Here is a 55,834-nt window from a genome sequence, read left to right on the forward strand (position 1 = left end):
ATTGCGGCTTGCGGTTTACAACTGCTTCGGCGGCTAACAATGAAAAATGCCGTTCAGTCTTAACTGAACGGCATTACGCCCTTCAGGGCGCTTTTTTTGTTGTCGCGTACCGCCCGCTACAGCGCGCAGGTGCGAAAGCCAATGAAGGACAGATCATCCTCCGGCAAGCGCGCCCACCTTGCCCGCACGTGGCGCAGCCGCGCGGGGCTGGCGAACGACACACCGCGCACCGCCTGGTGCGAGCCGAAGCGCCCCACCACCTCGCTGTCTGACGGCGCGGCGGCAAACCCGGCGTACGGCTCGTAGGGCGTGGCAGTCCACTCACGCAGCGCCCCCCACTGCAGGCCGCGGTTCTGCGTCGCGGCAAGCTCCCATTCCGATTCCGCCGGCAGGCGCCGTCCCGCCCACACGCACCACGCCTGCGCCTCGTACAGCGTGACATGGCGCACCGCCTCATCCGGATTGAGCGTGCGCAGCGTGCCGAAGCGCTCCACCATCCAGGCGCGCGATTCCGGATGGCGCGACCAGTAGCGCGGCGCCGAGCGTTCCTGCGTCATCAGCCACTGGCGCCCCGCTGCCGACCACCACGCCGGGTGCTCGTAGCCGCCGTCCTCGACGAACTCGAGAAACTGCGCGTTGCTGACCGGCGCCATGTCCATTTCAAACGCGGGCACGTAGGTGGGTTGCGGCGGCAGCTCATCGGGCCAGGCAAAGCCGTCGGGATCGCTCCAGCCGAGCGTGAAGCGGCCGCCCGGGAAATGCAGGGTGCCGCCATGCCCCGCAGGCTGCACCGGACCAGCCCCGATGGCCTCCGCGGGCGCCATGCCCAGCGCCTGCAACAGCGCGGCCACGCCTTCGCCCTGGGCATCTTCATGCAGCAGCGCGCGGCGGTACGGGTACAGGGTCAGGTCGCTGTCGTCGGCCAGCAGCGCAATCCGGCGCAGCACGCCGTCGAGCACGTCGGCGGCGTAGCGCTTGACCACCGCGACGTCGGGCAGCGTGACCTCCCAGCGCTCGTCGGGGCCGATGCGGTCCGGGTCGAACCACTCGTCGGCGCCGTCCAGCAGCGACGGCTCGGACGCCACCGGCACCGGCACGCCGCCGCGGTCCACCTGGCGCACGCCGCGCAGGCACCACCACTCCGCATGCCAGGCCACGTGCCCGAGCGTCCACAACGGCGGATCGGCATCGTACTGATGCGGCACGTCCCAGGCGCGGCGCGTCTGCCCGAACGGTGCCAGCCACGCCAGCGTACGGTTGCGCGCATCGACCAGCGCCTGCGCCAGCCCTTCGCGCGGCAGCCGGCGCGGGTCGGACCAGGCCGCCTTGCCGCCGGTGAAGTAGAGATCGGGAAGCATGGGGAAGCCGCTCATCGGGAAAGTCCGTGCAGGGGAGTGAACAGTGGACAGGCAGTGACCGAAGCAGGCAACTGCTGGCCTGGCGCTCGCACGCCAGGCCGGCCGCGGCCATTATGACACTACCTGCCATCCCTGCCGGATGACGCCCGCGCGGGCGGATCAGCCGCGCGCGTGGAACACGGCGAACCAGCCGCTCGGGTCGGTCCAGTACACCGGGTCGTCAAACCCGGCGGCTTCCAGCAAGAGCGTGAAGTCCTCCGGGCGGTACTTGTAGGAGTCCTCGGTATGGATCCGTTCGCCGGCGGCAAATTCGCGCGCGCCGCCCTGCCACTGCACGCGCACGTCGCGGCACGCCTGCAGGTGCATCTGGATGCGCGAGGCCGCGCGGTCGAAGCTCGCCACATGGCGCCAGTCGTCCAGCGAGAAATCCGTGCCGACGATGCGGTTCACGTTGCGCAGCACGTTGCGGTTGAACGCGGCGGTCACGCCCAGCGCATCGTCATAGGCAGACACCAGCGTGGCTTCATCCTTGTGCAGGTCGACCCCGATCAGCACGCCGTCGCCGCGCCCGGCCGCGCCGCGCATGCGCTGCAGCAATGCCAGGGCCTCGACCGGGGCGAAATTGCCGATGCTCGAGCCCGGATAGAAGAACAGCCGCCTGCCGCGCCTGACGTTGGCGGGCAGATCGAACGGCGCACACAGGTCGGCGCCCAGGCCCAGCATCGGAATGTCGGGATGCTGTTGCTGCAGCGACGACAGCGTCGCGCGCAGGAACTCTATGGAGATATCCAGCGCCACGTACTGTGCCGGGCGCAGGGTGCCAAAGAGCCTGGCAGCCTTTTCGCAATTGCCCGCACCCAGGTCCACCAGCACGCAGCCGCTGCCGGCACGCGCGGCAATGGCGGGCGCCGCGCTGGCAAAGATCGCGGCCTCGGTGCGGGTCGGGTAGTACTCTGGCAGGTCGGTGATGGCTTCGAACAGGCGCGAGCCCAGCACGTCGTAGAAGAACTTGGGGCTGATGACGGCCTGCCTGGCACGCAGCCCGGCCAGCACCTGCTCGCGCAGCGCGCCGCTGTCCTCGCGGTACTGCTGCACGAACTCCGGCTGGGGCGGCTGCCGGTGCGCGCGGCCATTGGCCAGCGCGACCAGGGCGGGCGGTGCGGGCGGTGCGGCCGCATGGCCGTTGTGGTGGTTCAGGGGTGGGAGAGGTGTCTGCGGGGCTTTTTTCTGGAAGGGGGTATTCGGCGGATTCGGGACAGCCGGCATGTCGTTTCCTTGTGTGGTCGCGAATGGTCACTGCTTCACTGCGTATTCCCCAAGGCCGCGCTGTGCATGTCGTGCGCGCCGGTCTCCGCAACGCCTCCCTGTGCCGTCCGGGACGCATCGGGCGAAGCCGAACTTAAAGGATAGGCCCATCCGGCGGATCGCGCACCGCCCGATCGCCGGATGCGCCGCACGCAGCACATCAAAAACCTTGAGTCAGTATCTTTCCTAATGGGGCATATCCCTTGCAGTTCGTTTATAATCCCGCCCAGCGCGGCCCCGAAACGGGTCGTGTCCCTCAAAGGGGAGTAGCTCCGGGGCCCATGCCCTTAGCACAATCGTCATTCCGGGACCCTTGTCCCCGGTTGTGCTGACTACCGGCGTGCATACCGCGCCAGTGGTCGAGCAAGACCTTTGCAACCTGGACTTCATGGTTTGCAAAGGCGCCCCCACGCTCCCGTGCTACGTGAATCCAGGCGAACCCGATACGCGCACTTGCGCTGATTTGTACCCTGAGGAGAGTTCATGGAGTGGTTTACCGATCTGTTCACGATGCAGTTCCTGACGGCACTGCTGTCCATCGTCGTCATTGACCTGGTGCTGGCTGGCGACAATGCCATCGTGATCGCCCTGGCGGCGCGCAACCTGCCCGCCCACCTGCAGAAAAAGGCCATCATCTGGGGTACCGTCGGTGCCGTGGTGGTGCGCTCGGCCATGACGATCGGCGTGGTCTGGCTGCTGAAGATTCCGGGGCTGATGCTGATCGGCGGCCTGGCGCTGGTGTGGATTGCCTACAAGCTGCTGTCCGACGAAGGCGACGGCGAGGGGCACGGTTCGGGCGCCTCGACCCTGTGGGGCGCAATGAAGACCATCATCATCGCCGACGCGGTGATGGGCGTGGACAACGTGCTGGCCGTGGCCGGCGCCGCGCACGGCAGCTTCCTGCTGGTGGTGCTGGGACTGCTGATCAGCATCCCGATCGTGGTGTGGGGCTCGAGCCTGGTGCTCAAGCTGATGAGCCGCTTCCCGATCATCATCTACCTGGGCGCGGGCGTGCTGGCGTTCACGGCAGTCAAGATGATCGTGCACGAGCCGATGATCAAGGCGTTCTTCGAAGCCAACCCGGTGGTCAACTGGGGCCTGTACGTGCTGATCGTCGGCGGCGTGCTGGGCGCCGGCTACCTGGTGCAGAAGCGCCGCGTGCAGCAACCGGCCGGCAGCCACTAAGGCGGCAAGCCGTGCCAGGCATGGCCGGGGCACCCGCCCCGGCCATGCCGCTGAAGGGCCATCCTGAGGGATGGCCCTTTTGCTTTAAAATGCCAGCTTTGCGGGACCAGTGCCCGCGTCACTCCCGATCCCGCCCCGCGCCGATGAAACAGTACCTCGACTTCATGCGCCATGTGTACGAGCATGGCACCGACAAGGCCGACCGCACCGGCACCGGCACGCGCTCGGTGTTCGGCTACCAGATGCGCTTCGACCTGCGCGCAGGCTTCCCGGTGGTGACCACCAAGAAGCTGCACCTGAAGTCGATCATCTATGAACTGCTGTGGTTCCTGCAGGGCTCGACCAACGTGCGCTGGCTGCAGGAGCACGGCGTCACCATCTGGGACGAGTGGGCCGACGAGAACGGCGAACTGGGCCCGGTCTACGGCTCGCAATGGCGCTCGTGGCCGGCGCCGGACGGCCGCCATATCGACCAGATCACCGAGCTGGTGGCGCAGATTCGCGCCAACCCGGATTCGCGCCGCCTGATCGTATCGGCCTGGAACGTGGCCGACATCCCGCGCATGAAGCTGCCGCCCTGCCACGCGTTCTTCCAGTTCTACGTGGCCGATGGCCGGCTGTCGTGCCAGCTCTACCAGCGCAGCGCCGATATCTTCCTGGGCGTGCCGTTCAATATCGCCAGCTATGCGCTGCTGACCCACATGATGGCGCAGCAGACCGGGCTGGAAGTGGGCGACTTCGTCTGGACCGGCGGCGACTGCCACCTGTACAACAACCATTTCGAGCAGGTGCAGACCCAGTTGGCGCGCGAGCCGCTGGCGCTGCCGCAACTGAAGATCCTGCGCAAGCCCGACAGCATCTTCGACTACCGCTACGAAGACTTCGAACTGGCCGGCTACCAGTCGCACGCCGCCATCAAGGCACCGGTGGCCGTATGACGCTGCTGACACTGGTGGTCGCCCGCGCCCGCAACAACACCATCGGCCGCGACAACGCGCTGCCTTGGCGCCTGCCGGAAGACCTGGCGCACTTCAAGCGCACCACCATGGGCGCGCCGGTGATCATGGGCCGCAAGACCTGGGATTCAATCGGCCGCCCGCTGCCGGGGCGCCGCAATATCGTGGTCAGCCGCAACCCGGACCTTCGCATCGAGGGTGCCGAGGTGGCGGCCTCGCTGGAAGACGCCCAGCGCCTGTGCGTGGGCGCGGAGCAGATCTTCCTGATCGGCGGCGCGCAGCTCTACGCCGAGGCCATGCCGTGCGCGGACCGGCTGGTGGTGACCGAGATCGACGCGGATGTGGAAGGCGATGCCTTCTTCCCGGCGATCGACCGCACCCAATGGGTGGAGACCGCGCGCGAGACGCATCATTCGGAGGCCAATGGCTTCGACTATGCCTTCGTCACGTACGAGCGGCCGCCGTCGGACGAGTCGTAAGCCGTTGCGCGGGCAATAAAAAAGCAGGCCGTCCGGCCTGCTTTTTCTTTGGGCGGCGCGCGCCGCTCAGGTGCCGGCAATCGTCATCTGCTCAAGCAGGATCGAGCCCGTTTCCTTGGTGCCGCGCACCAGCGCATCCGCGCCGATAGCGACGATCTGCTGGAACATCTCGGCCATATTGCCGGCGATGGTGATTTCCTCCACCGGGTACTGGATCACGCCATTCTCGACCCAGTAGCCCGAGGCGCCGCGCGAATAGTCGCCGGTCACGTAGTTGACGCCCTGCCCCATCAGCTCGGTCACCAGCAGGCCGGTGCCGAGCTTGCGCAGCATCGCCGGGAAATCGTCGCCGGGCTCGGTCAGCGAGCTGGTCAGTGTCAGGTTGTGCGAGCCGCCGGCGTTGCCGGTGGTCTGCATGCCGAGCTTGCGCGCGGAATAGGTCGACAGGAAATAGCCCTGCACCACGCCGTCGCGGACCACGTCGCGGGCGCGGGTGCGCACGCCTTCCTCGTCGAACGGGGCGCTGCCCATGGCGCCGGGGGTGTGCGGCTGCTCATGGATCTGGATATGCGGAGCAAACACGGCCTGGCCCAGCGAATCGCACAGGAACGTGGATTTGCGGTACAGCGCGCCGCCCGACACCGCCTGCACGAAGGCGCCCAGCAGCCCCGCGGCCAGCGGCGCCTCGAACAGCACCGGGCAGCGGCGCGTGGACAGCTGGCGCGCCTGCAGCCGCGCCAGCGCGCGCTCGGCGGCGTAGCGGCCGATGTCCTCGGGCGCGGCCAGCGCCAGCGGCGAGCGCTTGGACGAGTACCAGTCATCGCGCTGCATGCCGCTGCCGCTGCCGGCGATCGGCGCGCACGAGATGAAATGGCGCGAATACGGGTAGCCGCCCGAGAAGCCGCGCGTGGTCGCCAGCACGAACTGCGAATGCTGCGCCGACACGCTGGCGCCGTCGCTGTTGCGGATGCGCGGCGACACCGCGAAGGCGGCGGCCTCGGCGCGGGTGGCAATGTCGATGGCGCGCTCGGCGTCCAGCGCCCAGGGGTGGAACAGTTCCAGGTCCTGCGGCGCGCGTTCCAGCAGTTCTTCCTCGGCCAAGCCGGCGCAATCGTCCTCGGCCGTGAAGCGGGCGATGTTGTAGGCGGCCTCGGCGGTGGCGCGCAGCGCGGCCGCCGAGAAGTCCGAGGTGCTGGCATTGCCGCGGCGCTTGCCGATCATGACCGTGACCCCGACCACCTTGTCGCGGTTCTGCTCGATGGTTTCCACCTGCCCCTTGCGTACCGATACCGACAGGCCGCTGCCTTCGGAGATCTCGGTGGCGGCGTCGGTCGCCCCAAGTTCGCGTGCAACGCGCAGCACATCGGCGGCCATCTCGCTGAGCTGGGCCTGGGTGTAGGTGAAGTGCGCGGTCTGTTCTGCGATCTGGTCCATGCTGGGCGGGTGTCATCAAAAGTCCAAGCGGCAATCATAGCAAGATAAAATGCCGGGCATGACGCGAAATTCCCGTAATCCGAATGGCTCGCGCTTTCCTGGAGGCTTTGCGCCCGAACCGGAAGACGACGAACCGAAAAGCAAGTCGCAGCGCAAGCGCGACATGACCGCCCTGCAGGACCTTGGCGCCGAGCTCGAAGCCCTGGCCAAGGACCGCCTGGCGCGCGTGCCCATGCCCGAAGCGCTGGCCGACGCCATCCACCAGGCCCGCCGCATCAACAGCCACGAGGGCAAGCGCCGCCAGATGCAGTTCGTGGGCAAGATCATGCGCGGCCTCGAGGACGAAGAGGTCGAGGTGATCCGGCAAGCGCTGGAGGGCTTCAAGGGCACCAGCAAGGCCGAAACCGCCCGCATGCACCTGATCGAGCGCTGGCGCGAGCTGCTGCTGGCCGACGACGCGGCGCTGACGCGCTTCCTCGCCGAGCACCCCGGCATCGACGTGCAGGCGCTGCGCAACACCATCCGCAACGCGCGCAAGGAAAAGGAGCAAGGCAAGCCGCCGCGCTATTTCCGCGAGCTGTTCCAGGCCATCAAGACGGCGCTGGACGCGAAGGATGGCAAGGCCGGCGCCGCCGCGGACCAACCCCCTACCCCGGAGCCCGAGGCATGACCCAGACCACGCAGCCGGTAGTCCGCAACCATCCCGATGAACTCGTTGTCGGCTTCGTTTCGATCTCGGACCGCGCCTCGGCCGGCACCTACCAGGACGAAGGCATCCCGGCGCTGCGCGAGTGGTTCGGGCGCACGCTGACCACGCCCTGGCAGGCGGTGGAGCGGCTGATCCCGGACGAGCAGGCGCAGATCTCGCGCACCCTGATCGACCTGGTCGACGTGGCCGGCTGCGACCTGGTGCTGACCACCGGCGGCACCGGCCCGGCGCGCCGCGACGTGACGCCCGAGGCCACGCTGGCCGTGGGCACCAAGGAAATGCCCGGCTTCGGCGAGCAGATGCGCCAGGTCAGCCTGCATTTCGTGCCGACCGCGATCCTGTCGCGCCAGGTGGCGGTGATCCGCGAGACCGCCAGCCGCGCCGCGCTGATCGTCAACCTGCCCGGCCAGCCGCGCGCCATCCGCGAGACCCTGGAGGGCCTGCGCGATGCCGATGGCAAGGCCGTGGTGCAAGGGATCTTTGCTGCGGTGCCGTATTGCATCGACCTGATCGGCGGCCCCTACATGGAAACCGACGAAGCCATCGTCAAGGCCTGGCGCCCGAAGAACGCCGTGCGGGCCAAGCCCGCGGCGTAAACGCCAATCCCCGCAGGCGCCCGCCTGCGGGCTCCCCTCCCCGCGCCTCAGCGCAAGCCCAGGTACAACCCCACCGGCACGAACACCACCGCGGCGATATTGCCCAGCAGCACGATCGACGCCACCTGGTCCGGCTCCTGCCGGAAATGGTCCGCCACCAGGAAGTTCAGCACTGCCGGCGGCAGCGCGGCAAACACAAAGAGCAGGCCACGCTGCAATTCGGTCAGCGGCACCCACTGCGCCAGCAGCAGCGCCACCGCGATTCCCGTCAGCGGGCAGGCCGCGGCGCCGACCAGGCCCATGCCCCAGTTGCGCAGGCTGACGTCCTTCATGCGCACGCCCAGTGCAAACAGCATCAGCGGCACGGTGGCGTCGCCCAGCAGCTTGACCGACTGGTAGACCGGGTCCGGCAGCGTGAACCATGGCCGCGCCAGCGCCAGCGCCACGCCCGCCACGGTGGCCAGCACCATGGGGTTGCGCGCGATCTGCGCCATCGACGCATGGCGGTTGACGATCTTCATGCCGATGGTGAAGTGCATCAGGTTCGATGCCGCGAACAGCGCCACCGCCGGCGCCAACCCAGCCGGACCGAAGGCAAATACCGACAGCGGCAGGCCCATATTGCCGCAGTTGTTGAACATCATCGGCGGCACGAAGGTGCGCGGATCGGCCTTCAGCAGCCGCGCCAGCGCCCACGCCAGCACGCCCGAACCCAGCACCACCGCCACCGCGCAGCCCAGCAGCACCAGCTGGTCGGCCAGCACGAAATCCTTGCTGACGAAGGCCGACACCACCAGCAGCGGCGCGATCACGTCCAGCGTGGCGCGGTTGATGCCGGCCATGTCCGGATGGGCCTTGCGCCCGTACAGCCACCCGACCAGGATGATCAGGATGACCGGCGTGATGATGGAGACGATGCGCTCAAGCATGGGCAGGCGGGCGGGACGCGCCCCGGCGGCGGCCGCCCCGTGCGGACGGCCCGTCGCTTGCAGTGGGTTGTTGTTCCGGGAGCAGCCGGCCCCGCTTATTGCGCGGGCGTGTCGGCGGCCGGCGCGTCCGCTGCCGGTGCGGCGCCCGGCGCGGTGTGACGGATAAAGTGCGTGCGGTAGTAGCGCAGTTCTTCGACCGATTCCAGGATGTCGGCCAGCGCCGTATGCAGCTGGCGCTTGATAAAGCCCTTGTGGATGGCCGGCTCCCAGCGCTTGCACAGCTCCTTCAGCGTGGACACGTCCAGGTTGCGGTAGTGGAAGAACGCCTCCAGCTTGGGCATGTAGCGCGCCATGAAGCGGCGGTCCTGGCAGATCGAGTTGCCGCACATCGGCGACTTGTTGGCCGGCACCCAGCGCTTGAGGAAGGCCAGCAGCTCGGCCTCGGCCTGCTCTTCGGTCAGGGTCGATGCCTTGACCTTGTCGATCAGGCCCGAGCGGCCGTGGGTGCCCTTGTTCCAGTTGTCCATGCCATCGAGCACGGCGTCGCTCTGGTGGATCACCAGCACCGGGCCTTCGGCCAGGATATTGAGTTCGGAGTCGGTAACGACGATCGCGATTTCGATGATGCGATCGGTATCCGGCTGCAGGCCGGTCATTTCCATGTCCAGCCAGATCAGGTTGTTTTCGCTTTTGACGGATTTGGCGGTGGCTTGGCTTGTCATCGGGACTGCGGAAGATAGGAATTTCAGGGAAGCGGCCGCGGCGGGGGCGGGCGCGAACAATTTATAATTCTCGCATATCCGTCCGGAATGGCCGTTTGCGCACCAGCGCCGGGGCGTTTTCCGGATATCCCGGACCACCGCCTGCCCCACCCCGGGGCCCGGCGGTCCCAACGGACGCCCGCCGCGCACAGTGCGGGGCGCCCGCATCCACAACAAGGCTCTTGCCGATGTTCACGATTGTCTTTCTCGCCGCCCTGGTGCTGATGGTGCTGACCAGGCTCTGGCTGGCCGCCCGCCAGGTCCGGCATGTGGCGCAGCACCGCAATGCGGTGCCGCCGCGCTTTGCCGACACCATCAGCCTGGCCTCGCACCAGAAGGCCGCGGACTACACCATCGCCCGCACCCGGCTGTCGATGCTCGAGGTGCTGGCCGGGGCCGCGGTGCTGATCGGCTTCACCATGCTGGGCGGGCTGCAGTGGCTCAACCAGTCCTGGCTGGACACTTTCGGCCCGGGCTATGCCTATGGCGTGGCACTGGTGGCCAGCGTGGCGCTGATCGGCGGGCTGGTCGACCTGCCGTTCTCGCTGTACGGCCAGTTCGGCATCGAGCAGCGCTTCGGCTTCAACAAGATGACGTTCGGCCTGTGGCTGGCCGACATGGCCAAGATGCTGGTGGTGGCCTGCGCGCTGGGCCTGCCGCTGCTGCTGGCGGTGCTGTGGCTGATGGAGCGCGCCGGCTCGCTGTGGTGGGTCTGGACCTGGCTGGTGTGGATGGCCTTCAACCTGTTCCTGCTGGTGGTGTTCCCCACCTTTATCGCGCCGCTGTTCAACAAGTTCGAGCCGCTCACCGACGAATCGCTGCGCCAGCGCATCGAGGCCCTGATGAAGCGCTGCGGCTTTGCCAGCAAGGGCCTGTTCGTGATGGACGGCAGCAAGCGCAGCGCCCACGGCAATGCGTATTTCACCGGCTTCGGCGCGGCCAAGCGCATTGTCTTCTTCGATACGCTGCTGGAGCGCCTGTCGGGCGACGAGATCGAGGCGGTGCTGGCACATGAGCTGGGCCACTTCAAGCGGCGCCATGTGGCCAAGCGCATCGTCGTCACCTTTGCGCTGAGCCTGGTATTCCTGGCGCTGCTGGGCTGGCTGGCCACGCGCAGCTGGTTCTACACCGGGCTGGGCGTGGTGCCCAACCTGGGCGTGTCCAACAACGCGCTGGCGCTGGTGCTGTTCTTCCTGGCGCTGCCGGTGTTCACCTTCCTGCTGGGGCCGCTGTCGAGCCTGTCGTCGCGCCGCCATGAGTTCGAGGCCGACGCCTTTGCCGCCGACCAGACCGATGCCGGCAACCTGGTGTCGGCACTGGTGAAGCTGTACAAGGACAACGCCTCGACGCTGACGCCCGATCCGCTCTACAGCGCCTTCTACTACTCGCATCCGCCCGCCGCGCAGCGGATCGACCGCCTGCTGGCGCACGCATGAGCCGCGCCACGCGTCACCGCAACGCCGGCGGCGGCAGCCATGCCGGCACGGCCACCGAATCCGCGCTGATCATCGCCGCCCATGGCCGCCACTACGTGGTCGAGCTGGGCGACGGCACGCGCATGCATGCCTTCCCGCGCGGCAAGAAGAGCGACTGCGCGGTGGGCGACCATGTCAGCGTGGAACGCGCCGCCGCCGACCAGTGCGTGATCACCGCGGCCTCGCCGCGCAAGAACCTGCTGCACCGCTCCGACCAGTTCAAGTCCAAGCTGCTGGCCGCCAATATCGACCAGGTCGTGATCGTGCTGGCAACCGAGCCGGGCTTCTCCGAAGACCTGCTCGGCCGCGCGCTGGTGTCGGCCGAGGCCATGGAGATCCGGCCGCTGATCGTGCTCAACAAGACCGACCTGCCCGACCGGCTGGAGGAAGCGCGAGGGCGCCTGGCGCTGTACCGCGGGCTGGGCTACGACACGCTGGAGCTGTCGGTGCGCGCCGACCCGGCGCAGGCGCTGGCCGCGCTCAAGCCGCGCCTGGCGGGGCTGGCCAGCATCCTGATCGGGCAATCTGGCATGGGCAAGTCGTCGCTGCTGAACCTGCTGATCCCGGGCGTGGATGCGCAGACCCGCGAGATCTCGGCCAAGCTCGACTCCGGCAAGCACACCACCACCTTCACGCGGCTCTATCACCTGCCGGCCGAATGGGGCACCGTGGACGGCCATCAGGGTGCGCTGATCGATTCGCCGGGCTTCCAGGAATTCGGCCTGTACCACCTGAGCGAGGGCATGCTGGAGCGCGCCTTCCCGGAGTTCCGGCCGCTGCTGACCGCGTGCCGTTTCTACAACTGCCACCATGTCAACGAGCCCGGCTGCGGCGTGCTGGCCGCGGTCGCCTCGGGAGCGATCTCCGAGCGCCGCCACCAGCTCTACATGCAGTTGCTGCACGAATCCAACCAGCAGAAGCCGTGGTAAGGTAAGCGCACCTGGGTTACCCGGTGCGCTGCCATGAAACTGCTGCTGTCCGCCACTTCCCTCGTCCATGCGGCCCATTGCCGGAACGTCCTGCGGGCGGCCGGCATCCGGGCGGAATTGCGCAATACCTGGCTGGCCGGCGCCACCGGCGAGATCCCGTTCCGGGAGAGTGCGCCACAGGTGTGGCTGGTCGATGACGAGATGGAAGCGCAGGCGTGGGCGGCGCTCAATGCCGCCGCCAACCCGGCGCCGGGGCCGAGCTGGCAATGCCGCCACTGCCTGGAATGGCACGAGGCCCAGTTCGGGGCCTGCTGGCGCTGCGGCGCGGCCCGCGACTAGCGCGCCGCCCCCTTTTTAACGCTGGTCAGCCGACCCAGAGCGCCAGCGACAGCATCGCCAGCAGCAGCATCCACAGCACCACCGCGCGCCATACCAGGCCCACGGCCGACTGCAGCGTGCGCACGCCGGGCTCGGTGCCGAATTCGGGCGGCACCGGTTCCGGGCCGCCGTTTTCCTCTTCCATGCCGGGCGCATAGTCCACGGCCGGGCCGGCCACGCTGGCGCGCAGCACCACGGTGGAATCATCCTCGGCCAGCGGCGTGCCCAGGCGCACGCCCAGCGCCCCGCCCCCGCTGGCAAGCAGGATGCCGTTGACGGCATCGTTCCACTTGCGCGCATGGTTGCGCCAGGCGTAGACCGCGTCCTCGAAGTTGCCGACGATGGCAAATCCGATCGCCGTCAGCCGCGACGGAATCCAGTCCAGCAAATAGAAGGCGCGCGCCGCAAAGCGGCCCAGCGCGGGGCTGCGCTCGGCCGAGGGCTGGTTCCAGTGGCGGCTCAGGTATTCGGCGGTGCGGTACAGCACCACCCCGCCGGGGCCGACCGGCACCAGGAACCAGAAGAACACGCCGAACACATGCCGGTGCACGGCGATGATTGCCGCTTCCAGCGTGTGCCGCACGATCTCGGAGACCGGCATCTCGACGGTGTCCAGGCCGGTCCATTCGTGCAGCAGCGTGCGCGCGGTATGGACGTCGTCGCGGTTGAGGGCCTCGTGGATGTCGGTGAAGTAGTGGCTGAACTGGCGAAAGCCAAGCGTCATGTACAGCACCAGCACATTCCAGGCGAGCGTCAGCGCCACGCTGATCGAGGCCAGCAGGTAGTGCACCATGATCACCGCCAGGGTCAGCGGCAGGACCACGGTCAGCCAGGCCAGCGCGGCATCGCGCGGCCGGCCGGTGTCGAAGGCATGTTCCGCGCGGTCGCCGAGTGCGCGCACGATCTCGTGGATCGGGTTGTTGCGGCCCAGGGCGCGGAATTGTTCAGCGATCAGCGCCAGGAGAATGGAAACAAAGGTCATCTTGGTACGGGGTGTTCCAAGGGCACGCCTGGCCCTTCCGGGCTTGCCGGCGATGTGTCGGCGCAGGCGCAATGCATAGCGAGAAGATAGCACAGCGCTACCTGCCGGGGCCCGGCGCGCCGCGCAAAAAGCAAAAGCCCGCCGTCAGGCGGGCTTTTGCATGCGGCAATGGACGATGCTCAGGGCAGGTCGAACACCAGCACTTCGGCGCCATCGCCGCCAGACAGCGCGACCTCACCCTCGGCTTCCAGCTTCGCCGCGTCGCCGGCTTCAAGCGCCTTGCCGTTGACCGTCACCCGGCCGCGCGCCACGTGGATATAGACGCGGCGGCCCGGCGCAAGCGCCAGCGTGGCAGCCTCGTCGCCATCGAACAGGCCAGCGTACAGGCGCACGTCCTGGTGCACCACCACCGAGCCCTCGGCACCATCGGCGCTGGCCACCAGGCGCAGCTTGCCGCGCTTGTCGGCTGCGTCGAAGTGCTTTTCCTCGTAGCCGGGCTCGATGCCGTTCTCGGCCGGCATGATCCAGATCTGCAGGAAGTGGGTGGTGTCGTGCGCGGCGTGGTTGTACTCCGAATGGCGCACGCCGGTGCCGGCGCTCATGCGCTGCACATCGCCCGGGCGGATCACGCTGCCGTTGCCGATGCTGTCCTTGTGGGCCAGTTCGCCCTCAAGCACGTAGCTGATGATCTCCATGTCGCGGTGGCCGTGCGTGCCAAAGCCCATGCCCGGCGCGACGCGGTCCTCGTTGATCACTCGCAGCGGCCCAAACTGCACATGTTGCGGGTCATAGTAGTCGGCGAACGAGAACGAATGAAAGGACTTCAGCCAGCCATGATCGGCGTAACCACGCTCTGCAGACTTTCTGATTTCAATCATTTTGATGGCCCTCCTTGAGCCTGTTTGCCCGCAAGCACTGGCTTGGTAACCGTGTCGCGGCATACGTTTTCGCTTTTGATGCTAGGAAGTTTAGGGCTTGAGGCGTATATTTACGGGGATCGACTTAGAAGCAGTCATTCAGAATTTCTGAACATGGCCCTCTCGCTAGAATCCCTCGAAGTCCTGGACGCCATCGAACGCAAGGGCAGCTTTGCCGCCGCCGCCCACGAGATGGGCAAGGTCCCTTCCGCGCTGACCTACGTGGTGCGCAAGCTGGAAGAAGACCTGGACGTACTGCTGTTCGACCGGCGCCGCCACCGCGCCGAGCTGACGCCGGCCGGACGCGCCCTGCTCGATGAGGGCCGCCACCTGCTGCATGCCGCCGATGACCTGGCACGGCGCGTCAAGCGCCTGGCTACCGGCTGGGAGGCTACCCTCACCATCGTGGTCGACGACCTGATCAACTTCCGCGCGCTGCTGCCGGTGATCCACGACTTCTACGCCGAGAACACCGCCACCCGGCTGCGCTTTTCCAAGGAAGTGCTGGGCGGCGCCTGGGATGCGCTGGTCAACAACCGCGCCGACCTGGTGATCGGCGGCGCTTACGATGCGCCCAGCACGCAGGGCTTCCAGATCCGGCCGCTGGGCTCGATGCCGTTCGTGTTCGCGGTGGCCGCGCACCATCCGCTGGCCACCGAGGAAGGCCCGCTCACCACCATCCAGATCGCCAGGCACCGCATCGTCGCGGTGGGCGACACCTCGCGCAACCTGCCGGCGCGCACCCATGGCGTGCTGGCCGGGCAAGACGTGCTGGTGGTGCCCACCATGCGCGACAAGCTCGAAGCACAGATCCGCGGGCTGGGCTGCGGCTGGCTGCCGGCGCCGATGGCGCAACCCCATATCGAAAGCGGCGTGCTGCAGGCGCGCGAGACCGTCGAGGTGCGCGCGCCCGGCAACTTCAAGGTAGCCTGGCGCACCAGCAACCGCGGCAAGGCGCTGCAGTGGTGGGCCAGCAAGCTGGAAGACCCGCGCCTGGCGCAGGCACTGCTGCAGCAACCCGACTTCGCCGGCTGAGGGCAGGCCTCATGGCAGTGACAGCAACGACGGCAGCACCGACGGTTGCCGCGGCCGGCTATCGCGGCCGCTTCGCCCCCTCGCCCACCGGGCCGCTGCATATGGGCTCGCTGGTCACCGCGCTGGCGAGCTGGCTGGACGCGCGCGCGCACGGCGGCCAGTGGCTGGTGCGCATCGAGGACATCGACATGCCGCGCTGCGTGCGCGGCGCGGACGAAGACATCCTGCTCACGCTGGAACGCCTGGGCATGGCGCCGGACGAGCCGCCGGTATGGCAGAGCCGGCGTGAACCGTGCTATGCCGATGCGCTGCGCCGCCTCGACGCCGCCGGGCAGCTCTACCCGTGCGGCTGTTCGCGCAAAGAGATCGCCGATTCGCTGGTACACGTGCGCGAGCGGCACCAGACCCTGGGCTATCCCGGCACCTGCCGCCACGGCCTGAACGGCAAGCTGCCGCGCGCCTGGCGCGTGCGCGTGCCGGACGGCCCGGCCGCCACCGTCTGCTTCGACGACCGCTGGCAGGGCCGCCTGTGCCAGGACCTGGAAACCGAGCTGGGCGACTTCGTGCTGCGCCGCGCGGACGGGCTGTGGGCGTATCAACTGGCGGTAGTGGTGGATGACGGCCTGCAGGGCATCACGCATATCGTGCGCGGCGCCGACCTGCTCGACTCCACGCCGCGCCAGATCCACCTGCAGCACCTGCTGGGCCTGCCCACGCCGGCCTACCTGCACGTGCCGGTGGTGGTCAACCAGACCGGCGAGAAGCTGAGCAAGCAAAGCGGTGCGCAGGCAATCGACACCACCGCACCGCTGGACGCGCTGCGCGAGGCCGGCACCCACCTGGGGCTGTCGAACCACGCGGACAATGTGAAGGACTGGCTTGCGCGCGCCACCGACGGGTGGCGCCAATTGCTGGCCGACCTGCCGCAACCCCCGCACGGATAGCGCCCCCCAAAAGCAAATGGCCCGCGCAGGCGGGCCATTTTCAGCTACGGCAGGATCAGATCAGGACTTGCGCGGCACGCCGCCCAGCAGGGCAGCTACCGGCCGCTTGGGCGCCTGGCGGCCGCGGCTCAGCGCGGCGGCCACTTCATCGGCCGCCTTGGCCTGGGCGACGCTGGCTGCGCTGGGCTCGTACGGGCGCGAGAAGAACGGATCATCCGAGGCACGGAACACCTGGCGGTTGGCGCTGTGCTCGTGGCGGCGCGGACGCTCTTCGCCCTCGCCATTGCCGCGCGCGCGACGCACGTCGCTACGCTCGCGGCGGCGCTCGGTGTCGCCCTGGCGGGCGCGCTCGCCGGTCGGGTCGAAGCCTTCCAGCTTGCCGCGCGGGATGCTGCGCTTGATCAGCTTCTCGATATCGGACAGCAGGCGCTCGTCATTGCCCGGCACGTAGATCGACAGCGCATCGCCGCTGGCGCCGGCACGGCCGGTACGGCCGATGCGGTGCACATAGTCTTCGGCGCTGTATGGCACGTCGAAGTTGACCACGCACGGCATGTCGGGAATATCCAGCCCGCGCGCGGCCACGTCGGTGGCGACCAGCGCGTCGATGGTGCCGCTCTTGAACCCTTCCAGCGTCTGCATGCGCTCGGTCTGGGTCTTGTCGCCGTGGATGGCGGCGGCGTTGATGCCCTCGCGCTCCAAATGGCGCGCCAGGCGCGAGCAGCCGATCTTGCTGTTGACGAAGACGATGCACTGGCGCGACAGCCCCTGCTCGGCGCGCTGCTTGAGCAGGTGCACGACCGCCGCCTGCTTGTGGCCGTCTTCGACCAGGTACACCATCTGGCGCACGTTCTCGTTGGTCGAGTTGCTGCGCGCCACTTCGATGGTGACCGGGTGCTTCAGGTAGCTGGAGGCCAGCCGCTTGATTTCCGGCGAGAACGTAGCCGAGAACAGCAGCGTCTGGCGATGTGCCGGCAGCAGGTTGATGATGCGCTGCAGGTCCGGCAGGAAGCCCATGTCGAGCATGCGGTCGGCTTCGTCCAGCACCAGCATCTGCACCTGCGACAGGTTGACCGACTTCTGCTGCACGTGGTCCAGCAGGCGGCCGGGCGTTGCCACCAGGATCTCCACGCCGCGGCGCAGGGCATCGGTCTGCGGGTTCATGTCGACGCCGCCGAACACCACGGTGCTGCGCAGGTCGGTGTGCTTGGCGTAGCGCGCGACGTTGTCATAGACCTGGTCGGCCAGTTCGCGCGTGGGGGTCAGCATCAGCGCGCGCACCGGGTGGCGCGCCGGCGAGGCGCTGGCATTGGCCAGCGGCAGCAGGCGCTGGATGATCGGCAGCGCGAAGCCCGCGGTCTTGCCGGTGCCGGTCTGCGCGGCGCCCATCATGTCCTTGCCTATCAGCACGACCGGGATGGCCTGTGCCTGGATCGGGGTGGGCGTGGTGTAGCCCTGTTCGGACAAGGCGCGCAGGATGCGCGCGTCCAGGCCGAAGCTGTCGAATGTCTGCACGGCGGTCTGCCCCGCGGTAGTGGCTTCTGGTGCGTTCGTAGTGGTCATGGGTATCGGTGTCTGGCGGGAGGCGAACCCGGCACAAACGGATACGCGTCTGGAACTCATCTCGCCCTGACTCTCGCCTGGCGCCGGGAGGGTTCCGGCACGGCCAAGCTGGCTGCAGCATTTGGCCAAGAGAATCAAAGACTTAGATTTTAGCACCTCTGCCAGCACAGTGGGCATTCTGGCAGCGCCGTGCGACTGGCGCGACAGATGGCGGCGCAGGCTGGCGGGATTTCAAGAAACTGTCATATCCGCCACGCAAGATGCCGGCGGCGCGGCGGCCACGGCCGGACCGCGCCACCCCACCTCACCGAGACCTACATGGACTTCGAGCTTTTCCGCCAGACCTGCCAGCAGTTCCTGCGCACCTCCAGCCAGTTCCTTGGCCTGGCCGCGGCCGCCTGCCAGCCGGCGCTGCCCTTGCCGGCGCTGCCGGCCAGCCAGCCGCAAGGGCAGCAGCCCGCCTGAGCTTCAGCCGGGCCACCGGAGCGGCATCCGAATCACTCAGTCGCCACGGATGCCATTGTCCTGGATCACCTTGCCCCATTTGCTGTAGTCGGCCTTCATGCGCGCGGCCAGGTGCTCGGGCGGCATATAGGCGGCCACGGTGCCGGCGCCCAGCATCTTCTGCTGCACGGCCGGATCGGCCAGCGCCTTCTTCAGCTCGGCCGACAGCGTGGCCACCACCTCCTTGGGCGTGCCGGCCGGCGCCAGCAGCCCGCCCCAGGCAGTGGCGTCGAAGCCCGGGAAGCCCTGCTCGGCCACCGTCTTGACGTCGGGCGTGAAGCTCACGCGCTTGGCGGAGCCCACCGCGATCGGGCGCAGCTTGCCGGCCTTGATGTGCGGCAGCGCGGCGATCATGTCCGAGAACATCATCGGCACCTGGCCCGCCAGCAGGTCGGAGATGGCGGGCGCGCTGCCCTTGTACGGCACGTGCTGCACGTCGAAGTGGCCCAGGTTCTTCAGCAGCTCGGTCGACAGGTGGCCGAAGCTGCCATTGCCGGCGCTGGTGTAGTTCAGCGCGCCGGGCTTGGCCTTGGCCTTGGCGATGTACTGCTGCAGGCTGGTCACGTCCGGCATCGCCTGCGGGTTGACCACCATCACGATGGGCAGGTCATAGGCCGCGCCGATCGGCGTGAAGTCCTTGAAGAGGTCGTAGCCCTTGCGGTTGATCAGGTGCGGCGCCAGCAGCGTGGGCGTGGCCAGCACCAGCAGCGTGTAGCCGTCGGCGGGACTCTTGGCGACGTTCTCGGCGCCGATGGTGCCGGAGGCGCCGGGACGGTTGTCCACCACCACCGGCTGCTTGAGGGATTCGCTCATCTTCTGGCCGATGATGCGCGCGGCGGTGTCGGTCGGGCCGCCCGGCGGGAACGGCACCACCAGGCGGATCGCCTTGCCGGGATAGGCCTCGGCAAAGGCCGGCGCGGCGGCGAGCGGCAGCGCGGTGGTCAGGAAGGCGGTGCCCAGGCGGCGCGCGAAGTGACGGTGGAAGGTACGGCGGCTAGTGCTCTGCATGGTATGGCTAAGTCCTGCGGTAGATCGCGATAGATCGAAAACCGATGCGCGGCTCAGGGCCGCGCCGGGATGAAGCGACAGCGGTTCAGTAACGTCATGACAGATCCTGGCGTGCCTCCTCGCGAACCGGTCTTGGCCGGCCCGTCTGCTTGATGCCAATGGCGGCGGTGCTTGCGCCGCCGGCCACGAATGATTACAGGTGCAGGGGCCCGGCCTGGAACAGCCGCGCATCCATCTCGCGCAGGTCCGGCGCCACGGCCACGGGCGTTGCGCACTGGTCCAGCACATCGCGCTGCAGGTCAACGCCCGGGGCGATCTCGACCAGCGTGAGGCGGGCATCGCCATCTGCGCCAGCGCGCATCTCGAACACCGCGCGCTCGGTGATGTACAGCACCGGGATGCCAAGCGACGCCACATAGGGCCCGTTGAAGCTCAGGTGCGACACCTCCGGCACGATCTTCTTCACGCGGCCTTCGCGCACGATCTGCAGGCCGCCGTCGCCGGCGCGGACTTCCAGCCCGCCCGCCGTCAGCGTGCCCATGAACACCACCGCGCGCGCGCTCTGCGTGATGTTGATAAAGCCGCCGACACCGGCAATCGATGCGCCCTCGCCTGCGCCGAACTTGCTGACGTTGACGTTGCCGTGGCCATCGAGCTCGGCCAGGCCCAGGATGGCCAGGTCGATGCCGCCGCCCTCGTAGAAATCGAACTGCGCGGGCTGGTCCACCACCGCCTCCGGGTAGGCCGAGGCACCGAAGCTGAGGCCATCCGCGGGCGTGCCGCCGATGGGGCCGGCCTCGACGGTCAGCGTGAAACCGTCCAGCCCGGCCTGGTGCGCCAGCATGCCGACCGCTGCCGGCATGCCCACGCCCAGGTTGACCACGCGCGGCGCTCGGCGCGCCAGCTCCATCACCGCACGGCGCTGCACGATGGTGCGCGCGTCGAGCGGGGCGGCAGCCACCGGCGCCGCTTCCGCTTCGGCCACCGCTGCCTCGCCCTGCCACGGCGTCACGTAGGCCGGGTTGTAGGACTCGGCAAACGTCATCTGGTGGTTGGCGGGGTTGTCGCAGACCACCACGTAATCGACCAGGATGCCGGGCACGTGGATGGCCTGCAGGATCTCGTGGTGGTCGACCAGGCTTTCCACCTGCGCGATCACGATGCCGCCCGAGTTGTGGGCCGCCTGCGCCATCGCCAGCAGCTCATGGTGGAAGGCTTCGCGATGCGTGCTGAGGTTGCCGCGGGTGTCGGCCGCGGTGCAGCGGATCAGCGCGCAGTGGATCGGGAAGCTCGGGTAGAACAGGTATTCTTCGCCGCGGAAGTCGACCGCATCGACCCAGCATGTCTTGCCCTCGGCAATGGCCTGGCGCGCGCGCTGGTTGACGGCGCCGCCGTGGTAGCGCGCATCCTGCGCGGTGCGCGGGTCGACGAAGGTGTGCAGGCCGATCTTGGTCATCACGCCGGGCTTGCCGCCGGCGATGGCGCGGTACAGGTGCGTCAGCACGCCCTGCGGCAGGTTGTAGCCCTCGCACTGCTCGGCCATGGCCAGCGTGGCCAGCCGCGTGGCCGAGCGCCAGTGGCCGCCGACGATGCTGGCGGTCATGCCGGCATTGCCGAAGTGGTTCACGCCGCGCGCGCCGCGGTCGCCCTGCCCGGCCGAGTACACCAGCGTCAGGTCGCGCGGCAGCCCGCTCTGCAGGAAGCGCTGCTCCAGCGCCTCGGTCACGGCCTCGGCATGGCCGGCGCCGACAAAGCCAGCGCTGGCCACGGTCCAGCCATCCTGCACCAGTGCCGCCGCTTCGCGTGCGGTGATCACCTTCATCGCTGTCTCCGGTTTCGTTGTGCCGTCCCGCATCAGTGACGGCACGTTTTTCCGTGAATCTTGTTTTGCGAACATTTGTTCGGAAAACGCTATCATACGGAAATGCCGGCCGCTGGCGCAAGTCCGGATCGGCATGGAGAATCATGTGATTCCCCCTCCATTTCCCCGTATTGAGCCGAAATGCCGCAAGCAGAAGCCGCCAAGAAAGACGAACTGCTGGAATCGCTGAGCAAGGGCCTGGCGCTGCTGCGCCTGTTCGCCGCCGGCGCGGAACGCCTGACCATGCAGGACGTCGCCGAGCAGCTCGACGTGACCCGCGCCGCCGCGCGCCGGCTGCTGCTGACCCTGGAGCACAACGGCTACGTGGCGCAGGACGGCCGCCACTTTGCGCTGACGCCGCGGGTGATCGAGCTCGGCTATGCCTACTTTGCCTCGATGAGCCTGCCGCAGATGGCACGGCCCTACCTGCAGGGGCTGTGCGAGTCCCTGGGCGAAAGCTGCTCGGTGGGCGTGCTCGATGCGGAATCCGTGGTGCTGGTGGCGCGCGAGGAGCCGCGCCAGCTGCTGCGCGTGGACATGGCGCTGGGGCGGCGCATGCCGGCCTATGCGCATTCGCTTGGCCGCGTGCTGCTTGCCGGCCTGGACGATGACGCGCTCGAGGCCTACCTGGCAGGCGCCACGCTGCGCAAGCTGACGCCGTTCACGGTCAGCTCGCGCACGGCGCTGGCGCGCACGCTGCGGCAGGTGCGCACCGACGGCTACTGTGTGCTGGTGAGCGAGCTGGTGGACGGCTATGCCGGGATCTCGGTGCCGTTGCGCGACCAGGCCGGCAAGGCGGTGGCCGGGCTGGGCTTCAGCATGGTGCTGGGCAGCCGTGACCAGGCCCAGCTGGAGACGCGCTTCCTGGAGCCGCTGCGCGAGGCCGCCGCCCGCATCGAAACCATCCTGCAGGCGCGCTGAGGCGCCTGCGGCCCATGTAGAAAAGCCCCGCGTGCCGGGGAGGCAGCGGGGCTCAAATGGTAGCGGGGCAATCTGCTCGACCACCCACGCCTTGATCTTGGCGCATCGCGCTACTGCGGGCATCCCCCAAATGTGGGCCATTGCCATGCCGCGTTGCCGGCAGGCCGCAAACGCGCCCTGCGAAGCCTGTCAATCATGGCCCTGTCACATTCCTGAAGGAATCCGGGTTTTCGCCGAGCGGGTTTTCGCCAGCTTCCGGCCAGCGGCCGGATGCGGTCTACTGGACTCACATCGACGGCCTGGCACCGCAAACGCCGGATCGCCGCAGCCGATGGTGCCTCAGAACAAGTCCAATGACCGGGAGACAGACCATGGTGACGAAGAAAGAAGACGCTTTCGTACTGAAGAACCTTCTCGCCCTCGCAGCAGTGGAAACCCTGGGCGGCGCGATTGCCCTGGGCATGGTCTTCCACCTGATCTGAACCCGCTTGCCTGCGCGCCGGCGCTGCCACGCCGGCGCCCGGCGCGCTCATTCGTCGACAATCACCTCGAAGCCGCCAAAGATCATCCGCTGGCCGTCGAACGGCATCGGATCCATGCCTTCCTTCAGGCGCGGGTCTGCCATCGCCGCCTTCATGCCGGTGTCGCGCTTCTCGCGCGATGGCCACAGGATCCACGAGAACACCACCGCTTCATCCTCCTTGCGCTGCACCGCCATCGTAAAGGACGTGACCTTGCCTTCCGGTACATCGTCACCCCAGCATTCCACCACCTTCAGCGCGCCGTGCTCCTTGAACACCGCGGCTGCCTTCTGCGCCACCTGGCGGTAGGTCTCGCGAGTGGCCTGGGGAACGGCCAGTACAAATCCGTCGATATAGGACATGGACTTCACTCCTGGTCAGATTGAATCGGGCGAATCGGATCAAACGCGCGATTGCGTCTGACTACCATAGTCCATCGCCACGCCCTCAGCGGGTGGTCCGCTGCCCGCGCCGGTCGACCTCGAACACCATGTTTTCCCGGAGGCGCTGCCGCAGCCACTGCTCGGTCCGGCCCTGCGGCCGGCCCGACTTCGCCCAGATCAGGTCGACGCTGACCAGCCAGTCCGTGTACGGATAGGCCGCCAGGTCCAGTTCCACCAGTTCGCCGCGCTCCAGCGCCGCGCGCACCAGTTGCCGCGGCAGCGTGGCCCAGCCCAGCCCGCTTTTCACCATTTCGACCAGCGCCAGGTAGCTTTCGGCGCGCCACACCCGCGCTGCGCGCAGGTATTCGCTGGTGGGCAGCTTGTCGGCATGCGCGCTGAAGGCCAGGCGCCGATAGGCGTGCAGGTCGGCAAACGAGACCTGCTCGCGCCCGGCCAGCGGGTGTCCCGGGTGCACCACATGCACCATGATCAGCTTGCCCAACTGCACGAAGGCCAGTTCCGGCGCGTAGTGCGGCTGCGCGAAGGCGATGCCGAGCTCGGCCTCGCCCTGCAGCACCAGTTCGCTGACATCGCCGTAGACCGGATTGCGGATGGTCAGGTCGACATACGGAAACTCCCGCTCGAATTCGGCCAGCACCGGCATCACCGCGTGGTACGGGATTTCGATCGCCAGCGTCAGCCCGGGCGGGTTGGCATCGGCCAGGCTGGCGGCATGGGCCTGCAGCGAGAGGCAGCGCTCCAGCACGGCTTCGGCCTCGGTCAGCAGCTTGCGGCCGGCCCCGGTCAGCGCCGGATTGCGGCTGCTGCGGTCGAACAGCGGCACGCCGAGGTCGATCTCCAGGTTGGACACCGCCGCACTGACCGTGGACTGGGTCTTGCCCAGGCGCCGCGCGGCGGCGGAAAAGGAGCCTGTCTCAACCACCAGGGCGAATACCTGCAACTGGTCCAGCGAAAAACGCATGGCCATCCTCCCGCGACCCATCGACTGGATCGATAGGTATTGATTTGTTGTACCGAAGAAGTTGCGGAGATGATGCTGCAACAACCGAGGGATCACAAATCCCGGCAAACCCGGCCGGCGTTGCCCAATCCGCTCAACGGCAGCGCCGCACAGGCCGGCACGGAAGCGCCGCTGCTGCCGGCGCAAGCCGAAGAACCCACCCAATCCTGATCCCTTTCCCCCAAACCGGAGACCCCCAAACATGACCCGAATCACAGACCCGTCCGGCGCCGAACTCTCGCCGCTCGACCTGGAACTGCTGCACCAGTCGATCGCACTGTCCGATGCATCCAGGGCCCGCGGCCGCCATCCGTTCGCCGCGCTGGTGGCCGACCAGGCCGGCAATATCATCGCCAGCGCCGGCAACAACTCGATGCCTCCGGAGGGCGACCCGACCCAGCACGCCGAACTGGTCGCCGCCGCGCAGGCCGCGCGTGCGCTGCCGCCGGAGCAACTGGCCGACTGCACCCTCTACACCAGCGCGGAGCCGTGCTGCATGTGCGCCGGCGCGATCTACTGGACCGGCATCGGGCGCGTGGTCTATGCGCTGTCAGAGCACAAGCTGCTGGGCCTGACCGGCGACCATCCGGAGAACCCGACCTTCTCGCTGCCTTGCCGCGAAGTGTTCGCGCGCGGGCAGCGCCGGGTGGACGTGGTCGGGCCAGTGCTCGAGGACGAAGCCGCGGCACCGCACGCGGGCTTCTGGAAGTAGCCATCGTGCCTGCCGTCCGCCCGGCGGACGGCAGGATCGGCGTTGGACATTCTGTCATCGGCACGTCACCCCGCCTTCCTACACTCGCCTGGCTCCGGCTCCCAGCAGCCGCCACACCCACCCAGCCAGGCGAACCCGATGCTCCCCTGCAAACTCCCAAGAACCCTGGCCGCGACCCTGATCGCGGCGGCATTGCTCACCGCATGCGGTGGCGATGACGGCGGCGGCAACCTGTCGCCGAGTGCGACTGTCACGCCGAACGCACAACCGGAACAGCCCGGCAAGAAGCCGGACCAGCGGCCCGACCCCGTGATCCGCTGCGCCCCCTGACAACGCAAGTCCCGACGCCATCCGACAAGACCATGGTCTCTCGCCGCAACTTCCTGCAAGCCGCAGCCGGCACCGGCTTCGCCGCCGCCGCGCTGGCCGCGTTCCCGCCCAGCATCCGCAAGGCCCTGGCCATCCCGGCCAACAATGCCACCGGCACCATCAAGGATGTCGAGCATGTGGTGATCCTGATGCAGGAGAACCGTTCCTTCGACCACTACTTCGGCACGCTCAAGGGTGTGCGCGGGTTCGGCGACCGCTTCACCATCCCGCTGCCCAATGCGCGCAAGGTATGGCAGCAACAGCGCGCCAACGGCGCCGTGCTGACCCCGTATCACCTGGATGGCACCAACAACAACGCGCAGCGCGCGGCCGGCACGCCGCATGCCTGGGTGGACAGCCAGCAAGCCTGGGACCACGGCCGCATGGCGAACTGGCCGACGTACAAGACCAATACCTCGATGGGCTACTTCAAGGAGAAGGAGATCCCGTTCCAGTTCGCACTGGCCAATGCATTTACGCTGTGCGACGCGTACCACTGCTCGATGCATACGGGCACTGACGCGAACCGTTCATTCCACCTGACCGGCACCAACGGCCCGACGGCTGCCAACGTGGCCTTCGTCAACAATGAGTGGGATGCGATCGACGGCCTGCCCGCGTCGGCCAACACCGGCTACACCTGGAAGACCTACGCCGAGCGGCTGGAAGCAGCCGGCATCAGCTGGATCTGCTACCAGAACATGCCGGACGAATGGGGCGACAACATGCTGGGCGCGTTCCAGCAGTTCCGCAAGGCCAACCTGGCGTCGGGCTTTCCGGTATCCAGCGGCGGCGCGCCGGGCGCGCCCTACGCCAACACCGGCCAGCCGCTGCCTTACCACGCCTACGATGCGGCCACCGACAATGCCGCCAATCCGCTATACAAGGGCGTGGCCAACACTCTGCCCGGCACCAGACCCGAGGAATACCTCGACGCCTTCCGCCGCGACATCAAGGAAGGCAGGCTGCCGCAGGTATCGTGGATCAACGCGCCGTCGATCTACTGCGAGCATCCCGGCCCGTCCAGCCCGGTCCAGGGCGCGTGGTTCCTGCAGGAAGTGCTGGACGCGCTGACCGCCGTGCCCGAGGTCTGGAGCAAGACCGTGCTGCTGGTCAACTTCGACGAGAACGACGGCTACTTCGACCACGTCCCCTCCCCCTCGGCGCCGTCGGTGAACCCCGACAAGACGCTGGCCGGCAAGGCGACGCTGAGCAATGCCGAGATGCAGGCCGAATACTTCAACCATCCGGCGCCACCGGGCAGCAGGACCCAGCCTGCTGCCGACGGCCGCGTGTACGGGCCCGGGCCGCGCGTGCCGCTTTACGCGATCTCGCCATGGAGCCGTGGCGGCTGGGTCAATTCCCAGGTGTTCGACCACACCTCCGTGCTGCGCTTCCTGGAAGCGCGGTTCGGCGTGGCAGAACCCAACATCAGCCCCTTCCGCCGCGCCGTCTGCGGCGACCTGACCAGCGCGTTCAACTTCAAGACGCCCAACTCGGAAACCCTGCCCACGCTGGGCGGGCGCACCACGCGCAGCGGTGCCGACCAGCTGCGCCAGGCCCAGCAGGCCCTGCCCGCGGTGCCGCTGCCAGTCGACATGCAATTGCCGCTGCAAGCCACCGGCACCCGCCCGTCACGCGCGCTGCCGTATGAGCTGCACACCAGCGCGCGCTGCAGCGCCGTGGGGCAGGTCGAACTGGTGTTCGCCAACACCGGCACGCAAGCCGCGGTGTTCCACGTCTACGACCGCTACCAGCTGGGCCGCATTCCGCGCCGCTATGTCGTGGAAGCCGGCAAGTCCCTGAGCGACACCTGGAACGTGTTCCAGGACAACGCCGGGCAATACGACCTGTGGGTGCTGGGCCCCAACGGCTTCCACCGACATTTCCGCGGCGATACCAACCGCATCGGCGACACCGGCATCGCACCGGAGATCCGCGTCTGCTACGACATTGCCAACGGCGATGTCTATGTCGACCTGATCAACGCCGCCCGCAAAGCCTGCCACTTCAGCATCCAGGCGCTCGCGTACCGGACCGATGGCCCGTGGCCGGTCACCGTCGGCGCCAACGGCGACAAATCCGTGCACTGGTCGCTGGAGGAAAGCGGGCAGTGGTATGACTTCGCGGTGACGTGCGACAGCGACCCGGCCTTCTATCGACGCTTCGCGGGGCGGGTGGAGACCGGCAGGCATACGGTGAGCGATCCGGCGATGGGGGTGGTGACAGCGCAGGATTGAGCGGTAGTTCGAGGCAAGAAAAAAGGGACTGCAGGTATCAACCTGCAGTCCCTTTTCACATTGGTGGGCCTCCCGTGAGTCGAACACGGCACCAACGGATTATGAGTCCGCTGCTCTAACCAGGCATGAGCTAGAGGCCCTTGGAAGCGATTAGTTGCCTTCCAGGAAGCTCTTCAGCTTGTCCGAGCGGCTCGGGTGGCGCAGCTTGCGCAGTGCCTTGGCCTCGATCTGGCGAATCCGTTCACGCGTGACGTCGAACTGCTTGCCGACCTCTTCCAGCGTGTGGTCGGTGCTCATTTCGATGCCGAAGCGCATGCGCAGCACCTTGGCTTCGCGCGGCGTGAGCGAGTCCAGCACGTCCTTGACGACGTCGCGCATGGAGCCGTGCAGTGCCGCTTCGGCCGGGGCCAGCGTGTTGGTGTCCTCGATGAAGTCGCCCAGATGGGAGTCGTCGTCGTCACCGATCGGCGTTTCCATGGAGATCGGCTCTTTGGCGATCTTCATGATCTTGCGGATCTTGTCTTCCGGCATCTCCATCTTCTCGGCCAGCGTTGCCGGATCCGGCTCATTGCCGGTTTCCTGCAGGATCTGGCGCGAGATGCGGTTCATCTTGTTGATCGTCTCGATCATGTGCACCGGGATGCGGATGGTGCGCGCCTGGTCGGCGATCGAGCGCGTGATGGCCTGGCGGATCCACCACGTGGCGTAGGTCGAGAACTTGTAGCCGCGACGGTATTCGAACTTGTCCACCGCCTTCATCAGGCCGATGTTGCCTTCCTGGATCAGGTCGAGGAACTGCAGGCCGCGGTTGGTGTACTTCTTGGCGATCGAGATCACCAGGCGCAGGTTGGCCTCGGTCATCTCGCGCTTGGCTTCGCGGGCACGACGCTCGCCCTCGGCCATCTTGCGGTTGACGCCCTTCAGTTCCTTCAGCGGCAGCACCACGCGCGACTGCAGGTCGATCAGCTTCTGCTGCAGCTCGTGCACGGCCGGCACATTGCGCTCGACGATGGTGCTGTAGGGCTTGCCGTCGGCGACGATGGTGTGGACCCACTCGAGGTTGGTCTCGTTGCCCGGGAAGCGGGCGACGAACTCCGCGCGCGGCATGCCGCACTTGTCCACAATGGTGTTCAGGATGGCACGCTCGAGCTTGCGCACTTCGTCCACCTGGCCGCGCAGCGTGTCGCACAGGCGCTCGACATTGCGGGCGGTGAAGCGGATGCCCATCAGCTCGGCCTGGATGGCTTCCTGCGCCTTGACGTAGGGCTTGGAGTTGTAGCCTTCCTTTTCGAACGCGCGGCGCATCTTGTCGAACTGCTCGGCGATCACGCGGAATTTCTCCAGCGCGTTCTGCTTCAGTTCTTCAAGCTGGCGCGCGGAGGCGCCGGCACCGGCGCCGCCTTCATCGTCCTCGTCCTCGTCGGCGTCTTCCTCGTCGTCGGACTCGAGGTCCTCTTCAGCGGCAGGCGCAGCGGCGGCGGCCGGGGACTCGGCCACTTCCTCGGCGTTCGGGTCGATCAGGCCGTCGACGAATTCGTCGATCTTGATCTCGTCGTTGGCCACGCGCTCGGCATGGGCCAGGATCTCGGAGATGGTGACCGGGCAAGCCGAGATCGCCATCACCATGTCCTTCAGGCCGGCCTCGATGCGCTTGGCGATCTCGATTTCGCCTTCGCGCGTCAGCAGCTCGACCGTGCCCATCTCACGCATGTACATGCGCACCGGGTCGGTGGTGCGGCCGAACTCGGAGTCAACCGTGGACAGGGCCGCTTCGGCCTCTTCCTCGGCTTCTTCCTCGCTGGTGGCGGACGGTGCGTTGTCGTTGAGCAGCAGCGTCTCGGCATCCGGCGCCTGTTCATAGACAGCGATGCCGATGTCGTTCAGCGTGGCGACCAGCGTGTCGATCGTTTCCGAATCGACCATGTCGTCCGGCAGGTGATCGTTGATTTCCGCGTAGGTCAGGTAGCCGCGCGACTTGCCCAGCTTGATCAGCGCCTTGAGTTTCTGGCGACGCAGCTCAAGCTCTTCCTCGGTGCCCTGCTGGGTCGAGGCGAACTCCTTGAGCAGGGCCTTTTCCTTGGCCTTGCGGTCCTTGGCTTTCTGCTTTTCGGTCTTCGGCGCCGCGGCCGGGGTTGCCGCCGGGCGCGCATCGTTCTCGTAAAACTCTTCAGTCACGTCGTCTGTTGTGCTGTCGTCGTGCTGCATCTCGGCCTTGGGCTTGCGGCCACGCTTTTTCGGCTCCGGCTTGATTGCCGGCGCAGCGGGACGCTCGGATGCAACGGATGCAGGTGTCGCGGCACGCGCCTTGGTTGCCGTAGTGGTGGTGCCGGCCTTGGCCTCCCCACTCTTGGCGCCGGCGGCTGCCGCTCGCTTGCTCTCGACTTCGGTATTCTGCTGTTTCGCCACGGTGATACTCTTACCTTTCACTGGTGCAGATGCGGCGACCTTGCCGCTCGTACTGGCGCTCTTGCCGCTCTCGCGTGCCGAAGTCGAGGCCTTTGTCTTTTCGGATGTGCGAGTCCTGGCGGGAGTCGTCACGGCGGGCGCTTGCGCGCTACGCACGGACTTTGATGGCGCAGACCGGGCTGGTGTCTTGACTGACGCGGTCGATGTCTTCGCCGCCGTTGTTTTCACAGACGCCTTGCCGCTCCCTGATTGGGGAGCTTTAGAGGTAACCCTTTCGGTTGCTTTGGCCTTTGCCATTGGCACGCTCACTTTCACCAGAACTGGAGAGAAAGATTTCGCAATCCAAACCGGCTATTGTAGCACGCCACGCATAGCCGGCTCCCTGTCAGGTGAGGTTTTCACCTGAAAAATCAAGGCTTAAGCTCGGCGGGGCCGGGCCCAGTCCCTTATCCAACGCTTACCGCTGCCTCCTGGTTGATGACCAGGGCACCCGCAGGCGCCTCAGCCAAGTTGGCGCCGCCGGTGGATTTCGCCCACCAGCCAGCGCATGCGCTGCTTGGCCGCTTCATCGGCCGTGCCGGCCACTACCTCCGCCTGCAGTCCGTCGAGTTCGCGCCGCAGCGGCTCGGCCAGCAGCTTGGTAATGGCCGCATCGAAATCCTGTATTGCAGGTGCTTCCTCGATCTCTTCTCGCAGCACCGCGGCACGCGCCACGGCATACACCTCGGCATACGGCGACTGGGCCAGGTGTTCGCTGAAGGCCGCAAAATTGACCTCGCCCTGCACGCTGTCGCACGCCTCCACCAGGTGCGCCAGCACTTCACTGTCACTGCTCTCGCCGCCCAGCAGCAGCGCGCGTGCATCCTCGTCCAGCCTCGCCGACAGCGCCGGATAGCACATCAGCAGCTGGATCACCCGCTGCTCCAGCCCAGTCGGGGCCTGACGGCGCGTGCGCGGGCGCGGCTGGGCGAAGCGGCCGACGCGGGCCGGGTCGCTGCGCAGGCCGCAGATGGCCTCGATCTCCGCGGGTGTCGTTGCCGTGGCATCGGCAAGTTCGCGCACAATCTGTAGCCTCAGGCCGCCGGCGGGCATGGCCTGCAGTAGCGGCTTGGCCTCGTACTGGGCGCGGGCGCGGCCTTCGGGCTGGCGCAGGTCCAGGTCTTCGGTGACGGACTGCAGCAGGAAGCGCGACAGCGGCATGGCGTTGCGCACCTGGGTGGCAAAGGCCTCAGTGCCCTCTTCGCGCACATAGCTGTCCGGATCGTGCTCCGCCGGCAGGAACAGGAAGCGGATGGTCTTGTTGTCCGCCACATGCGGCAGGCAGGCTTCCAGCGCGCGCCGGGCCGCGCGGCGCCCGGCAGAGTCGCCGTCGAACGAGAACACCACGGCGTCGGTCTGGCGCAGCAGCTTCTGCACGTGCACAGGGGTGCACGCCGTGCCCAGGGTGGCAACGGCATTGGCAAAACCGAGCTGGGCCAGCGCCACGACGTCCATATACCCTTCGACCACCAGCACGTAGCCGGTTTCCCGGATCGCGTGACGGGCCTCGAACAGCCCGTACAGCTCCGTGCCCTTGCTGAACAGCGGGGTTTCGGGCGAGTTCAGGTACTTGGGCTCGCCCTGCCCCATCACGCGCCCGCCGAAGCCGATCACGGCCCCCTTGGTGTTGCGGATAGGGAACATGATGCGGTCACGGAAGCGGTCATAGCGGCGCGGCTTGCCGTCCGCATCGCGCTTGTCGCTTTCGATCAGCAGGCCGCACTCGACCAGCGGCGCCGACACGTTGTCATCACGATAGCTGCCGAACACGGCCTCCAGGCCCTGCCAGTCATCCGGCGCGTAGCCCAGGCCAAAGTTCGCGGCGATCTCGCCGGTCAGGCCGCGGCCCTTCAGGTACTGGATCGCCTGCGGCGCGCCGCGCAGCTGGCGGCGGTAGAAATCGGTGGCGCGGGTCATGGCGTCGGACAGCGCCACCGAACGGGCCTGCTGCTCCGCGCGCTGCCCGGGCGGCAGCCGGTCGCGCTCTTCCGGCACGCTCATGCCGACCGACTGGGCCAGTTCGCGCACCGCTTCCGGGTAGGACTGGCCGGAAAACTCCATCAGGAAGCCGATGGCCGAGCCGTGGGCGCCACATCCGAAGCAGTGGTAGAACTGCTTGGTCGGCGACACCGTGAATGACGGCGATTTCTCGTTATGGAAGGGGCACAGCCCCATGAAATTGGCGCCGCCCTTCTTCAGCTGCACATACTTGCCCACCACATCGACAATGTCGACACGGTTGAGCAGGTCCTGAATAAAGGATTGCGGAATCACCCGACTGACCGTCCTGAGGCATAGCCGTCCCGCGGCGGGCGGCTTCTTTTAGGAATGCGTGACCGGTGCGGCGCCCGGCTGCTTCGGAATATTGTAGTGCAGCGTGATAGGGCCGCCCGAACTGTCTGACATCTCCGTGCAACTGCACCGAACGACGCAGATCCGGTGCCTATCTTGCCAGCAACCGATTAAATCAGTATTTACTTTGCTGCAAGTGCCGCCTTGACCAGGGCCGATACGGCGGTCATGTCGGCACGGCCGGCCAGCTTGCTCTTGAGCACGCCCATGACCTTGCCCATGTCCTGCGGACCGGCGGCGCCAGTGGCGGCAACGGCCTGCTGGACTTCGGCGGCGACGTCCTCGTCCGACAGCGCAGCGGGCATGTAGGCCTTCAGCACCTCGACTTCCGCCGACTCCTTGTCTGCCAGGTCATTGCGACCTGCCTGCTGGAACTGCGAGATCGAATCCTTGCGCTGCTTGATCAGCTTCTCGACCACGGCCAGAACGGCGGTATCGTCCAGTTCCACGCGCTCATCGACCTCGCGCTGCTTGATGGCGGCCAGCAGCAGGCGGATGGTGCCGAGGCGCTCCGTTTCGCGCGCGCGCATGGCGGTCTTCATGTCTTCGCTGATACGGGCTTTGAGGGACATCGTGATCTTCCAGAAAGTGGGTGGACACTCACAGTTGGCGGCGGTGACCGCCCGCTGCAAGGTCCAGAATGCAAAAACCCGCCGAAGCGTAGGCCACAGCGGGTCGGATACAAGCGGGAGCGCCGGGGTCAGTACAGTTTCTTCGGCAGCATCTGGCTGCGGATGCGCTTGTAATGGCGCTTTTCGGCGGCTGCCTTCCTGCGTTTGCGCGCGGCGGTGGGCTTTTCGTAAAACTCGCGCGCCCGCAGTTCCGGGAGCAGCCCGTTCTTCTCGATGGTGCGCTTGAAACGGCGCATGGCAACTTCAAAAGGCTCGTTTTCCTTGAGATGGATCGTGGTCATTTGGCCAGAAAATGAAGAATTTTCGGGATAAGCGGCTCTACGAAGTTTTGGATTGTAGCACCAACAATCGAGCGCGGAAGTGGCGTGCAACGGACACTTGCCGAGTGCCGCCCACTGCCCTTCCAGCCTTCGCCAGACTACCCTTGGGCTACCGATTGCCCTGCCGAAGCGGTGCGCGATGCCTCAGCCGCGGCCTGCCCCGCCGCCACCGCGGACGCCCACGCCCACTGGAAGTTGTAGCCGCCCAGCCAGCCGGTCACGTCCACCACCTCGCCGATGAAATACAGGCCCGGCACCTCGCGCGCCATCATGGTGGTTGACGACAGCGCCCGCGTGTCGACCCCGCCCAGCGTGACCTCGGCCTTGCGGTAGCCCTCCGTGCCCGACGGCACGATGCGCCAGCCGTTGAGCGTGGCGCCAAGCTTACGCAGGGCCTTGTCGGTCACATCATGCAGCGGCATGGCGGCATCCACGCCCGAGGCCGCGCACCAGGCATCGGCCAGCCGCGCCGGCAACCGTTGCGCCAGCAGGTTGCCCAGGTGCTTGCGGCTGCCGGCCTTCTGCTCCAGCAGCCACGCGGCGGCATCCTCGCCATCAAACAGGTCGATGGCGATCGGCGTGCCGGGACGCCAGTAGCTGGAGATCTGCAGCACGGCGGGACCGGACAGGCCGCGATGGGTCCACAGCAGGTCTTCGCGGAAGGCTCCGGCCGTCTTGCCATTGCCGGTGGCGATATCCACTTCCAGCGACACGCCGGCCAGCGGCGCGAACGGCACCCAGTCCTTGCCATCGAAGGTCAGCGGCACCAGCGCCGGCCGGGTTTCGACGATGCCCAGCCCGAACTGCCGGGCGATGCGATAGCCAAAGTCGGTGGCGCCGATCTTGGGGATCGACAGGCCGCCGGTGGCCACCACCAGCGCCCCGGCCCGCACCGTGCCGGTGGCGGTGAGCAGCAGGAAGTCGTCGCCCTCGCGCCGGACCTCGGCCACGCTGCAGCCGGTCTGCCAGCGCACATGGCCGGTGTCGCATTCGGCGCGCAGCATGGCGATCACGTCTTCGGCGCTGTCGTTGCAGAACAGCTGGCCGCGATGCTTCTCGTGCCAGTCGATGCCGTAGCGGCGCATCAGGCCAAGGAAATCCTGCGGCGTGTAGCGCGCCAGCGCCGAGCGGCAGAAGTGCGGATTGGACGACAGGTAGTTGGCGGGCCCGGCCTGTAGGTTGGTGAAATTGCAGCGCCCGCCGCCCGAGATGCGGATCTTCTCGGCAAGCTTGGTGGCATGGTCGATCAGCACCACGCGCGCGCCGTTCTGGCCGGCCACGGCGGCACACATCATGCCGGCCGCGCCCGCACCCAGCACGGCCACGTCATACCGGCCCGTCCGGGCCGATGTTGCCCCGCTCATTGCACGCCTCGCGCATCCATGTGTATTGCCACCGCCAGAGAAAGGGCAGATTGTAGCGAAAAGCACGCCGCGCGCCGCTGTGCTACCCTGCGCGCTTCCTGCAACCTGTTGTTTCGACAGCCGTTTCCCTGACCGGAGACGGCCCTATGCGCTTCCCATGCTTGTCCTCGGCATCGAATCCTCCTGCGACGAAACCGGCCTCGCCCTCTATGACACCGGCGCCGGCCTGCTCGCGCACGCGCTGCACTCGCAGATCGCCATGCACCGCGACTACGGCGGCGTGGTGCCGGAACTGGCGTCGCGCGACCATATCCGCCGCGTGCTGCCGCTGCTGGAGCAGGTGCTGGCCGATGCCGGCCGTACCCGCCAGGACATCGACGCCATCGCCTTCACCCAGGGCCCCGGGCTGGCCGGCGCACTGCTGGTGGGCGCCTCGGTGGCCAATGCACTGGGCTTTGCGCTGAACGTGCCGATGGTGGGCGTGCACCACCTGGAAGGCCACCTGCTGTCGCCGCTGCTGACGCGCGAGCCGCCGCCCTTCCCGTTCGTGGCGCTGCTGGTGTCGGGCGGGCATACGCAGTTGATGGAAGTGCGCGGCATCGGCGACTACACGCTGCTGGGCGAAACCCTGGACGACGCCGCCGGCGAAGCCTTCGACAAGACCGCCAAGCTGCTGGGCCTGGGCTATCCGGGCGGCCCCGAAGTGTCGCGGCTGGCCGAATTCGGCATCCCCGGCGCCTTTGCGCTGCCGCGACCGATGCTGCATTCGGGCAACCTGGATTTCTCGTTCGCCGGACTGAAGACCGCGGTGCTGACGCAAACCCGCAAGCTCGCCAACACCTGCGAGCAGGACCGCGCCAACCTGGCGCGCGCCTTTGTCGATGCCATTGTCGACGTGCTGGCCGCCAAGTCGATGGCGGCGCTCAAGCAGACCGGCCACAAGCGGCTGGTGGTGGCGGGAGGCGTGGGTGCCAACCGCCAGTTGCGCGAGCGGCTGGACCAGATGGGCAAGCAGCGCAAGATCGACGTGTATTACCCGGATTTGGCGTTCTGCACCGACAACGGCGCGATGATCGCGTTTGCCGGCGCCATGCGCCTGCAGGCCGCGCCCGAACTGGCGCGGCACGAGTATGGCTACGGCGTGACGCCGCGCTGGGACCTGGCGGATATCCGCCTGCCTTCGGCGGCCTGAACCGGACCGAAAAAAGAGCCACCGCATGCGGTGGCTCTTTCCATTGCAGCGACAACGCGGTCAGTCGACGCGCTTGTCCCGCTCGATCACCGCATACGCGCTGTGGTTGTGGATCGACTCAAAGTTCTCCGCCTCCAGCACATAGGCCACGATGCGGTCATCCGCATTCAGCCGCATGGCGATATCGCGCACCAGGTCCTCGACGAACTTGGGGTTCTCATAGGCGCGCTCGGTGACGAACTTCTCGTCCGGGCGCTTGAGCAGGCCCCACAGCTCGCACGAGGCCTCTTCCTCGGCCATGCGCACCAGCGCTTCCACCGGCAGCTCGCCGGCCAGTTCCACGTCCATGGTGATATGCGAACGCTGGTTGTGCGCGCCGTATTGCGAGATCTTCTTCGAGCACGGGCACAGGCTGGTCACCGGTACCAGCGCCTTCAGGAACACGCGCGTGGCGCCGTTGCGCACTTCGCCGGTCAGCGTGACCTCGTAGTCCAGCAGCGACTCCACGCCCGACACCGGCGCGGTCTTGCTGATGAAGTACGGGAAGGTGACCTCGATGCGGCCGGCCTCGGCTTCCAGCTTTTCCAGCATCTTGTCCAGCATCAGCCGGAAGCTGGACAGCTCCAGCGGCGCGCGCTCTTCTTCCAGCAGCGCGACGAAGCGCGACATATGCGTGCCCTTCTGGTCCGCCGGCAGGTGCACGTCGAGATTGAAGGTGCCCACGCTCGGCACGATGCCGGTCGGGGTCTTAAGGGTCACGGGGTAACGCACGCCCTTGACACCGACACGCTGGATGGGGATCTGGCGGGTGTCGGGGCTCGACTGGACGTCGGGCATGACGAAGGCGGGATTGATGTCATTCATCTACGGTTTCCTCCAGGGTCGCGCCCAGGTGGGACGGCACGAGCCCTTACGGTCGCGGCAATTTCGCAGTCCATCCATGCCGCGCAACGAGTGTGAAACCACGGGATCCGGCAAGTGGCACGCCGGCCCGCAGCTGCGAACACAAAAAAGGGGAGTTTAAGGGAATTCGGACGCACTCGTGGTGCGAGGGCCGAATCCCCTTCGGGACAGCAGGTGATCAGGCCACGCGCGAGGCGACCGTGACCTTGGGCTGGTCCAGCCCGAAGCGCTCGCGCACCGAGCGCTCGATGCCGGCCGCATCCAGGCCGCATTGCTGCAGCAGATAGGCCGGGTCGCCGTGGTCGACGAAGCGGTCGGGCAGGCCCAGCGTCAGCACCGGCTTGTCGATGCCGGCCTCGGCCAGTGCCTCCAGCACGGCGCTGCCGGCGCCGCCCATCACGCTGCCCTCTTCCACCGTCACCAGGTAGTCGTTCTCCGCGGCCAGGCGCTTGACCAGCTCCACGTCGAGCGGCTTGACGAAGCGCATGTCGGCGACCGCGGCGTCCAGCGCCTCGGCGGCACCCAGGGCCGGGTGCACCATCGAGCCGAACGCCAGGAAGCCCACGCGATGCCCCGCGCGCGCACCGCCCTCGCGGCGCATCACGCCCTTGCCGACTGGCACGGTGGCGAGCTCTGCGGCAATGGCCGCGCCCGGGCCGGAGCCGCGCGGATAGCGCACGGCGCTCGGGCACGCCTGGTGGAACGCAGTGGTCAGCAGCTGACGGCACTCGTTCTCGTCGGACGGCGTCATCACCATCATGTTGGGGATGCAGCGCAGGTAGGCGATATCGTAGGCACCCGCGTGCGTGGCACCGTCGGCGCCGACCAGGCCGGCACGGTCCAGCGCGAACACCACCGGCAGGTTCTGCAGCGCCACGTCGTGGATCAGCTGGTCGTAGCCGCGCTGCAGGAAGGTCGAGTAGATCGCCACCACCGGCTTGAGACCCTCGCAGGCCAGGCCGCCGGCGAAGGTCACGGCGTGCTGCTCGGCGATGCCCACGTCGTAGTAGCGGTCCGGGAAGCGCCGCTCGAACTCGACCATGCCCGAGCCCTCGCGCATCGCCGGGGTAATGCCGACCAGGCGCTTGTCGGCCGCGGCCATGTCGCACAGCCAGTCGCCGAACACCTGCGTGTAGGTCTTGCGCGCCGGCTTGGCCGCCGGGCGGATGCCCTCGGCCGGGTTGAACTTGCCCGGGCCGTGGTAGAGGATCGGGTCGGCCTCGGCCAGCTTGTAGCCCTGGCCCTTCTTGGTCACCACGTGCAGGAACTGCGGGCCCGCGCCCTCGAGCGCGCGCTCGCGGATATTCAGCAGCGTCGGCACCAGCGAGTTCAGGTCGTGGCCGTCGATCGGGCCGATGTAGTTGAAGCCGAATTCCTCGAACAGCGTGGCCGGCACCATCATGCCCTTGGCATGTTCCTCGAAGCGCTTGGCGAACTCCAGCACCGGCGGCGCCACCGACAGGACTTTCTCGATGCCCTTCTTGGTGGCCGCGTAGAACTGGCCGCTCAAGAGCCGCGCCAGGTGGCGGTTGAGCGCGCCCACCGGCGGCGAGATCGACATGTCGTTGTCGTTGAGCACCACCACCAGCGGCAGGTCCTTGTAGACGCCGGCGTTGTTCAGGGCCTCGAAGGCCATGCCCGCGGTCATGGCGCCGTCGCCGATCACCGCCACCGAGACGCGCTTCTCGCCCAGCGTGCGCGCACCCAGCGCCATGCCCAGCGCGGCCGAGATCGAGGTCGACGAATGCGCCGTGCCGAAGGTGTCGTATTCGCTCTCGCTGCGACGCGGGAAGCCCGAGATGCCGCCCCACTGGCGCAGCGTGCCCATGCGCTCGCGGCGCCCGGTCAGGATCTTGTGCGGATAGCTCTGGTGGCCCACGTCCCACACCAGCCGGTCATCGGGGGTGTTGAAGACGTAGTGCAGCGCGATGGTCAGCTCGACCGTGCCCAGGTTGGACGACAGGTGGCCGCCGGTCTGCGAGACCGACTCCAGCACATAGGCGCGCAGTTCGTCCGCCAGGGTCTGGAGCTCGCGCCGGTCGAGCTTGCGCAGGTCTGCGGGGGCGTCAATCTTGTTGAGGAGTGCGTAGGTCATGATGTCCGTTCGGCCGGCTCTCTGTTTAGTGTGTGCGCAGCACGATCAGGTCCGCCAGGTCCCGCAGGCGGTCCGCGCGCTCGCCAAAGCCGGCCAGCGCCTCGTGAGCGTCGGCGCGCAGCGTCCCGGCCAGTGCGCGTGCCGGGTCAAGCCCCATCAGCGACACATAGGTCGGCTTGTCATGGGCGGCGTCCTTGCCGGCGGTCTTGCCCAGCGTGGCGGTATCGGCAGTGACGTCCAGAATATCGTCAACCACCTGGAACGCCAATCCCACTGCCGCCGCATAGCGGTCCAGCGCGGCCAGGCCCTCGGCGTCGATTTCACCACATAGCGCACCCATGCGCACACTGGCGCGCAACAGCGCGCCGGTCTTCATGCGATGCATGGCCTCGAGCGCCTCGCGCGTCATGGCGCGGCCCACGTTCTGCAGGTCGATCGCCTGGCCGCCGGCCATGCCGGTCGAGCCCGACGCCAGCGCCAGCTCGGCCACCAGCTGCAGCCGCGCCGCGGGCGCGATCGCCCCGGCACCGGCCAGCACGATAAAGGCCTGGGTCTGCAGCGCGTCGCCAACCAGCAATGCGGTGGCCTCGTCATAGGCCTTGTGCACTGTGGGCCGGCCGCGGCGCAGGTCGTCGTCGTCCATGCAGGGCATGTCGTCGTGCACCAGCGAATAGGCGTGGATCATCTCCACCGCGCAGGCCGCCGCGTCGCAGGCGGCCGGAGCCGCCCCGCTGACCTCGCCGGCGGCATGCACCAGCAGCGGCCGCACGCGCTTGCCGCCGCTCAGTGCAGCATAGCGCATGGCTTCGTGCAGCGTATGCGGGACGGTCCCGGCAGCGGGCAGCGCCGCCTGCAGGGCGGCCTCGGTGCGGGCGCCCTGGGCCTGCATCCATTGGGCAAAATCACTCATGCCTCGTCCGCCCCCAGTGCACCGTTGGCGCCATTGCCCTCGCCGGCCAGCGGCTTGAGCACATCGCCATCCAGCACGCGGACCTGCTGCTCGACCCGTTCCAGCTTCTGCTGGCAGTAGCGCACCAGCTCGGCGCCGCGGCGGTAGGCCGCCAGCGATGCCTCCAGCGGCAGTTCGCCGCTTTCCATGCTGGCCACCAGCGTTTCCAGCTCGGCCATCGCCGCTTCGTAGGAAGCGGGCGGCGCCGATGCGCTGGTGTCGGCGGTGTTGTCGGTCTGGACCGGAGCGGTCGTCGTTTTTGGCATATCAGGACCTGGAATCAAGGACCCCGGGGGAAACCCGGATGGGGAAGCCCGGATTTTACGCCAAAGCGGGAGCTTGCCCCATCCTTGCGCACGGTCGGCGTGGACCTATCGGGGTGCACAAACCACAGAAGTGACTTGTGCGCTCGGGTCGTCTTTCCGAATGCGCCCGGTACGGCACCCCGATGACGACCCGGGTCGACTTTTTCGCTAAAAAGGCAAAAAAATCAGTCCCTTAACTTTTTGGGTCGGGTACAATCTCCCCCTCGCCGCCAGGGGGCTACCGGACCTTGCCGACCTGGCGGAAGTCTTTCCCAAATCGATTCAATTTTCGATGGTTGGGTTGTTCACTGCTTTCACCTGTTCATCTGGGAGTGGGGATAATGTCCAATCTCAGCACCGCGCTCAACCTGGCGCCGGCTGATTCGCAACTGCCCGTCGGCGTCTATTTCGACGAAGCGCTGCATCAACAAGAACTCGAACTGCTGTTCAGGAATGGCCCGGGCTATATCGGCCACGAGCTGATGGTTCCGGAAGTCGGCGACTACCACACGCTCAGGGCCGAGGACGAAGGCCGCATGCTGGTACGCAACGCCGCCGGCATCGAACTGATGTCCAACGTCTGCCGCCACCGCCAGGCCATCATGCTCAACGGCCGTGGCAATGCGCAGAACATCGTCTGCCCCCTGCACCGCTGGACCTACGACCTGAAGGGCGAGCTGCTCGGCGCGCCGCATTTCGACAAGCAACCCTGCCTGCACCTGAAGCGCTCGCCGCTGCAGAACTGGAACGGCCTGCTGTTCGACGGCAAGCGCGACGTGCGCGCCGACCTGGCCAGGCTGGGTGTGGCGCAGGACCTGAACTTCGACGGCTACATGCTGGACCACGTCGAGGTGCACGAGTGCGACTACAACTGGAAGACCTTTATCGAGGTCTACCTGGAGGACTACCACGTCGTGCCGTTCCACCCGGGGCTGGGCAGCTTCGTCTCGTGCGACGACCTCAAGTGGGAGTTCGGCGAGTGGCACAGCGTGCAGACCGTGGGCCTGCATGCCGGCCTGAAGCGCCCCGGCAGCCCGACGTACCAGAAGTGGCACGACGCGGTGCTGCGCTTCAACGACGGCGTGCTGCCCAAGCACGGTGCGATCTGGCTGACCTACTACCCCAACATCATGGTGGAGTGGTACCCCAACGTGCTGGTGATCTCGACGCTGCACCCGCTCGGCCCGCGCAAGACGCGCAATGTGGTGGAGTTCTACTACCCCGAGGAAATCGCGCTGTTCGAGCGCGAGTTCGTAGAGGCCGAGCGCGCCGCCTACATGGAAACCTGCATCGAGGACGACGAGATCGCCGAGCGCATGGATGCCGGCCGGCTGGCGCTGCTCAAGCGCGGCACCAGCGAAGTCGGGCCGTACCAGTCGCCGATGGAAGACGGCATGCAGCATTTCCATGAGTGGTATCGCCGCGCCATGGCTTACGCGGGCTAGTCCGGCGGACTAGTGCGATAACCGCACAACGCACGCAAGAACGGACCGCCCCGGCGGTCCGTTTTCCTTTGGGACGCGAAGTGCGCTGCTAGAATCATTGTCCGGTGCCGGCAGCCACACCGCTTGCGCGACGCGAGGCCAGACACGAAGCCCGCCCGCGCGCCGGACGCCTCTCCTTCCCGCTTCGTTTCGCTTCACCGCGCCCTCGCCATGCAATCGCTCTGGATGCTGTTCGCCGCCTTCGCCTTCTCGTTGATGGGGGTTGGCGTCAAGCTGGCATCCGATCTCTACACCACCGGCGAGATCGTCTTCTACCGCGGCCTGATCAGCGTGGTCATCATGTGGGTGCTGCTGTCCTCGCGCGGGATCCCGGTGCGCACGCCCTACATGCTGTCGCACATCAAGCGCAGCGTGTTCGGCGTGACCGCGCTGATGCTGTGGTTCACCTCGATCTCGCTGCTGCCGCTGGCCACCGCGATGACGCTGAACTACATGTCGCCGGTGTGGATCGCGCTGATCCTGGGCGCCGGCGCGGCGCTGGCCGGCACCGGCGGCAATGCCGACCGGCGCCTGGTGCTGGCGATCCTGCTGTCCTTTGCCGGCGTGATCTGCCTGCTGCAGCCTTCGGTCGGCAAGGACCAGCTGACCGGCGGCCTGGTCGGACTGATCTCGGGCATGTTCACGGCGCTGGCCTATGTCGAGGTGCGCCAGCTCGGCCAGCTGGGCGAGCCCGAGGGCCGCATCGTGTTCTATTTCTCGCTGGTCGGCATGATCGCCGGGCTGGTGTGGATGCTGCTGGGCGGCGTCAGCGCGCATACCTGGTACGGCGCCGGCCTGCTGCTGGCCATCGGCATCCTGGCCACGCTGGGACAGACCGCGATGACGCGCGCCTACAAGCGCGGCAACACGCTGCTGACCGCCAACCTGCAATACGCCGGCATCGTCTTTTCCAGCGTGTGGGGCATGCTGATCTGGTCCGACCGGCTGAACTGGCTGTCGTGGCTGGGCATGGGGCTGATCATCGCCAGCGGCATCGCCACCACGCTGATGCGCGCGCGCCAGGGCACCGATGCCAAGCCCACGCCGGCCACGCCGGTCAAGTCGCCGGAGGCGGAAGTCCACCCCGAGGTGTAGCATCCCCTGGTGAACTAGACCCATTTCCATCGATCGCAACAGGATTCCCATGCAGAAACCGCTGATTTCCGTCACCGCGCTGCAATCGCTGCTGGCCACCCCCGGCGGCTGCGTCGTGATCGACTGCAGCTTCGACCTGGCCGACCCGGCCGCCGGCCGCGAGGCCTACCGCACCGGCCACCTGCCCGGCGCCTTCTACCTGCACCTGGACAACGAGCTGTCCGGCCCCAAGACCGGCAGCAACGGCCGCCACCCCCTGCCCGACGCCGACGACCTGGTGGCGCGCCTGCAGGCGCTGGGCGTGGACGACGACACCCCGGTAGTGGCCTACGATGCGCAGGGCGGCATGTTCGCCGCGCGGCTGTGGTGGCTGTTGCGCTGGCTCGGCCACGATGCCGTGGCCGTGCTCGACGGCGGCAAGGACGCCTGGGTCAAGGCCGGCCTGCCGCTGGAACACGATGCCACAGAAGAGCCGGAATTCCCCGGCAAGTTCCAACGCCGCAAGTCGCTGGCGCCGACCGTCGACGCCGCCGCGCTGGTGGACAACCTCGAGCGCGCCTCGCTGCTGGTGGTGGATGCGCGCGCGCCCGACCGCTTCCGCGGCGAGAACGAGACGCTGGACCCGGTTGGCGGCCATATCCCCGGCGCGGTCAACCGCTTCTTCAAGGACAACCTGGGCGCGGACGGCCGCTTCAAGCCGGCCGAGACCCTGCGCGCGGAATTCGGCGCAGTGCTGGGTGCGCGCGCCCCGGCGCAGGCAGTGATGCAGTGCGGCTCCGGTGTCACGGCTTGCCACAACCTGCTGGCGCTGGAAGCGGCCGGCCTGGGCGGCGCGGCGCTGTACCCGGGATCATGGAGCGAATGGTGCGCCGATCCGGCGCGCCCGGTCGCGACCGGGGCCGCCTGAGGTCAGCGTGACGAGGCAATGGGCGCGGCGGGCGCAATATGGCCGTGCCCGCCGTGGCTGTGGCTCTCGTGCACGCCGTTGGTGATGAAGACGATCGCCGAGATGCCCGCGGCCACCAGCACCACCTGGATCGCCGACTCGCGCCAGCGCGGCTTGCGCTGCATCTGGGGCATCAGGTCGCTGACCGCGATATAGAGGAAGCTGCTGGCGGCAATCACCAGCACGTACGGAATCCAGCCGCTCAGCTGGTCGAGCAGGAAATACCCGACCACGCCGCCGGCGATGGCCGCCAGGCTCGACAGCAAGTTGAAGGCAAAGGCACGGGCCTTGGAGAAGCCGGCATTGAGCAGCACGATGAAGTCGCCGACTTCCTGCGGGATCTCGTGCGCCGCGATCGCCAGCGCGGTGACCACGCCGATATGCGGATCGGCCAGGAAGGCCGCCGCGATCACGATGCCGTCGGCAAAATTGTGGAAGGTGTCGCCGACCAGGATGGTCAGGCCGCTGCGCCCCGCTTCCTCGCGGTCATGGCCGTGGTGATGGTGGTGCCCGTCGCCCTCGTGGTGGTGCGAGTGGCGCAGTAGCGAGATCTTTTCCAGCAGGAAGAAACCGAGCAGCCCGGCCAGCAGCGTGCCGAACAGCGCGCGCGGGTCGGCGCCGGACTCGAACGCCTCGGGCAGCGAATGCAGCAGCGCGGTGGCCAGCAGCACGCCCACCGAAAAGCTCACCATGCGCTCGACCACGCGGGACGCCACCGTCAGCGACAGCAGCGCCGCCCCGAAGATGCTGCCCACCCCCGAGATCGTGGCGGCGAGCAGGATATACAAAAGCGTCGAATGGATGATGGGCTCCCGGGGTGGCGGTACCGGGCGGCCCCGCCGTTCCGCCCGCATCGCGCCGGGCGGCTAACGCAACAATGTTGCAATAACTCAAAGGCCGCATTGTACGTATCCGCCGGGACTTTGCAATCCTGCTGTCGGGCGAGAGGCGCCTCGCGGCGCCGGGACGGCCGGATCAGGCCACGCCGTGCTGCCTGAACCAGTCCAGGCACTTCTGCCAGCCATCCCTGGCATCGGCTTCACGGTAGCTGGGCCGGTAATCGGCATGGAAGGCATGGCCGGACTCGGGATAGACGATAAAGCGCGAGGCCTTGGCGTCCGGGTCGGACGACGCCGCCAGCGCGGACTTCATCCTCTCCACCTGCTCCTGCGGGATGCCGGTGTCCTTGCCGCCATACAGGCCGAGTACCGGGGCATGGAGCTGGCCGACCAGGTCGATGGGATTCTTCGGCTTGAGCGGGGTCGGCTCGGGCGCCAGCTGGCCATACCAGGCCACGCCGGCCTTCAGGCGCTTGCTGTGCGCTGCATAGAGCCAGGTCATGCGCCCGCCCCAGCAGAAGCCGGTGATGGCCAGGCGCGACACGTCGCCGCCGTTGGCACCGGCCCAGGCCACCGCGGCGTCCAGGTCGCCCATCACCTGCGCGTCAGGCACCTTGGCAATCACCTCGCGCTGCAGCTCCTGGATGGTGCCGAAGCTCTGCGGATCGCCCTGGCGCGCGAACAGTTCCGGCCCGATCGCCAGGTAGCCCAGCTTGGCAAAGCGCCGGCACACGTCGGCGATATGCTCGTGCACGCCGAAGATCTCGCTGACCACCAGCACCACCGGCAGGTTCTTCTTGCCTTCGGGCTGGGCGCGGTAGGCCGGCATGCTGAAGCCGCCCGAGGGGATGGTGACCTCGCCGGCGCTCAGGCCGGCAAAGTCGGTCTTGATGGCCTGCTGGGCCATCACCGGCAGCGCGGCCGCCGCAAAGGCGGAACCCAGCGCCGTCTTGACAAAGCCGCGGCGGTCGAACGTCTGGCCGGGGACGAGGCTATCCACTTCCGGTTTGAGCATGCGTGTCTCCAGGATCGTTGGTGGCTGGGCCGGGATGCGGCGCCAGCGGCAGATTTTAAGCAGACATGGAGAAAACATGGGGCGGCTTTGCAGCCCCCCGCACGCCAGCCGCCCGCGCGGCATGGTGCAGCGCGGGAAGCCCCGGCCCGGCGCGCGTCAGTGCAGCTTGACGCGCGGGCTGGTCTTGCGACGCAGCCAGTGCGAGACCGTGTCCAGCGCCATGCCCACGGCGCCGTGCAGCGCCATCACATGCATCCGGTACAGCGACGTGTACATGACGCGCGCCATCAGCCCTTCGATGAACATCGAGCCGCCGATCAGCCCGCCCATCAGGCTGCCCACCGCGCTGAAATGCCCCAGCGACACCAGCGAGCCGAGGTCCTTGAAGGCGAACGACGGCAGCGGACGCCCGTCCAGCCGGGCGCGCAGGGCGTTGTAGAGGAAGGTGGCCTGCTGGTGCGCGGCCTGTGCGCGCGGCGGCACCGTGGTCTGCTTCTCGGCCCACGGGCAGCTGGCGCAGTCGCCGAAGGCGAAGATGTCCGGGTCGCCCTCGCTCTGCAGCGTCGGGCCGACCACGATCTGGCCCTGGCGGCTGACCGGCAGCCCCAGCGTGGCCAGCACCGGCGGCGCGGTGATGCCCGCCGCCCATACCGTCAGGTCGGCATCGATATGCTTGCCGCTGGCGGTCAGCACCGCCTGCGGCGTGACCTCGGTCACGCGCTCGCTGGTCAGGACACCGACGTCGAGCTTCTTGAGCAGCTTGGCGGTCTCGACCGAGACCCGTTCGGACAGCGCCGGCAGGATGCGCGGGCCGGCCTCGATCACGTGGATATGCACGTCGCGGCGCGGGTCAAGCTGGTGCAGGCCGTAGGCGCTGAGCACGTGCGCGGTGTTACGCAGTTCGGCCGACAGCTCAACGCCGGTGGCGCCCGCGCCGATGATGGCCACGTCAACGCGCGGCCGACCGTCCTCGCCCACGCGCCCGCGCCCGTTCTGGGCCCGCACGCAGGCCGCAATCAGCCGCTTGCGGAAGCGCTCGGCCTGCGCCACGACGTCCAGTGCGATGGCATTCTCGGCCGCGCCGGGCACGCCGAAGAAATGCGTGACGCAGCCGATCGCCAGCACCAGCGTGTCATAGGGCAGCTCGCGCGCCGGCAGCAGTTCGGCGCCGTCCTCGTCGAAGCTGGCCGATACCGAGATGGTCTTGCGGGTGCGGTCGATGCCGGTCAGCTCGCCCAGCTGGAACTCGAAGTGATGCCAGCGCGCCTGCGCCGCGTATTCCAGCTGGTGCGTGTTGGGGTCCATGCTGCCGGCTGCCACTTCATGCAGCAGCGGCTTCCAGATGTGGGTGGGCAGGCGGTCCACCAGCACCACCTGCGCCTGCCCCTTGCGGCCGAGCTTGTCGCCCAGCTTCGTTACCAGTTCCAGCCCCCCTGCTCCCCCACCGACGACAACGATGCGGGGCGTCCTTGTTTCTGTCATGGTCTACCTGATGCGTTTTTTGTAAATTCTTGCCTGAGGCGTTTGCCACAGTCTGCTGCATTGCAGCATGGCTGGCAAGCCGGTGGGCCTGACTCAGCAGTCGCTTCATTCGATACCACAACGCATGGGCGGCGCAGGCTGGCTGACAGGCGGCCTCGTCAGTGCGCTTCTTCCCAGTTGGCGCCGCTGCCCACTTCGGCCACCAGCGGCACGCGCAGCTGCGCCACCGAGCACATCAGCTCCGGCAGCCGCACCTTGACCAGCTCCAGCTCATGCTCCGGCACCTCCAGCACCAGTTCATCGTGCACCTGCATGATTTGGCGCGTCTGCAGCCCGTCGCGCTCCAGCCAGCCCTGCACCGCGATCATCGACAGCTTGATCAGGTCGGCGGCGGTGCCCTGCATCGGCGCGTTGATGGCGGCGCGCTCGGCGGCCTGCCGGCGCGGGCCGCTGCCGCCGTTGATGTCGGGCAGCCACAGCCGGCGGCCGAACACGGTCTCGACATAGCCTTGCTCGCGCGCGGTCTGCCGGGTCTCTTCCATGTAGTGGGCCACGCCCGGGTAGCGCATGAAATAACGGTCGATGTAGTGCTTGGCGGCCTCGCGCTCGATACCCAGGTTGCCGGCCAGGCCGAACGCGCTCATGCCGTAGATCAGGCCGAAGTTGATCACCTTGGCGTAGCGGCGCTGCTCGCTGCTGACGGCCTCGCGCTCCACGCCGAAGATCTCGCCGGCGGTGGCGCGGTGGATGTCCTCGCCGTTGGCAAAGGCGCGCAGCAGGTTCTCGTCGCCCGAGATATGGGCCATGATGCGCAGCTCGATCTGCGAGTAGTCGGCCGACACGATCACGCTGCCGGGCTCGGCGATAAAGGCTTCGCGGATGCGGCGGCCCTCCTCGGTGCGCACCGGGATGTTCTGCAGGTTGGGCTCGGTCGACGCCAGCCGGCCGGTCACCGCGGTGGCCTGGCCGTAGCTGGTGTGCACGCGGCCGGTCTGCGGGTTGACCATCTTGGGCAGCTTGTCGGTATAGGTGGACTTGAGCTTGGCCAGGCCGCGGTAGTCCAGCAGCAGCTTGGGCAGCGGGTAGTCCTCGGCCAGCTTCTGCAGCACCTCTTCGTCGGTCGAGGGCGCGCCGCTGGCGGTTTTCTTCACCACCGGCAGCTTCATCTGGCTGAACAGGATCTCGCCGATCTGCTTGGGCGAGCCCAGGTTGAAGGGCTGGCCGGCGGCCTCGTAGGCGGCCTGCTCCAGCGCCAGCATGCGCTGGCCCAGCTCGGCGCTCTGCGCGGCCAGGCGTTCGGCATCGATCAGCACGCCGTTGCGCTCGACCTTCTGCAGCACCACCGAGACCGGCATCTCGATCTCTTCATACACGCGGCGCAGGCCCGCCGCGGCTTCCACCTGCGGGAACATCTTGCGGTGCAGGCGCAGGGTCACGTCGGCGTCTTCGGCAGCGTATTCGGTGGCGCGCGCCAGGTCGATCTGGTCGAAGCCGATCTGGCTGGCGCCCTTGCCGCACACCTCTTCATAGGTGATGGTCTTCAGGCTCAGCAGGCGCTCGGCCAGGCTGTCCATGCCATGGTTGCGGTGCGAGGCCAGCACGTAGCTCTGCAGCATGGTGTCGTGCGCCACGCCGCGCAGCTTCACACCATGGTTGGCAAAGACATGGACGTCGTACTTGAGGTTCTGGCCCAGCTTCGGGCGGCCGGCATCTTCCAGCCATGCACGCATGCGCCCCAGCACGAACTCGCGCGACAGCTGGCCGTGGTCGGGCAGCCCGGCCACGTCCGGGCCACGGTGCGCCACCGGGATATAGCAGGCCACGCCCGGCTCGACCGACAGCGAGATGCCGACCAGCTGCGCCTGCATCGGGTCCAGCGAAGTAGTCTCGGTGTCGATCGCCACCAGCGGTGCGGCCTCGATGCGCCGCATCCAGTCTTCCAGCTGGGCTTCGGTGCTGACCGTCTGGTAGCTGATCTCGGTCGGCGCGGCCTGGTCCGCTGCCGGTGCCTCGGCTGCGCCGGCCGCGGCCGGCACATCGAACAGGCCGCCTTGCGCCGGCGCGGCGGCCGCGCGGGCGCGGGCCTGGGCGCGGGCATCGGGCAGGCTTTCGCCGGTCGCTTCGCGCAGCCAGGTCTTGAAGCCGTAGCGCGAGAAAAACGCCACCAGCTTGTCCTTGTCCTCGCCGATTTCGCGCAGCGCGTGGAAGTCCGCCACCGCGGCGGAGAGGTCGCAGTCGGTCTTGACCGTGACCAGCTGGCGCGCCATCGGCAGCCAGTCCAGCGTATTGCGCAGGTTCTCGCCCACCACGCCCTTGATGCCGGGGGCGGCGGCGATCACGCCGTCGAGCGAGCCATGCTCGGCCAGCCATTTGACCGCGGTCTTGGGGCCGACCTTGGGCACGCCCGGCACGTTGTCGACCGCATCACCGATCAGCGACAGGTAGTCGATGATGCGCTCGGGCGGCACGCCGAACTTGGCCACCACGCCAGGGGGATCGAGCACCTCGCCGCTCATGGTATTGACCAGCGTGACCTGGTCGTTGACCAGCTGCGCCAGGTCCTTGTCGCCGGTGGACACCACCGTGCGCACGCCCTGCTCCGTGGCCTGGCGCGACAGCGTGCCGATCACGTCGTCGGCCTCCACGCCGTCAACCACCACGATCGGCCAGCCCATGGCGCGCACGGCCTCATGGATCGGCTCGATCTGGCGCGCCAGGTCTTCCGGCATCGACGGGCGATGTTCCTTGTAGGCCGGATACATGTCGTCGCGGAAGGTCTTGCCCTTGGCGTCGAACACGCAGGCGCTATACTCTGCCGGGTAGTCGTTGCGCAACTTGCGCAGCATGTTGATCATGCCGTAGATTGCCCCTGTGGGCAGACCCTCCCCATTCCTCAGGTCCGGCAGAGCGTGATAAGCGCGATACAGATAGCTCGATCCATCGACGAGCAAGAGTGTTTTTGGACTATCCGACATTCCCATGGACTCAAAATTGACTGGTGCCGCTGCAGGCGGTGCCTCGACCGCCCCCCTTGCTGACCCGGATGTTTCCGACATTTCCGGCGATACCGTGCAACCCCCGCCGGAGGCTGCTTCCGAGCACGCCGCGGCCATCGCCGCGGCGGCCGATGCTGCTGCCGCGGGCAATCCGCCCGAAGTTGCTGCTGAAAAGGCCGCTGCTGCGGCCGCGCGCGCCAATCCGCGCAAGATGATCCCCAGCCTGCGTGCGCTGGCCGACGAAGACCGCGCTACCGCGAAGAAGGCGCGCGCCTCGTGGCAAATGTTCACGATTATGGCAGAGTTCATCGAGGCCACCGAGTACCTCTCCGAGATCCGCCCGGCCGTGTCGATCTACGGCAGCGCGCGCCTGCGCGAGGACTCGCCGTACTACCAGCGCACCATCGAGATCGCCCGGCTGTTTTCGGACGCCGGCTTTGCCGTGATCTCCGGCGGCGGCCCCGGCATCATGGAAGCGGCCAACAAGGGCGCGCATGCCGGCAAGTCCGCCAGCGTCGGCCTGAACATCGAACTGCCGCACGAGCAGCAGGGCAATCCGTACCAGGACATTGCCATGCGCTTTCGCCACTTCTTCACGCGCAAGGTCACCTTCGTCAAGAATTCGGACGCCTTCATCGTGATGCCGGGCGGCTTCGGCACGCTCGACGAGCTGGCCGAGGTGCTGACGCTGGTGCAGACCGGCAAGTCGCGCTCGGTGCCGGTGATCATGTTCGGCAGCCGTTTCTGGAAGGGCCTGCTGGACTGGTTCCGCTTCACGCTGCTGCCGATGGGCCTGATCGCCGAGCACGACCTGGACCTGATGAAGATCGTCGACGAACCGCACGAAGTGCTGGAAGCGGTCTACGACTACTACGAGCAGCGCGGCGGCGACAAGCCGATTCCGCCCAAGGAAGAGATGTTCTACCTGTAAGGCATGGACGCCGGGGCGCGCGGCGCCAAGCCACGTACCCGGCACCCGGCGCCCGTTGCGCAGGTGCCCCCCGGGGCACGGCAGCGGCCTGCGCACGGCAGGAATTGCTAGAATGGAACCTGTCCGTCTTCCAAGCCCGGCGCCGCCGGGTTGCAGTCCAACCGCCGCATGCCGCGGGGTTGCGCGCAAGCTGCGCCGCAGCCCCGCACAGGAGCACCTGATGACCTCCCCCTCCACCGCCCGCTCGGTCCGGCCCACGCGGTCTTCCGCCGTGACCGGCGAGCCTGAATCGCCTGCCAGGCGGTCCGTGTCCAGCCTCGCCGCCGTGGCCGCCGCCACGCTGGCGCTGGCTTCCGGCTGGGCCGTCGCGCAGGAAAGCAATGCGCTGACGCAGCAGGAGCTGAACCAGATCAACAACCAGCCGATCGCCCCGGCGGCCAAGTCGCAACTGAACCAGCCGCGCCAGCCGAGCTTCCAGCTCAATGAACGCGATGGCACCCAGGTGCGCGAGTACCGCGACAAGGGACGGGCCACCGATATCCAGGTCAGGTCGGGTTTCGGCACTAAATACGAGATGAGCAAGCCGGAAGACAGCTCGCCCAAGATCCGCGAGCACGATGTCAACCGCGTGCCTTCGGTCAACCTGAAGTTCTGAGTTCGCTACCCACGGCCTGGCGTAAGCCCCAGGCCGCGCCGGCCCTCCGGCAGTGTCATGCCGCGGCGGCGGCCCGGACTTTGTCCGGAAACCGGTGCCCGCCGCTTCCCGATTCGCTTCACACAACGAGTATGGCCGTATTCACCACGGTCTCGCAGGACGAGATCGCCCGCTGGCTGCTGGATTTCAACCTTGGCGAAGTGCGCGAGCTGCGCGGCATCGCCTCGGGCATCGAGAACAGCAATTTCTTCCTTACCACGGAGCACGATGGCCAGACGCGCCAGTATGTGCTGACCATTTTCGAGCGGCTCACGTTCGCGCAGCTGCCGTACTACCTGCACCTGATGGCGCACCTGGCCGAGCGCGGCATCCGCGTGCCCGCGCCGATCCCGGCGCGCGACGGCGAGATCCTGCGCCCGCTCAAGGGCAAGCCCGCCACCATCGTCACGCGCCTGCCGGGCGCATCGCAACTGGCGCCCGACGCGCAGCACTGCGCTGAAGTGGGCGACATGCTGGCACGCATGCACCTAGCCGGCCAGGACTATCCGCGCCAGCAGCCCAACCTGCGCAGCCTGCCCTGGTGGCGGCAGACCGAGCCTGAGATCCTGCCCTTCCTGGATGCCGGCCAGCGCGCGCTGCTGCAGCAGGAGATCGCCCACCAGGCCGCCTTCTTCGCCAGCGCGGACTACGCCGGCCTGGGCTCGGGCCCGTGCCACTGCGACCTGTTCCGCGACAACGCGCTGTTCGAGGAAGACGGCAGCGGACGCCACCGCCTGGGCGGATTCTTCGACTTCTACTTCGCCGGCAACGACAAGTGGCTGTTCGATGTGGCGGTCACCGTCAACGACTGGTGCATCGACCTGGCCAGCGGCGAACTCGACCCCGCGCGCACGCAGGCCTTGCTGCGGGCTTATCATGCCGTGAGGCCGCTGACCGCCACCGAGGCCGCGCACTGGCAGGACATGCTGCGCGCGGGTGCGCTGCGCTTCTGGGTATCGCGACTGTGGGACTTCTACCTGCCGCGCGAGGCCGACATGCTGCAACCGCACGACCCGACCCATTTCGAACGCATCCTGCGCCGGCGCATCGGCGCGGACCCTGCAAGCGCCCCGCTCCCCTGGATCTGATCCGTATGCAACTACTGGAAGTCCCTGCCAAGGAAGGCTACACCTGGTTCCGCCAGGGCATCTGGCTGTTCCGCAAGAACCCGCTGACCTTCCTGATGCTGCTGTTCGTCTACCTGATCGCCGCGCAGCTGGCCATCGTGGTGCCGCTGATCGGCATTATCGCGCTGCTGGTGGTCACCCCCGGCCTGTCGGTCGGCGTGATGACCGCATGCCGCGACGTGATCCAGAACAAGCGGGTGATGCCCACCGTGCTGCTGGCGGGTTTCCGCGCCAACGGCAAGGAAGCCACGCGCAACCTGCTGGTGCTGGGCGGCATCTACGCCGGGCTGGTGTTCATGCTGGGGCTGATCGCCGGCTCGGTGGTCGACATGAGCGCGCTGGTGCCGATCGTGCTGAAGGAAGAAGCGCCGACCGCCGAAGCGGTGCGCCAGCTGTACTACGCCATGCTGATCGGCGCGCTGCTGTACACGCCGATCGCGATGATGTTCTGGTTCGCGCCGCTGCTGGCAGCCTGGCACGGCGTGCCGCCGGTCAAGGCACTGTTCTTCAGCTGGACCGCGTGCTGGCGCAACCGCGGCGCATTCCTCACCTACGCGGTGCTGTTCGCGATGCTGCTGGTGGCGATCCCGTTCTTCCTGGAGGCGGTGTTCAGCGCCTTCGGCGCGGAAACGGTGCTGTCGTTCCTGGTCACGCCGTATTCGCTGCTGATGCTGGCGATCCTGTACTGCTCGTTCTATGCCACGTACCGCGGCTGCTTCAACGTGACGCCGCCGGGGGTGGATCCGGCCGCGCCGGCAACTCCCGGGGCCTGAACAACGGGCGCTCGCTACGGGATTGTGTGCTCCCTCTCCCGCTTGCGGGAGAGGGAGCACACCGCCCTCACGGGCTATTCGCAGAACGTCTTCACCATCTCGTCCGCTGCCAGGCGCAGGTCCGGCACGAATCCCATCAGCTGGTCCATCGTCATGCGTGCCATCGGCACCTGCACGGCAATCGCCGCGCAGGCGCGGCTCCGGTTGCGCATCACCGGCACCGCGACCGCGATCATGCCTTCCAGGTTTTCCTGATTGTTGACCCCCAAACGCCGCTGCCGTGTCTCGGCCAGTTCCGCGTGCAAGGCCTCGGCATTGGTAATGGTGTGCGCCGAGTGCGCGCGCAGCGGCAGGCTGGCAACCAGGCGCTGGCGCTGCGCGCTCGGCAGGAACGCCAGCAACAGCTTGCCGCTGGCGGTGCAGTGCAGCGGCACCCGCGAGCCCGGCTGCAGGTGCATGCGCAGCGGCCATTGCGTTTCCACGCGGTCCAGGTAGACCACGTCGTCGCCGGACAGCATGGTCAGGTTGCAGGTCTCACCGATCTTGTCGACCAGCTGCTGCAGGATCGCATGGCGCGCCGCCGCCGGACCTGCCTGCATCAGCACATTGACGGCCAGCTGCCGCACGCGCGATGAGCACTCGTAGTGGCGGTTGCCGGCCGTGCGCGACACCAGCCACGTGCTTTCCAGCTGCTTGAGGATGCGGTGGACGGTCTGCTTCGGCAGCTCGATCGCCTGCACGATGGCCGCCAGCGACAGCGGTCCGTCGGCCGCGGACAGGATCTCGAGAATGCGGAAGGCGCGCACGGCGGCGGCATTCGAATGATTGCTCATGGATCAAATTTAAAGGATTCCGGGACGCATGGCCGTCCCGAAAACTGAATTCTCGATCGCACCCCGGCTGCGCGCTCGCGAAAGCGCACAAATTGGGACGGCCTGTCTGCCCCGCTTCACTAGATTCGATCCAGGGCCGCCGACGGTGCCGCGAAGTGCACGACAAAGCGCGGCGGCCTAACCGTCCAAACCGCGGAGTCGAATCCATGAGTGTGCAAATACTGCATCGCCGGCAGTCCAACAATTCCGATTTGCCCCTAGCGACGGCATCGCTGCCCGTGCAGCCAGCGCAAGCCGCGGCTGAAGCCGTCGCTGCGGTCGTGGCCCGGGCCAGGCAGGCGCAGCGCGAGTTCGCGCGTGCCGACCAGGCCACCATCGACACGGCAGTCGCCGCAGCCGCGTGGGCCATCATGGAGCCCGCGCGCAACCGCCAGCTGGCCGAGCGTGCCGTCGCCGACACCGGGCTGGGCAATGTCGACGACAAGATCCGCAAGAACCACCGCAAGACGCTGGGCCTGCTGCGCGACCTGCATGGCCGCAGGACGGTGGGCGTGATCGCGCAGGATGCGGCAGCCGGCATCACCGAGATCGCGCGGCCCGTGGGCGTGGTGGCGGCCATTACGCCTTCGACCAATCCCGCGGCCACGCCGGCCAACAAGATCATCAACGCGCTCAAGTGCGGCAACAGCGTGATTGTGGCGCCGTCGCCGAAGGGGCAGGACACCTGCGCGCTGCTGCTGTCGTTCATCCACGCCGAGTTTGCGCGCGCCGGCCTGCCCGCCGACCTGGTCCAGATGCTGCCCGCGCCGGTCTCGAAGGCCGCGACGGCGGAGCTCATGCGGCAGGCCGACCTGGTGGTCGCGACCGGCTCGCAGGCCAACGTGCGCATGGCCTACACCTGCGGCACACCGGCCTTCGGCGTGGGCGCCGGCAATGTGGCATCGATCATCGACGCCAGCGCCACGCTGGATGACGCGGCGGCCAAGGTGGTGCGCTCCAAGACCTTCGACAATGCCACCAGTTGCTCTTCGGAGAACAGCCTGGTCGTGCTCGACGCGGTCTACACACCCATGCTCGACGCCCTGGCGGCGGTCCGCGGCGTGCTGCTCACGGCTTCGGAGAAAGCGCGGCTGCAGGCGCTGATGTGGCGCGACGGCAAGCTCGCCGGCACCTTCACGGGACAGAGCGCGACCCGCATTGCCGAGCTCGCCGGGCTGGAACGCGTGCGCGCGCTGCAGCCCGCGATGCTGCTGGCGGAGGAAGCCGGTGTCGGCAGCGACTACCCCTTCTCCGGCGAGAAGCTCTCGCCCGTGCTGACGCTCTACCGCGCGGCCGACTTCGCGGCGGCGGTCGAGCGCGTGGCGAGCCTGTACGCCTATATGGGCGCCGGGCATTCGGTCAGCCTGCATTCGTCCAACCCACGCCATGCGCTGCAGCTCGGACAGGAACTGCCGGTGGCGCGCGTGATCGTGAACCAGGCGCACTGCTTCGCCACCGGCGGGAATTTCGACAACGGCCTGCCGTTCTCGTTGTCGATGGGCTGCGGCACCTGGGGCGGCAACAACTTCTCGGACAACCTCGGCTGGC

Annotated in this window: 51 protein-coding genes and 1 tRNA gene (1 of these 52 cut by a window edge); 25 read left to right on the forward strand and 27 right to left on the reverse strand. The window is 67.5% G+C overall.

Annotation, left to right across the window (positions count from 1 at the left end):
• Nucleotides 1-116: 116 nt before the first annotated feature.
• Entirely contained in the window at nt 117-1,373 is a 1,257-nt protein-coding gene (locus tag AC3WVS_RS11180) for an SUMF1/EgtB/PvdO family nonheme iron enzyme (RefSeq protein ID WP_492318692.1), read from the reverse strand.
• Nucleotides 1,374-1,517: 144 nt separating this feature from the next.
• Nucleotides 1,518-2,624, reverse strand: a complete 1,107-nt coding sequence (gene egtD, locus AC3WVS_RS11185) for an L-histidine N(alpha)-methyltransferase (protein ID WP_492318693.1) — start codon at nt 2,622-2,624, stop codon at nt 1,518-1,520.
• 522 nt (nt 2,625-3,146) lie between these two features.
• Here egtD and AC3WVS_RS11190 point away from each other — a divergent pair.
• From AC3WVS_RS11190 to AC3WVS_RS11200, 3 genes are all read left to right on the forward strand, one after another.
• Nucleotides 3,147-3,848 carry a TerC family protein gene (locus AC3WVS_RS11190; RefSeq protein WP_010813608.1) on the forward strand — a complete coding sequence of 234 codons (702 nt, stop codon included), beginning with the start codon at nt 3,147-3,149 and terminating at the stop codon, nt 3,846-3,848.
• Nucleotides 3,849-3,991: 143 nt separating this feature from the next.
• Nucleotides 3,992-4,786, forward strand: a complete 795-nt coding sequence (locus tag AC3WVS_RS11195; RefSeq protein WP_492318694.1) for a thymidylate synthase — start codon at nt 3,992-3,994, stop codon at nt 4,784-4,786.
• Nucleotides 4,783-5,283, forward strand: coding sequence for a dihydrofolate reductase (locus AC3WVS_RS11200; RefSeq protein WP_492318695.1), 501 nt, complete (start codon nt 4,783-4,785; stop codon nt 5,281-5,283). The genes AC3WVS_RS11195 and AC3WVS_RS11200 overlap by 4 nt, the downstream gene beginning before the upstream one ends.
• Nucleotides 5,284-5,349: 66 nt before the next feature.
• Here AC3WVS_RS11200 and pmbA read toward each other — a convergent pair whose 3' ends face one another.
• A complete protein-coding gene (gene pmbA / locus AC3WVS_RS11205; protein WP_492318696.1) occupies nt 5,350-6,717 on the reverse strand; it encodes a metalloprotease PmbA in 1,368 nt (455 codons plus the stop codon).
• Between the two features lie 58 nt (nt 6,718-6,775).
• Here pmbA and yjgA point away from each other — a divergent pair, with 58 nt between their 5' ends.
• On the forward strand, nt 6,776-7,387 hold the full coding sequence (yjgA, locus tag AC3WVS_RS11210) for a ribosome biogenesis factor YjgA (protein WP_492318697.1): 612 nt from the start codon (nt 6,776-6,778) through the stop codon (nt 7,385-7,387).
• Nucleotides 7,384-8,022, forward strand: a complete 639-nt coding sequence (mog, locus tag AC3WVS_RS11215) for a molybdopterin adenylyltransferase (protein WP_051591363.1) — start codon at nt 7,384-7,386, stop codon at nt 8,020-8,022. Before yjgA ends, mog begins: the two co-directional genes overlap by 4 nt.
• Before the next feature lie 47 nt (nt 8,023-8,069).
• Here the strand turns inward: mog and AC3WVS_RS11220 are convergent, their stop codons facing one another.
• Together AC3WVS_RS11220 and orn are read right to left on the reverse strand one after the other, a co-directional pair.
• Nucleotides 8,070-8,951 (reverse strand): AEC family transporter, encoded by an 882-nt coding sequence (locus AC3WVS_RS11220; protein ID WP_010813614.1) that lies wholly within the window; start codon nt 8,949-8,951, stop codon nt 8,070-8,072.
• 95 nt (nt 8,952-9,046) lie between these two features.
• Complete coding sequence (gene orn / locus AC3WVS_RS11225; RefSeq protein WP_492318698.1) at nt 9,047-9,673, reverse strand: oligoribonuclease; 627 nt, start codon at nt 9,671-9,673, stop codon at nt 9,047-9,049.
• Between the two features lie 227 nt (nt 9,674-9,900).
• On the opposite strand from orn, the gene AC3WVS_RS11230 reads away from it, so the two are divergent.
• The 3 genes from AC3WVS_RS11230 to AC3WVS_RS11240 are packed head-to-tail and all read left to right on the forward strand — an operon-like array spanning nt 9,901 to nt 12,455.
• The gene (locus AC3WVS_RS11230) at nt 9,901-11,148 is read left to right on the forward strand and encodes a M48 family metallopeptidase (protein WP_492318699.1); all 1,248 of its coding nucleotides are present in this window, start codon (nt 9,901-9,903) and stop codon (nt 11,146-11,148) included.
• Complete coding sequence (rsgA, locus tag AC3WVS_RS11235) at nt 11,145-12,116, forward strand: ribosome small subunit-dependent GTPase A (RefSeq protein ID WP_492318700.1); 972 nt, start codon at nt 11,145-11,147, stop codon at nt 12,114-12,116. Before AC3WVS_RS11230 ends, rsgA begins: the two co-directional genes overlap by 4 nt.
• A gap of 33 nt (nt 12,117-12,149) precedes the next feature.
• Nucleotides 12,150-12,455: a putative signal transducing protein gene (locus AC3WVS_RS11240; RefSeq protein WP_316150879.1), complete on the forward strand. Its 306-nt coding sequence runs from the start codon at nt 12,150-12,152 to the stop codon at nt 12,453-12,455.
• Between the two features lie 25 nt (nt 12,456-12,480).
• Here the strand turns inward: AC3WVS_RS11240 and AC3WVS_RS11245 are convergent, their stop codons facing one another.
• Together AC3WVS_RS11245 and AC3WVS_RS11250 are read right to left on the reverse strand one after the other, a co-directional pair.
• The gene (locus tag AC3WVS_RS11245) at nt 12,481-13,476 is read right to left on the reverse strand and encodes a CobD/CbiB family protein (RefSeq protein ID WP_492318701.1); all 996 of its coding nucleotides are present in this window, start codon (nt 13,474-13,476) and stop codon (nt 12,481-12,483) included.
• 179 nt (nt 13,477-13,655) lie between these two features.
• The gene (locus tag AC3WVS_RS11250) at nt 13,656-14,354 is read right to left on the reverse strand and encodes a pirin family protein (protein WP_492318702.1); all 699 of its coding nucleotides are present in this window, start codon (nt 14,352-14,354) and stop codon (nt 13,656-13,658) included.
• A gap of 153 nt (nt 14,355-14,507) precedes the next feature.
• On the opposite strand from AC3WVS_RS11250, the gene AC3WVS_RS11255 reads away from it, so the two are divergent.
• Both AC3WVS_RS11255 and gluQRS read left to right on the forward strand, forming a co-directional pair.
• Nucleotides 14,508-15,428, forward strand: a complete 921-nt coding sequence (locus AC3WVS_RS11255; protein WP_010813621.1) for a LysR family transcriptional regulator — start codon at nt 14,508-14,510, stop codon at nt 15,426-15,428.
• 11 nt (nt 15,429-15,439) lie between these two features.
• Nucleotides 15,440-16,372: a tRNA glutamyl-Q(34) synthetase GluQRS gene (gene gluQRS, locus AC3WVS_RS11260; protein WP_492318703.1), complete on the forward strand. Its 933-nt coding sequence runs from the start codon at nt 15,440-15,442 to the stop codon at nt 16,370-16,372.
• Between the two features lie 60 nt (nt 16,373-16,432).
• Here the strand turns inward: gluQRS and AC3WVS_RS11265 are convergent, their stop codons facing one another.
• Entirely contained in the window at nt 16,433-17,935 is a 1,503-nt protein-coding gene (locus tag AC3WVS_RS11265) for a DEAD/DEAH box helicase (RefSeq protein ID WP_176844223.1), read from the reverse strand.
• A 318-nt stretch (nt 17,936-18,253) separates the two neighbouring features.
• Here AC3WVS_RS11265 and AC3WVS_RS11270 point away from each other — a divergent pair, with 318 nt between their 5' ends.
• The gene (locus tag AC3WVS_RS11270; RefSeq protein WP_189374251.1) at nt 18,254-18,400 is read left to right on the forward strand and encodes a hypothetical protein; all 147 of its coding nucleotides are present in this window, start codon (nt 18,254-18,256) and stop codon (nt 18,398-18,400) included.
• A gap of 36 nt (nt 18,401-18,436) precedes the next feature.
• On the opposite strand, the gene AC3WVS_RS11275 is transcribed toward AC3WVS_RS11270, so the two are convergent.
• Both AC3WVS_RS11275 and AC3WVS_RS11280 read right to left on the reverse strand, forming a co-directional pair.
• Nucleotides 18,437-19,447 (reverse strand): Bug family tripartite tricarboxylate transporter substrate binding protein, encoded by a 1,011-nt coding sequence (locus AC3WVS_RS11275; RefSeq protein ID WP_492318704.1) that lies wholly within the window; start codon nt 19,445-19,447, stop codon nt 18,437-18,439.
• A 193-nt stretch (nt 19,448-19,640) separates the two neighbouring features.
• Nucleotides 19,641-21,269 carry an acyl CoA:acetate/3-ketoacid CoA transferase gene (locus tag AC3WVS_RS11280; RefSeq protein ID WP_492318705.1) on the reverse strand — a complete coding sequence of 543 codons (1,629 nt, stop codon included), beginning with the start codon at nt 21,267-21,269 and terminating at the stop codon, nt 19,641-19,643.
• Between the two features lie 180 nt (nt 21,270-21,449).
• On the opposite strand from AC3WVS_RS11280, the gene AC3WVS_RS11285 reads away from it, so the two are divergent.
• Nucleotides 21,450-22,229: an IclR family transcriptional regulator domain-containing protein gene (locus AC3WVS_RS11285; RefSeq protein ID WP_492318706.1), complete on the forward strand. Its 780-nt coding sequence runs from the start codon at nt 21,450-21,452 to the stop codon at nt 22,227-22,229.
• 529 nt (nt 22,230-22,758) lie between these two features.
• Here the strand turns inward: AC3WVS_RS11285 and AC3WVS_RS11290 are convergent.
• Nucleotides 22,759-23,112, reverse strand: a complete 354-nt coding sequence (locus tag AC3WVS_RS11290; RefSeq protein WP_010813628.1) for a DUF1428 domain-containing protein — start codon at nt 23,110-23,112, stop codon at nt 22,759-22,761.
• Nucleotides 23,113-23,197: 85 nt separating this feature from the next.
• Complete coding sequence (locus tag AC3WVS_RS11295; protein WP_492318707.1) at nt 23,198-24,115, reverse strand: LysR family transcriptional regulator; 918 nt, start codon at nt 24,113-24,115, stop codon at nt 23,198-23,200.
• Nucleotides 24,116-24,356: 241 nt separating this feature from the next.
• Here AC3WVS_RS11295 and AC3WVS_RS11300 point away from each other — a divergent pair, with 241 nt between their 5' ends.
• From AC3WVS_RS11300 to AC3WVS_RS11310, 3 genes are all read left to right on the forward strand, one after another.
• On the forward strand, nt 24,357-24,866 hold the full coding sequence (locus tag AC3WVS_RS11300; protein ID WP_492318708.1) for a nucleoside deaminase: 510 nt from the start codon (nt 24,357-24,359) through the stop codon (nt 24,864-24,866).
• Nucleotides 24,867-25,004: 138 nt separating this feature from the next.
• Nucleotides 25,005-25,196, forward strand: a complete 192-nt coding sequence (locus tag AC3WVS_RS11305) for a hypothetical protein (RefSeq protein WP_454751400.1) — start codon at nt 25,005-25,007, stop codon at nt 25,194-25,196.
• A 32-nt stretch (nt 25,197-25,228) separates the two neighbouring features.
• Nucleotides 25,229-27,475, forward strand: a complete 2,247-nt coding sequence (locus tag AC3WVS_RS11310; protein WP_492318709.1) for a phosphocholine-specific phospholipase C — start codon at nt 25,229-25,231, stop codon at nt 27,473-27,475.
• 61 nt (nt 27,476-27,536) lie between these two features.
• Here AC3WVS_RS11310 and AC3WVS_RS11315 read toward each other — a convergent pair.
• Together AC3WVS_RS11315 and rpoD are read right to left on the reverse strand one after the other, a co-directional pair.
• Nucleotides 27,537-27,615: transfer RNA gene (locus AC3WVS_RS11315), tRNA-Ile, on the reverse strand.
• Nucleotides 27,616-27,625: 10 nt separating this feature from the next.
• The gene (rpoD, locus tag AC3WVS_RS11320; protein WP_492318710.1) at nt 27,626-29,902 is read right to left on the reverse strand and encodes an RNA polymerase sigma factor RpoD; all 2,277 of its coding nucleotides are present in this window, start codon (nt 29,900-29,902) and stop codon (nt 27,626-27,628) included.
• Nucleotides 29,903-29,921: 19 nt separating this feature from the next.
• Between rpoD and AC3WVS_RS11325 the strand changes: the two genes are divergently transcribed.
• Nucleotides 29,922-30,287 carry a hypothetical protein gene (locus tag AC3WVS_RS11325; RefSeq protein WP_010813634.1) on the forward strand — a complete coding sequence of 122 codons (366 nt, stop codon included), beginning with the start codon at nt 29,922-29,924 and terminating at the stop codon, nt 30,285-30,287.
• A gap of 95 nt (nt 30,288-30,382) precedes the next feature.
• On the opposite strand, the gene dnaG is transcribed toward AC3WVS_RS11325, so the two are convergent.
• The 4 genes from dnaG to AC3WVS_RS11345 all read right to left on the reverse strand — a co-directional run bounded on the left by dnaG (nt 30,383) and on the right by AC3WVS_RS11345 (nt 34,588).
• Nucleotides 30,383-32,194 carry a DNA primase gene (gene dnaG / locus AC3WVS_RS11330; protein ID WP_492318711.1) on the reverse strand — a complete coding sequence of 604 codons (1,812 nt, stop codon included), beginning with the start codon at nt 32,192-32,194 and terminating at the stop codon, nt 30,383-30,385.
• 200 nt (nt 32,195-32,394) lie between these two features.
• Nucleotides 32,395-32,844: a GatB/YqeY domain-containing protein gene (locus AC3WVS_RS11335; RefSeq protein ID WP_492318712.1), complete on the reverse strand. Its 450-nt coding sequence runs from the start codon at nt 32,842-32,844 to the stop codon at nt 32,395-32,397.
• 128 nt (nt 32,845-32,972) lie between these two features.
• Nucleotides 32,973-33,185, reverse strand: a complete 213-nt coding sequence (rpsU, locus tag AC3WVS_RS11340; protein ID WP_492318713.1) for a 30S ribosomal protein S21 — start codon at nt 33,183-33,185, stop codon at nt 32,973-32,975.
• Nucleotides 33,186-33,322: 137 nt separating this feature from the next.
• On the reverse strand, nt 33,323-34,588 hold the full coding sequence (locus AC3WVS_RS11345) for a BaiN/RdsA family NAD(P)/FAD-dependent oxidoreductase (protein ID WP_492318714.1): 1,266 nt from the start codon (nt 34,586-34,588) through the stop codon (nt 33,323-33,325).
• Nucleotides 34,589-34,745: 157 nt separating this feature from the next.
• Between AC3WVS_RS11345 and tsaD the strand changes: the two genes are divergently transcribed.
• Entirely contained in the window at nt 34,746-35,780 is a 1,035-nt protein-coding gene (tsaD, locus tag AC3WVS_RS11350; RefSeq protein WP_010813639.1) for a tRNA (adenosine(37)-N6)-threonylcarbamoyltransferase complex transferase subunit TsaD, read from the forward strand.
• Between the two features lie 60 nt (nt 35,781-35,840).
• Here tsaD and folE2 read toward each other — a convergent pair whose 3' ends face one another.
• The 4 genes from folE2 to AC3WVS_RS11370 all read right to left on the reverse strand — a co-directional run bounded on the left by folE2 (nt 35,841) and on the right by AC3WVS_RS11370 (nt 39,993).
• Nucleotides 35,841-36,644, reverse strand: a complete 804-nt coding sequence (folE2, locus tag AC3WVS_RS11355; RefSeq protein ID WP_492318715.1) for a GTP cyclohydrolase FolE2 — start codon at nt 36,642-36,644, stop codon at nt 35,841-35,843.
• A gap of 217 nt (nt 36,645-36,861) precedes the next feature.
• Nucleotides 36,862-38,778: a 1-deoxy-D-xylulose-5-phosphate synthase gene (dxs, locus tag AC3WVS_RS11360; protein ID WP_492318716.1), complete on the reverse strand. Its 1,917-nt coding sequence runs from the start codon at nt 38,776-38,778 to the stop codon at nt 36,862-36,864.
• Nucleotides 38,779-38,803: 25 nt separating this feature from the next.
• Entirely contained in the window at nt 38,804-39,688 is an 885-nt protein-coding gene (locus AC3WVS_RS11365) for a polyprenyl synthetase family protein (RefSeq protein ID WP_492318717.1), read from the reverse strand.
• The gene (locus AC3WVS_RS11370) at nt 39,685-39,993 is read right to left on the reverse strand and encodes an exodeoxyribonuclease VII small subunit (RefSeq protein WP_492318718.1); all 309 of its coding nucleotides are present in this window, start codon (nt 39,991-39,993) and stop codon (nt 39,685-39,687) included. Before AC3WVS_RS11370 ends, AC3WVS_RS11365 begins: the two co-directional genes overlap by 4 nt.
• 380 nt (nt 39,994-40,373) lie before the next feature.
• On the opposite strand from AC3WVS_RS11370, the gene AC3WVS_RS11375 reads away from it, so the two are divergent.
• The 3 genes from AC3WVS_RS11375 (at nt 40,374) to AC3WVS_RS11385 (ending at nt 43,518) form a co-directional block, all read left to right on the forward strand.
• Nucleotides 40,374-41,477, forward strand: a complete 1,104-nt coding sequence (locus AC3WVS_RS11375) for an aromatic ring-hydroxylating oxygenase subunit alpha (RefSeq protein ID WP_492318719.1) — start codon at nt 40,374-40,376, stop codon at nt 41,475-41,477.
• Nucleotides 41,478-41,687: 210 nt separating this feature from the next.
• Nucleotides 41,688-42,611 carry a DMT family transporter gene (locus AC3WVS_RS11380; protein ID WP_010813645.1) on the forward strand — a complete coding sequence of 308 codons (924 nt, stop codon included), beginning with the start codon at nt 41,688-41,690 and terminating at the stop codon, nt 42,609-42,611.
• 49 nt (nt 42,612-42,660) lie between these two features.
• A complete protein-coding gene (locus AC3WVS_RS11385; protein ID WP_492318720.1) occupies nt 42,661-43,518 on the forward strand; it encodes a sulfurtransferase in 858 nt (285 codons plus the stop codon).
• 2 nt (nt 43,519-43,520) lie between these two features.
• Here the strand turns inward: AC3WVS_RS11385 and AC3WVS_RS11390 are convergent, their stop codons facing one another.
• The 4 genes from AC3WVS_RS11390 to polA all read right to left on the reverse strand — a co-directional run bounded on the left by AC3WVS_RS11390 (nt 43,521) and on the right by polA (nt 49,868).
• The gene (locus AC3WVS_RS11390) at nt 43,521-44,411 is read right to left on the reverse strand and encodes a ZIP family metal transporter (RefSeq protein WP_011615804.1); all 891 of its coding nucleotides are present in this window, start codon (nt 44,409-44,411) and stop codon (nt 43,521-43,523) included.
• 121 nt (nt 44,412-44,532) lie between these two features.
• A complete protein-coding gene (locus AC3WVS_RS11395; RefSeq protein WP_010813648.1) occupies nt 44,533-45,411 on the reverse strand; it encodes a dienelactone hydrolase family protein in 879 nt (292 codons plus the stop codon).
• Between the two features lie 156 nt (nt 45,412-45,567).
• Nucleotides 45,568-46,893 (reverse strand): NAD(P)/FAD-dependent oxidoreductase, encoded by a 1,326-nt coding sequence (locus AC3WVS_RS11400; protein WP_492318721.1) that lies wholly within the window; start codon nt 46,891-46,893, stop codon nt 45,568-45,570.
• A 158-nt stretch (nt 46,894-47,051) separates the two neighbouring features.
• Complete coding sequence (gene polA, locus AC3WVS_RS11405; protein WP_492318722.1) at nt 47,052-49,868, reverse strand: DNA polymerase I; 2,817 nt, start codon at nt 49,866-49,868, stop codon at nt 47,052-47,054.
• A gap of 4 nt (nt 49,869-49,872) precedes the next feature.
• Between polA and AC3WVS_RS11410 the strand changes: the two genes are divergently transcribed.
• From AC3WVS_RS11410 to AC3WVS_RS11425, 4 genes are all read left to right on the forward strand, one after another.
• The gene (locus AC3WVS_RS11410; RefSeq protein ID WP_011615808.1) at nt 49,873-50,820 is read left to right on the forward strand and encodes an LOG family protein; all 948 of its coding nucleotides are present in this window, start codon (nt 49,873-49,875) and stop codon (nt 50,818-50,820) included.
• 220 nt (nt 50,821-51,040) lie between these two features.
• Complete coding sequence (locus AC3WVS_RS11415; protein WP_492318723.1) at nt 51,041-51,475, forward strand: hypothetical protein; 435 nt, start codon at nt 51,041-51,043, stop codon at nt 51,473-51,475.
• 131 nt (nt 51,476-51,606) lie between these two features.
• Complete coding sequence (locus AC3WVS_RS11420; RefSeq protein ID WP_492318724.1) at nt 51,607-52,602, forward strand: homoserine kinase; 996 nt, start codon at nt 51,607-51,609, stop codon at nt 52,600-52,602.
• Nucleotides 52,603-52,607: 5 nt separating this feature from the next.
• A complete protein-coding gene (locus AC3WVS_RS11425; protein WP_492318725.1) occupies nt 52,608-53,414 on the forward strand; it encodes a BPSS1780 family membrane protein in 807 nt (268 codons plus the stop codon).
• Between the two features lie 74 nt (nt 53,415-53,488).
• On the opposite strand, the gene AC3WVS_RS11430 is transcribed toward AC3WVS_RS11425, so the two are convergent.
• The gene (locus AC3WVS_RS11430) at nt 53,489-54,247 is read right to left on the reverse strand and encodes an IclR family transcriptional regulator (RefSeq protein ID WP_010813655.1); all 759 of its coding nucleotides are present in this window, start codon (nt 54,245-54,247) and stop codon (nt 53,489-53,491) included.
• A gap of 206 nt (nt 54,248-54,453) precedes the next feature.
• On the opposite strand from AC3WVS_RS11430, the gene sauS reads away from it, so the two are divergent.
• Nucleotides 54,454-55,834, forward strand: partial view of an acylating sulfoacetaldehyde dehydrogenase gene (gene sauS / locus AC3WVS_RS11435; protein ID WP_492318726.1) — the 5' portion only. 101 nt of this gene lie beyond the right edge of the window; the window shows 1,381 of its 1,482 coding nt (coding positions 1-1,381); its start codon is at nt 54,454-54,456; its stop codon lies off the right edge, out of view.

It is taken from the genome of Cupriavidus sp. CPT47-8839-RL05A (assembly GCF_058792255.1).

Coding starts and splice junctions, on each gene's coding strand:
- AC3WVS_RS11180 (WP_492318692.1), bottom strand. CDS start 1,373: ATGAGCGGCTTCCCCATGCTTCCCGATCTCTACTTCACCGGCGGCAAG.
- egtD (WP_492318693.1), bottom strand. CDS start 2,624: ATGCCGGCTGTCCCGAATCCGCCGAATACCCCCTTCCAGAAAAAAGCC.
- AC3WVS_RS11190 (WP_010813608.1), top strand. CDS start 3,147: ATGGAGTGGTTTACCGATCTGTTCACGATGCAGTTCCTGACGGCACTG.
- AC3WVS_RS11195 (WP_492318694.1), top strand. CDS start 3,992: ATGAAACAGTACCTCGACTTCATGCGCCATGTGTACGAGCATGGCACC.
- AC3WVS_RS11200 (WP_492318695.1), top strand. CDS start 4,783: ATGACGCTGCTGACACTGGTGGTCGCCCGCGCCCGCAACAACACCATC.
- pmbA (WP_492318696.1), bottom strand. CDS start 6,717: ATGGACCAGATCGCAGAACAGACCGCGCACTTCACCTACACCCAGGCC.
- yjgA (WP_492318697.1), top strand. CDS start 6,776: ATGACGCGAAATTCCCGTAATCCGAATGGCTCGCGCTTTCCTGGAGGC.
- mog (WP_051591363.1), top strand. CDS start 7,384: ATGACCCAGACCACGCAGCCGGTAGTCCGCAACCATCCCGATGAACTC.
- AC3WVS_RS11220 (WP_010813614.1), bottom strand. CDS start 8,951: ATGCTTGAGCGCATCGTCTCCATCATCACGCCGGTCATCCTGATCATC.
- orn (WP_492318698.1), bottom strand. CDS start 9,673: ATGACAAGCCAAGCCACCGCCAAATCCGTCAAAAGCGAAAACAACCTG.
- AC3WVS_RS11230 (WP_492318699.1), top strand. CDS start 9,901: ATGTTCACGATTGTCTTTCTCGCCGCCCTGGTGCTGATGGTGCTGACC.
- rsgA (WP_492318700.1), top strand. CDS start 11,145: ATGAGCCGCGCCACGCGTCACCGCAACGCCGGCGGCGGCAGCCATGCC.
- AC3WVS_RS11240 (WP_316150879.1), top strand. CDS start 12,150: ATGAAACTGCTGCTGTCCGCCACTTCCCTCGTCCATGCGGCCCATTGC.
- AC3WVS_RS11245 (WP_492318701.1), bottom strand. CDS start 13,476: ATGACCTTTGTTTCCATTCTCCTGGCGCTGATCGCTGAACAATTCCGC.
- AC3WVS_RS11250 (WP_492318702.1), bottom strand. CDS start 14,354: ATGATTGAAATCAGAAAGTCTGCAGAGCGTGGTTACGCCGATCATGGC.
- AC3WVS_RS11255 (WP_010813621.1), top strand. CDS start 14,508: ATGGCCCTCTCGCTAGAATCCCTCGAAGTCCTGGACGCCATCGAACGC.
- gluQRS (WP_492318703.1), top strand. CDS start 15,440: ATGGCAGTGACAGCAACGACGGCAGCACCGACGGTTGCCGCGGCCGGC.
- AC3WVS_RS11265 (WP_176844223.1), bottom strand. CDS start 17,935: ATGACCACTACGAACGCACCAGAAGCCACTACCGCGGGGCAGACCGCC.
- AC3WVS_RS11270 (WP_189374251.1), top strand. CDS start 18,254: ATGGACTTCGAGCTTTTCCGCCAGACCTGCCAGCAGTTCCTGCGCACC.
- AC3WVS_RS11275 (WP_492318704.1), bottom strand. CDS start 19,447: ATGCAGAGCACTAGCCGCCGTACCTTCCACCGTCACTTCGCGCGCCGC.
- AC3WVS_RS11280 (WP_492318705.1), bottom strand. CDS start 21,269: ATGAAGGTGATCACCGCACGCGAAGCGGCGGCACTGGTGCAGGATGGC.
- AC3WVS_RS11285 (WP_492318706.1), top strand. CDS start 21,450: ATGCCGCAAGCAGAAGCCGCCAAGAAAGACGAACTGCTGGAATCGCTG.
- AC3WVS_RS11290 (WP_010813628.1), bottom strand. CDS start 23,112: ATGTCCTATATCGACGGATTTGTACTGGCCGTTCCCCAGGCCACTCGC.
- AC3WVS_RS11295 (WP_492318707.1), bottom strand. CDS start 24,115: ATGCGTTTTTCGCTGGACCAGTTGCAGGTATTCGCCCTGGTGGTTGAG.
- AC3WVS_RS11300 (WP_492318708.1), top strand. CDS start 24,357: ATGACCCGAATCACAGACCCGTCCGGCGCCGAACTCTCGCCGCTCGAC.
- AC3WVS_RS11305 (WP_454751400.1), top strand. CDS start 25,005: ATGCTCCCCTGCAAACTCCCAAGAACCCTGGCCGCGACCCTGATCGCG.
- AC3WVS_RS11310 (WP_492318709.1), top strand. CDS start 25,229: ATGGTCTCTCGCCGCAACTTCCTGCAAGCCGCAGCCGGCACCGGCTTC.
- AC3WVS_RS11335 (WP_492318712.1), bottom strand. CDS start 32,844: ATGTCCCTCAAAGCCCGTATCAGCGAAGACATGAAGACCGCCATGCGC.
- rpsU (WP_492318713.1), bottom strand. CDS start 33,185: ATGACCACGATCCATCTCAAGGAAAACGAGCCTTTTGAAGTTGCCATG.
- AC3WVS_RS11345 (WP_492318714.1), bottom strand. CDS start 34,588: ATGAGCGGGGCAACATCGGCCCGGACGGGCCGGTATGACGTGGCCGTG.
- tsaD (WP_010813639.1), top strand. CDS start 34,746: ATGCTTGTCCTCGGCATCGAATCCTCCTGCGACGAAACCGGCCTCGCC.
- folE2 (WP_492318715.1), bottom strand. CDS start 36,644: ATGAATGACATCAATCCCGCCTTCGTCATGCCCGACGTCCAGTCGAGC.
- dxs (WP_492318716.1), bottom strand. CDS start 38,778: ATGACCTACGCACTCCTCAACAAGATTGACGCCCCCGCAGACCTGCGC.
- AC3WVS_RS11365 (WP_492318717.1), bottom strand. CDS start 39,688: ATGAGTGATTTTGCCCAATGGATGCAGGCCCAGGGCGCCCGCACCGAG.
- AC3WVS_RS11370 (WP_492318718.1), bottom strand. CDS start 39,993: ATGCCAAAAACGACGACCGCTCCGGTCCAGACCGACAACACCGCCGAC.
- AC3WVS_RS11375 (WP_492318719.1), top strand. CDS start 40,374: ATGTCCAATCTCAGCACCGCGCTCAACCTGGCGCCGGCTGATTCGCAA.
- AC3WVS_RS11380 (WP_010813645.1), top strand. CDS start 41,688: ATGCAATCGCTCTGGATGCTGTTCGCCGCCTTCGCCTTCTCGTTGATG.
- AC3WVS_RS11385 (WP_492318720.1), top strand. CDS start 42,661: ATGCAGAAACCGCTGATTTCCGTCACCGCGCTGCAATCGCTGCTGGCC.
- AC3WVS_RS11390 (WP_011615804.1), bottom strand. CDS start 44,411: ATGCGGGCGGAACGGCGGGGCCGCCCGGTACCGCCACCCCGGGAGCCC.
- AC3WVS_RS11395 (WP_010813648.1), bottom strand. CDS start 45,411: ATGCTCAAACCGGAAGTGGATAGCCTCGTCCCCGGCCAGACGTTCGAC.
- AC3WVS_RS11400 (WP_492318721.1), bottom strand. CDS start 46,893: ATGACAGAAACAAGGACGCCCCGCATCGTTGTCGTCGGTGGGGGAGCA.
- polA (WP_492318722.1), bottom strand. CDS start 49,868: ATGTCGGATAGTCCAAAAACACTCTTGCTCGTCGATGGATCGAGCTAT.
- AC3WVS_RS11410 (WP_011615808.1), top strand. CDS start 49,873: ATGGACTCAAAATTGACTGGTGCCGCTGCAGGCGGTGCCTCGACCGCC.
- AC3WVS_RS11415 (WP_492318723.1), top strand. CDS start 51,041: ATGACCTCCCCCTCCACCGCCCGCTCGGTCCGGCCCACGCGGTCTTCC.
- AC3WVS_RS11420 (WP_492318724.1), top strand. CDS start 51,607: ATGGCCGTATTCACCACGGTCTCGCAGGACGAGATCGCCCGCTGGCTG.
- AC3WVS_RS11425 (WP_492318725.1), top strand. CDS start 52,608: ATGCAACTACTGGAAGTCCCTGCCAAGGAAGGCTACACCTGGTTCCGC.
- AC3WVS_RS11430 (WP_010813655.1), bottom strand. CDS start 54,247: ATGAGCAATCATTCGAATGCCGCCGCCGTGCGCGCCTTCCGCATTCTC.